At 28.9% G+C, this 57671-nt stretch carries 63 protein-coding genes, 2 rRNA genes and 2 pseudogenes (1 of these 67 only partly in view); 49 read left to right on the top strand and 18 right to left on the bottom strand.

The window, feature by feature from the left end:
- The 4 genes from dnaB to rplL all read left to right on the top strand — a co-directional run.
- Positions 1 to 1183, top strand: the 3' portion of a protein-coding gene (gene dnaB / locus NPA07_RS01630; RefSeq protein ID WP_126117953.1) for a replicative DNA helicase. The gene continues 242 nt to the left of window position 1, outside the view; only the last 1183 of its 1425 coding nucleotides appear in the window; its start codon lies off the left edge, out of view; the stop codon is at positions 1181 to 1183.
- Between the two features lie 2 nt (positions 1184 to 1185).
- Positions 1186 to 2481: a CNNM domain-containing protein gene (locus NPA07_RS01635; protein WP_126117952.1), complete on the top strand. Its 1296-nt coding sequence runs from the start codon at positions 1186 to 1188 to the stop codon at positions 2479 to 2481.
- Positions 2482 to 2723: 242 nt separating this feature from the next.
- Complete coding sequence (gene rplJ, locus NPA07_RS01640; RefSeq protein ID WP_126117951.1) at positions 2724 to 3233, top strand: 50S ribosomal protein L10; 510 nt, start codon at positions 2724 to 2726, stop codon at positions 3231 to 3233.
- Between the two features lie 18 nt (positions 3234 to 3251).
- The gene (gene rplL / locus NPA07_RS01645; protein WP_126117950.1) at positions 3252 to 3623 is read left to right on the top strand and encodes a 50S ribosomal protein L7/L12; all 372 of its coding nucleotides are present in this window, start codon (positions 3252 to 3254) and stop codon (positions 3621 to 3623) included.
- Between the two features lie 311 nt (positions 3624 to 3934).
- Here the strand turns inward: rplL and metK are convergent, their stop codons facing one another.
- Positions 3935 to 5080, bottom strand: coding sequence for a methionine adenosyltransferase (gene metK, locus NPA07_RS01650; RefSeq protein WP_126117949.1), 1146 nt, complete (start codon positions 5078 to 5080; stop codon positions 3935 to 3937).
- 323 nt (positions 5081 to 5403) lie between these two features.
- Between metK and NPA07_RS01655 the strand changes: the two genes are divergently transcribed.
- Positions 5404 to 6126, top strand: coding sequence for a B3/B4 domain-containing protein (locus NPA07_RS01655; RefSeq protein ID WP_126117948.1), 723 nt, complete (start codon positions 5404 to 5406; stop codon positions 6124 to 6126).
- 139 nt (positions 6127 to 6265) lie between these two features.
- Here the strand turns inward: NPA07_RS01655 and fusA are convergent, their stop codons facing one another.
- The 5 genes from fusA to NPA07_RS01680 form a co-directional block, all read right to left on the bottom strand.
- A complete protein-coding gene (gene fusA / locus NPA07_RS01660) occupies positions 6266 to 8356 on the bottom strand; it encodes an elongation factor G (protein WP_126117947.1) in 2091 nt (696 codons plus the stop codon).
- 11 nt (positions 8357 to 8367) lie between these two features.
- Entirely contained in the window at positions 8368 to 8838 is a 471-nt protein-coding gene (rpsG, locus tag NPA07_RS01665) for a 30S ribosomal protein S7 (RefSeq protein WP_126117946.1), read from the bottom strand.
- A 26-nt stretch (positions 8839 to 8864) separates the two neighbouring features.
- Positions 8865 to 9284, bottom strand: a complete 420-nt coding sequence (gene rpsL / locus NPA07_RS01670) for a 30S ribosomal protein S12 (protein ID WP_126117945.1) — start codon at positions 9282 to 9284, stop codon at positions 8865 to 8867.
- 214 nt (positions 9285 to 9498) lie between these two features.
- Positions 9499 to 11481: a class I SAM-dependent methyltransferase gene (locus NPA07_RS01675; RefSeq protein WP_164535711.1), complete on the bottom strand. Its 1983-nt coding sequence runs from the start codon at positions 11479 to 11481 to the stop codon at positions 9499 to 9501.
- Entirely contained in the window at positions 11474 to 12643 is a 1170-nt protein-coding gene (locus NPA07_RS01680; RefSeq protein ID WP_126117943.1) for a hypothetical protein, read from the bottom strand. The genes NPA07_RS01675 and NPA07_RS01680 overlap by 8 nt, the downstream gene beginning before the upstream one ends.
- A 194-nt stretch (positions 12644 to 12837) precedes the next feature.
- On the opposite strand from NPA07_RS01680, the gene NPA07_RS01685 reads away from it, so the two are divergent.
- The 16 genes and pseudogenes from NPA07_RS01685 to NPA07_RS01755 all read left to right on the top strand — a co-directional run.
- A complete protein-coding gene (locus NPA07_RS01685) occupies positions 12838 to 13161 on the top strand; it encodes a hypothetical protein (RefSeq protein ID WP_256553260.1) in 324 nt (107 codons plus the stop codon).
- Positions 13162 to 13392: 231 nt separating this feature from the next.
- Positions 13393 to 13698, top strand: coding sequence for a hypothetical protein (locus tag NPA07_RS01690; protein WP_256553241.1), 306 nt, complete (start codon positions 13393 to 13395; stop codon positions 13696 to 13698).
- A complete protein-coding gene (locus tag NPA07_RS05710; protein WP_408634432.1) occupies positions 13674 to 13841 on the top strand; it encodes a hypothetical protein in 168 nt (55 codons plus the stop codon). The genes NPA07_RS01690 and NPA07_RS05710 overlap by 25 nt, the downstream gene beginning before the upstream one ends.
- A 331-nt stretch (positions 13842 to 14172) precedes the next feature.
- The gene (locus NPA07_RS01695) at positions 14173 to 14586 is read left to right on the top strand and encodes a transposase (RefSeq protein WP_256553217.1); all 414 of its coding nucleotides are present in this window, start codon (positions 14173 to 14175) and stop codon (positions 14584 to 14586) included.
- Positions 14587 to 14842: 256 nt separating this feature from the next.
- Positions 14843 to 15109, top strand: coding sequence for a 30S ribosomal protein S15 (gene rpsO / locus NPA07_RS01700; RefSeq protein WP_126117941.1), 267 nt, complete (start codon positions 14843 to 14845; stop codon positions 15107 to 15109).
- 203 nt (positions 15110 to 15312) lie between these two features.
- Entirely contained in the window at positions 15313 to 16275 is a 963-nt protein-coding gene (locus NPA07_RS01705; RefSeq protein ID WP_256553261.1) for a hypothetical protein, read from the top strand.
- A 147-nt stretch (positions 16276 to 16422) separates the two neighbouring features.
- A complete protein-coding gene (locus NPA07_RS01710; protein ID WP_256553262.1) occupies positions 16423 to 17115 on the top strand; it encodes a hypothetical protein in 693 nt (230 codons plus the stop codon).
- 8 nt (positions 17116 to 17123) lie between these two features.
- Entirely contained in the window at positions 17124 to 18044 is a 921-nt protein-coding gene (locus NPA07_RS01715) for an ABC transporter ATP-binding protein (protein ID WP_126117939.1), read from the top strand.
- Positions 18045 to 18241: 197 nt separating this feature from the next.
- On the top strand, positions 18242 to 18511 hold the full coding sequence (locus tag NPA07_RS01720; protein ID WP_126117938.1) for an HPr family phosphocarrier protein: 270 nt from the start codon (positions 18242 to 18244) through the stop codon (positions 18509 to 18511).
- A gap of 51 nt (positions 18512 to 18562) precedes the next feature.
- Positions 18563 to 19522 carry an ABC transporter permease subunit gene (locus NPA07_RS01725; protein ID WP_126117937.1) on the top strand — a complete coding sequence of 320 codons (960 nt, stop codon included), beginning with the start codon at positions 18563 to 18565 and terminating at the stop codon, positions 19520 to 19522.
- Positions 19512 to 20660 (top strand): ABC transporter permease subunit, encoded by a 1149-nt coding sequence (locus NPA07_RS01730; RefSeq protein ID WP_126117936.1) that lies wholly within the window; start codon positions 19512 to 19514, stop codon positions 20658 to 20660. Before NPA07_RS01725 ends, NPA07_RS01730 begins: the two co-directional genes overlap by 11 nt.
- A gap of 7 nt (positions 20661 to 20667) precedes the next feature.
- A complete protein-coding gene (locus NPA07_RS01735; RefSeq protein ID WP_256553263.1) occupies positions 20668 to 22680 on the top strand; it encodes an OppA family ABC transporter substrate-binding lipoprotein in 2013 nt (670 codons plus the stop codon).
- Between the two features lie 65 nt (positions 22681 to 22745).
- Positions 22746 to 23006 (top strand): hypothetical protein, encoded by a 261-nt coding sequence (locus NPA07_RS01740; RefSeq protein WP_256553264.1) that lies wholly within the window; start codon positions 22746 to 22748, stop codon positions 23004 to 23006.
- A gap of 312 nt (positions 23007 to 23318) precedes the next feature.
- Positions 23319 to 23531 (top strand): hypothetical protein, encoded by a 213-nt coding sequence (locus tag NPA07_RS01745; RefSeq protein ID WP_256553208.1) that lies wholly within the window; start codon positions 23319 to 23321, stop codon positions 23529 to 23531.
- Between the two features lie 5 nt (positions 23532 to 23536).
- Entirely contained in the window at positions 23537 to 24358 is an 822-nt protein-coding gene (locus tag NPA07_RS01750; protein WP_256553265.1) for an IS1634 family transposase, read from the top strand.
- 94 nt (positions 24359 to 24452) lie between these two features.
- Positions 24453 to 25061: pseudogene (locus tag NPA07_RS01755) on the top strand (IS1634 family transposase); the annotation flags it as partial.
- Between the two features lie 137 nt (positions 25062 to 25198).
- On the opposite strand, the gene NPA07_RS01760 reads toward NPA07_RS01755, so the two are convergent.
- The 4 genes from NPA07_RS01760 to NPA07_RS01775 are packed head-to-tail and all read right to left on the bottom strand — an operon-like array spanning position 25199 to position 26879.
- The gene (locus tag NPA07_RS01760) at positions 25199 to 25627 is read right to left on the bottom strand and encodes an IS1634 family transposase (protein WP_256553266.1); all 429 of its coding nucleotides are present in this window, start codon (positions 25625 to 25627) and stop codon (positions 25199 to 25201) included.
- Positions 25579 to 25863, bottom strand: a complete 285-nt coding sequence (locus NPA07_RS01765) for a hypothetical protein (protein WP_256553267.1) — start codon at positions 25861 to 25863, stop codon at positions 25579 to 25581. Before NPA07_RS01765 ends, NPA07_RS01760 begins: the two co-directional genes overlap by 49 nt.
- 9 nt (positions 25864 to 25872) lie before the next feature.
- Positions 25873 to 26619: an IS1634 family transposase gene (locus tag NPA07_RS01770; RefSeq protein ID WP_318032795.1), complete on the bottom strand. Its 747-nt coding sequence runs from the start codon at positions 26617 to 26619 to the stop codon at positions 25873 to 25875.
- On the bottom strand, positions 26598 to 26879 hold the full coding sequence (locus NPA07_RS01775; protein WP_256553268.1) for a hypothetical protein: 282 nt from the start codon (positions 26877 to 26879) through the stop codon (positions 26598 to 26600). Before NPA07_RS01775 ends, NPA07_RS01770 begins: the two co-directional genes overlap by 22 nt.
- A 317-nt stretch (positions 26880 to 27196) precedes the next feature.
- Between NPA07_RS01775 and NPA07_RS01780 the strand changes: the two genes are divergently transcribed.
- Positions 27197 to 27457 (top strand): hypothetical protein, encoded by a 261-nt coding sequence (locus NPA07_RS01780; RefSeq protein WP_256553264.1) that lies wholly within the window; start codon positions 27197 to 27199, stop codon positions 27455 to 27457.
- A gap of 79 nt (positions 27458 to 27536) precedes the next feature.
- On the opposite strand, the gene NPA07_RS01785 is transcribed toward NPA07_RS01780, so the two are convergent.
- Entirely contained in the window at positions 27537 to 28007 is a 471-nt protein-coding gene (locus tag NPA07_RS01785) for a hypothetical protein (protein WP_126117931.1), read from the bottom strand.
- A complete protein-coding gene (locus NPA07_RS01790; RefSeq protein WP_126117930.1) occupies positions 27997 to 29349 on the bottom strand; it encodes an MAG4530 family protein in 1353 nt (450 codons plus the stop codon). Before NPA07_RS01790 ends, NPA07_RS01785 begins: the two co-directional genes overlap by 11 nt.
- A 365-nt stretch (positions 29350 to 29714) precedes the next feature.
- Here NPA07_RS01790 and NPA07_RS01795 point away from each other — a divergent pair, with 365 nt between their 5' ends.
- The 22 genes and pseudogenes from NPA07_RS01795 to rplQ form a co-directional block, all read left to right on the top strand.
- Entirely contained in the window at positions 29715 to 30005 is a 291-nt protein-coding gene (locus NPA07_RS01795; RefSeq protein WP_256553269.1) for a hypothetical protein, read from the top strand.
- Between the two features lie 4 nt (positions 30006 to 30009).
- Entirely contained in the window at positions 30010 to 30309 is a 300-nt protein-coding gene (locus NPA07_RS01800) for a hypothetical protein (protein WP_256553270.1), read from the top strand.
- On the top strand, positions 30303 to 30647 hold the full coding sequence (locus tag NPA07_RS01805) for a hypothetical protein (RefSeq protein WP_256553271.1): 345 nt from the start codon (positions 30303 to 30305) through the stop codon (positions 30645 to 30647). The genes NPA07_RS01800 and NPA07_RS01805 overlap by 7 nt, the downstream gene beginning before the upstream one ends.
- 69 nt (positions 30648 to 30716) lie before the next feature.
- Entirely contained in the window at positions 30717 to 30857 is a 141-nt protein-coding gene (locus tag NPA07_RS01810) for a hypothetical protein (protein WP_256553272.1), read from the top strand.
- Positions 30838 to 30975 carry a hypothetical protein gene (locus NPA07_RS01815; protein ID WP_256553071.1) on the top strand — a complete coding sequence of 46 codons (138 nt, stop codon included), beginning with the start codon at positions 30838 to 30840 and terminating at the stop codon, positions 30973 to 30975. Before NPA07_RS01810 ends, NPA07_RS01815 begins: the two co-directional genes overlap by 20 nt.
- Positions 30915 to 31184, top strand: coding sequence for a hypothetical protein (locus NPA07_RS01820; protein WP_256553166.1), 270 nt, complete (start codon positions 30915 to 30917; stop codon positions 31182 to 31184). Before NPA07_RS01815 ends, NPA07_RS01820 begins: the two co-directional genes overlap by 61 nt.
- 618 nt (positions 31185 to 31802) lie before the next feature.
- On the top strand, positions 31803 to 32009 hold the full coding sequence (rpmF, locus tag NPA07_RS01825) for a 50S ribosomal protein L32 (protein ID WP_126117929.1): 207 nt from the start codon (positions 31803 to 31805) through the stop codon (positions 32007 to 32009).
- 81 nt (positions 32010 to 32090) lie between these two features.
- The gene (locus NPA07_RS01830) at positions 32091 to 33710 is read left to right on the top strand and encodes a hypothetical protein (RefSeq protein ID WP_235659524.1); all 1620 of its coding nucleotides are present in this window, start codon (positions 32091 to 32093) and stop codon (positions 33708 to 33710) included.
- The gene (gene thiI / locus NPA07_RS01835) at positions 33700 to 34836 is read left to right on the top strand and encodes a tRNA uracil 4-sulfurtransferase ThiI (RefSeq protein WP_126117928.1); all 1137 of its coding nucleotides are present in this window, start codon (positions 33700 to 33702) and stop codon (positions 34834 to 34836) included. The genes NPA07_RS01830 and thiI overlap by 11 nt, the downstream gene beginning before the upstream one ends.
- Positions 34837 to 35023: 187 nt before the next feature.
- Positions 35024 to 36541 (top strand): 16S ribosomal RNA (locus NPA07_RS01840).
- A gap of 301 nt (positions 36542 to 36842) precedes the next feature.
- A 23S ribosomal RNA gene (locus NPA07_RS01845) occupies positions 36843 to 39718 on the top strand.
- Together the 16S and 23S rRNA genes form the textbook arrangement of a ribosomal RNA operon.
- Before the next feature lie 213 nt (positions 39719 to 39931).
- Positions 39932 to 41599 carry an IS1634 family transposase gene (locus NPA07_RS01850; RefSeq protein WP_126117927.1) on the top strand — a complete coding sequence of 556 codons (1668 nt, stop codon included), beginning with the start codon at positions 39932 to 39934 and terminating at the stop codon, positions 41597 to 41599.
- Positions 41600 to 41966: 367 nt separating this feature from the next.
- Complete coding sequence (locus tag NPA07_RS01855) at positions 41967 to 43253, top strand: IS30 family transposase (RefSeq protein WP_126117926.1); 1287 nt, start codon at positions 41967 to 41969, stop codon at positions 43251 to 43253.
- Between the two features lie 310 nt (positions 43254 to 43563).
- The gene (gene secY / locus NPA07_RS01860) at positions 43564 to 45063 is read left to right on the top strand and encodes a preprotein translocase subunit SecY (RefSeq protein ID WP_126117925.1); all 1500 of its coding nucleotides are present in this window, start codon (positions 43564 to 43566) and stop codon (positions 45061 to 45063) included.
- Entirely contained in the window at positions 45057 to 45722 is a 666-nt protein-coding gene (locus NPA07_RS01865) for an adenylate kinase family protein (RefSeq protein WP_126117924.1), read from the top strand. The genes secY and NPA07_RS01865 overlap by 7 nt, the downstream gene beginning before the upstream one ends.
- Positions 45723 to 45743: 21 nt before the next feature.
- On the top strand, positions 45744 to 46493 hold the full coding sequence (gene map / locus NPA07_RS01870; RefSeq protein ID WP_126117923.1) for a type I methionyl aminopeptidase: 750 nt from the start codon (positions 45744 to 45746) through the stop codon (positions 46491 to 46493).
- Positions 46494 to 46709, top strand: a complete 216-nt coding sequence (infA, locus tag NPA07_RS01875) for a translation initiation factor IF-1 (RefSeq protein WP_126117922.1) — start codon at positions 46494 to 46496, stop codon at positions 46707 to 46709.
- 17 nt (positions 46710 to 46726) lie between these two features.
- On the top strand, positions 46727 to 46840 hold the full coding sequence (rpmJ, locus tag NPA07_RS01880) for a 50S ribosomal protein L36 (RefSeq protein ID WP_126117921.1): 114 nt from the start codon (positions 46727 to 46729) through the stop codon (positions 46838 to 46840).
- A 12-nt stretch (positions 46841 to 46852) separates the two neighbouring features.
- Positions 46853 to 47221: a 30S ribosomal protein S13 gene (rpsM, locus tag NPA07_RS01885; protein WP_126117920.1), complete on the top strand. Its 369-nt coding sequence runs from the start codon at positions 46853 to 46855 to the stop codon at positions 47219 to 47221.
- A gap of 22 nt (positions 47222 to 47243) precedes the next feature.
- The gene (gene rpsK / locus NPA07_RS01890; protein ID WP_126117919.1) at positions 47244 to 47630 is read left to right on the top strand and encodes a 30S ribosomal protein S11; all 387 of its coding nucleotides are present in this window, start codon (positions 47244 to 47246) and stop codon (positions 47628 to 47630) included.
- A gap of 19 nt (positions 47631 to 47649) precedes the next feature.
- A complete protein-coding gene (locus NPA07_RS01895) occupies positions 47650 to 48663 on the top strand; it encodes a DNA-directed RNA polymerase subunit alpha (RefSeq protein WP_126117918.1) in 1014 nt (337 codons plus the stop codon).
- Positions 48663 to 49025 (top strand): annotated as a pseudogene (rplQ, locus tag NPA07_RS01900) (50S ribosomal protein L17); the annotation flags it as partial. The gene NPA07_RS01895 and the pseudogene rplQ, both read left to right, overlap by 1 nt.
- Before the next feature lie 808 nt (positions 49026 to 49833).
- Here the strand turns inward: rplQ and NPA07_RS01905 are convergent.
- The 5 genes from NPA07_RS01905 to NPA07_RS01925 form a co-directional block, all read right to left on the bottom strand.
- Complete coding sequence (locus NPA07_RS01905; RefSeq protein WP_256553166.1) at positions 49834 to 50103, bottom strand: hypothetical protein; 270 nt, start codon at positions 50101 to 50103, stop codon at positions 49834 to 49836.
- Complete coding sequence (locus tag NPA07_RS01910) at positions 50043 to 50303, bottom strand: hypothetical protein (protein ID WP_256553171.1); 261 nt, start codon at positions 50301 to 50303, stop codon at positions 50043 to 50045. The genes NPA07_RS01905 and NPA07_RS01910 overlap by 61 nt, the downstream gene beginning before the upstream one ends.
- Complete coding sequence (locus NPA07_RS01915) at positions 50291 to 50716, bottom strand: hypothetical protein (protein ID WP_256553273.1); 426 nt, start codon at positions 50714 to 50716, stop codon at positions 50291 to 50293. The genes NPA07_RS01910 and NPA07_RS01915 overlap by 13 nt, the downstream gene beginning before the upstream one ends.
- A gap of 149 nt (positions 50717 to 50865) precedes the next feature.
- On the bottom strand, positions 50866 to 51006 hold the full coding sequence (locus NPA07_RS01920) for a hypothetical protein (RefSeq protein ID WP_256553244.1): 141 nt from the start codon (positions 51004 to 51006) through the stop codon (positions 50866 to 50868).
- Between the two features lie 42 nt (positions 51007 to 51048).
- On the bottom strand, positions 51049 to 51300 hold the full coding sequence (locus NPA07_RS01925; protein ID WP_256553103.1) for a hypothetical protein: 252 nt from the start codon (positions 51298 to 51300) through the stop codon (positions 51049 to 51051).
- Between the two features lie 292 nt (positions 51301 to 51592).
- On the opposite strand from NPA07_RS01925, the gene NPA07_RS01930 reads away from it, so the two are divergent.
- The 4 genes from NPA07_RS01930 to NPA07_RS01945 all read left to right on the top strand — a co-directional run bounded on the left by NPA07_RS01930 (position 51593) and on the right by NPA07_RS01945 (position 55227).
- A complete protein-coding gene (locus tag NPA07_RS01930) occupies positions 51593 to 52390 on the top strand; it encodes an energy-coupling factor transporter ATPase (protein WP_126117916.1) in 798 nt (265 codons plus the stop codon).
- Complete coding sequence (locus NPA07_RS01935; RefSeq protein WP_126117915.1) at positions 52381 to 53292, top strand: energy-coupling factor transporter ATPase; 912 nt, start codon at positions 52381 to 52383, stop codon at positions 53290 to 53292. The genes NPA07_RS01930 and NPA07_RS01935 overlap by 10 nt, the downstream gene beginning before the upstream one ends.
- Positions 53292 to 54170, top strand: coding sequence for an energy-coupling factor transporter transmembrane component T family protein (locus NPA07_RS01940; protein ID WP_126117914.1), 879 nt, complete (start codon positions 53292 to 53294; stop codon positions 54168 to 54170). The genes NPA07_RS01935 and NPA07_RS01940 overlap by 1 nt, the downstream gene beginning before the upstream one ends.
- Before the next feature lie 211 nt (positions 54171 to 54381).
- A complete protein-coding gene (locus NPA07_RS01945) occupies positions 54382 to 55227 on the top strand; it encodes an HAD family hydrolase (protein ID WP_126117913.1) in 846 nt (281 codons plus the stop codon).
- Here the strand turns inward: NPA07_RS01945 and NPA07_RS01950 are convergent.
- Entirely contained in the window at positions 55224 to 55955 is a 732-nt protein-coding gene (locus NPA07_RS01950; RefSeq protein WP_126117912.1) for a DNA-processing protein DprA, read from the bottom strand. The genes NPA07_RS01945 and NPA07_RS01950 overlap by 4 nt on opposite strands.
- Before the next feature lie 219 nt (positions 55956 to 56174).
- On the opposite strand from NPA07_RS01950, the gene NPA07_RS01955 reads away from it, so the two are divergent.
- Positions 56175 to 57227, top strand: coding sequence for a zinc-dependent alcohol dehydrogenase (locus NPA07_RS01955; protein WP_126118635.1), 1053 nt, complete (start codon positions 56175 to 56177; stop codon positions 57225 to 57227).
- The last annotated feature ends 444 nt before the right edge of the window (positions 57228 to 57671 follow it).

The raw sequence follows: 57671 nt of genomic DNA on the forward strand, positions 1-57671 counted from the left end.
GAGAAATTATGTTCAAATAACACCACATTATTTGGCTAGACTTTATCATGCAACAGGTTTTTCGTCTAACATACAAACATACCTTGAAGAGTTAGTTAAATTAACAAAGTTAAGACTAATTGAATCAAGAGTTGCTCTTGTTCAGCGAAAATTGGATACTGAAAAGAACATTAATGAAAAAGATGTGATTTTTGATTTGCAAAACCTTTTACTTGATATTGACAGAAGTCAGGTTAGTGCTGAATTTTTGACAGCAAAAGAAGTTAGCGATGAATACTACAAGGATCTTGAAACAAGACATTCAAAGGATTTAAATGAATTAAATGGTTTATCAACAGGATATAGCAACATTGACCAAGTAACACAAGGTCTTCATGGTGGTGAACTAATTATTATTGCTGCTAGACCTGCTATGGGTAAAACTGCATTTGCACTTAATATAGCTTCTAACGTTGTTAAAAGAGAAAATAAGCGAGCTGTATTTTTTACTCTTGAAATGTCATCAACACAGTTAATGGGTAGAATTTACAGTCTTAATACTCAGGTACCACTTCAAAAATTAAAACAACCGCAAGCAATTACACAAAATGAATTTATGATAATTAATAGTATCAAACAAAGTGTAATTGACAAAATGAACTTGTTTATAGATGAATCTGTGAATAATGAACTAAACACGTTGCTTTGAAAGTGCCGTCGCCTACATAAGGTTAGTCCAATTGATATTATTGTCATTGACTATCTACAATTAATTTCATCTGATACAAACAAGAGAGGTGACAGTCGTCAAAATGAAATTGCTAAAATTAGCCGTTCATTAAAAACATTAGCTCTTGAGTTAAACATACCAGTTATTGCATTGAGTCAACTTTCTCGTGAAGTTGAAAAACGTGAAGACAAGAGACCTATTATGTCAGATTTGCGTGAGTCAGGTAACATTGAACAAGATGCAGATATTGTTATGTTCCTATATCGTGAGAATTATTACAAAAAGAATGTTTCACAAGAAACAAAAGATCTTTATGGTGATATAGGCGAAAAAATTGATATTATTATTGCAAAGCACAGAAATGGACCAACAGGAACATTTCCATTATGATTTAAGATGTCTTGTGGTTACTTTATGGACTTTCAAAATGAAGATATTGCAATCTCAATCGAGGACGAAAGCGACGAGGAATAATTATGGAATCCAGACTGAAATTAATTTTTTCTATACTTGGACTAGTTTTCTTATTAATATCTAGTTCAATATTTAGTGCAAGTGAAACAGCTTATACATCACTTAATGCTGGTAAAGTTGAAACAATGGTTGAAAATAAGGAATTTGGTCATAAGATTATTAAAAAACAGCACACATTTTTCAACCAGACATTAGGCACAATTTTAATTTGCAATAACATTGTAAATATAGCAGCATCAGCGCTGACGTCATGATTATTATCAAGTTCTCTTGGCGAAAAATTTGAATCTTATAATGTATTAATTTCAACAGCTGTTATGACACCAATAATTGTTATATTTGGTGAAATTATACCTAAATTAATTGCCAAAAGTAAACCAGAAATGACAGTTAAAACTTTTTGTTATGTATTGATTGTTTTATATTATCTTTTTTGACCAATTACCTTTCCAATAAGCAAAATTGGTAAAAAAATTTATATTACTAATACTGAAAATGATGTAAAAAATATTATTGATATTGCTCAAAATGAGGGTGTTTTGGAAGCTAATGAGAGTCTTATGGCTCAAAATGCACTTGACCTTGATAGTACCAAGGTTCGAAAGCATTATATAAGAATTAAAGATGTTTCAACAATTGACTCAAATGCAAGCATCCAAGATGCTTTAGAAATATTTAAGGATACAAATTATAGTCGTATTCCGGTTAAAAAAGATGAGCATTTAATTGGAATATTACATCTCAAAGATATTTTCTTTTTACAAAAAGGAAAGGTTATAAATTATTTTAAACCAATTCCAACAATAAGTGCAAACTCATCACTTTCATCAGCAATTGAAAAAATGAGATATGAACGAGCTCAAATGTCATTTGTTACACCAAATAATAATTCAGGTGAAATTATTGGAATAATTACAATTGAAGATATTCTAGAGGAAATAGTTGGTGAGATATATGATGAATTTGACGATGAAGAATTAAAAGATATCTTTGAAATTAGCCTTGAACATTTTCACGTTTCAGCATCATTAACAATGAAAGAGTTAACTAAGAAACTTGAAATTGATCTTAATCTTGATGAAGCAGAACTTGAATTAAGTCTTCACAAATGACTTGAAAAAAGAATCGGCCACAAGTTATTTAAGAATTCAAAATATGAATTCAACAATGTTTATTTTAAAGTTATAAGCCTAGGAGACAATAAGTTTAAAAATGTGCGTGTTGATATTGAATTAGGTAACAAAGTCGAAGTATTAGACACAGATGAAACACAAGTTGAAAGTAGAAAAAGCGAATAAATTGGTATTTTGTAAAAACCACTTTTTTTACACCTATATTGTACATAATCTTTAATTTGTACCAAATAAGCAATTTGCTAAAAAAGTGCTTTGCTTTTTAAAATTTACTAATATAATAGTAAAGCAATACATAAAGACAGTAACAGCGAGAGCTTAATTCGTTACCGAGTGTATAGATTTCTTATTTCTATCACATTATTATTGTCCCGTGTTGCATATTTAATTATGAAAGGGGGATACTCATGCAAAAAACACATGAATCTGCTTTTAGATTAGCTAAAATGGATACTGTTAAAGAAATCCAAAGCAAACTAGAATCTTCGCAAGCACTTGTTATAGCTGAATACCGTGGTTTAAGTGTTGCTGAATTGACAGCATTACGTCAATTAGCTAAAAAAGAAGGTATTGACATTAAAGTTTATAAAAATCGTCTTTTCAAAATAGCTGCCAAAAATCAAGGTATCAATGATTTAGAACAACATCTAGTTGGACCAAACATTTTTGCTTTTGGTACAGCTGATGCTCTTGTTGCTACTAAAGTTTTAGTAAAATTTGCTAAGGAAAATAAACTTTTAGTTCCTAAAGCTGGTATTTTTGAAGGAAAAGTTATCGATGCTAAAGGTGTTGCAGAAGTTGCTTCATTGCCAAACTATGAAGAAGCTCTTACAATTCTTGCTCGTTCACTTATGGCACCATTACAACAACTCTCTCTTTCTCTAAAATTATTTAGTGAAAAAGAAGAAAATAAATAGTACGAAAGGAAATTAATCATGGCAAAATTAACAAAAGAATCATTCATTTCATCATTAAAAGAAATGTCAATTAAAGAAGTTATGGAATTAGTTGAAGCAATGAAAGAAGAATTTGGTATTGACCCATCAGCTGTTGCTGTTGCCGCTGCTCCTGCAGCTGCTGCTGAAGCAGAAGGTCCATCAGTAGTTACAGTTACCATTACATCAGATAATGGCAAAAAACTACCTATCGTTAAAGCAGTTAAAGAATTATTAAACCTTGCTCTAATGGATGCAAACAAACTAGTTTCAACACTTCCAGCAGTTGTTAAAGAAAACATCAAGCCAGATGAAGCAGAAGCTATTAAAGCTAAACTTGTTGAAGCTGGTGCTTCAGTTGAAGTTAAATAATTTCATAAAATTTATAATTAACAGAACCTCTTGTGAGGTTCTTTTATTTTCTAAAAAGTCTATCAAATAGACATATTGGGTGAAAAATTAGTTGAACAAAAAAAGAACCAAACGGCTCTTTGTTTTGATTATTACTATTATTTTGCTTCAGTAGCTCTTGCAGCTCTTCTTTTATCTCTTGCTTCTTCAAGTTGTAATTTGTGAACTCTTTTAGCTGCACGTTCTTTATTCTTTTCTCTAACAATTTTACGCATAAGATTCTCCTAATGTTTTAAATCAAAATTTAAGTGTTTAAATTTTACAATATTTTTTTATTTTTCATTCATTATTTTTTTAATTGCTTCAACCTTATCTAATTTTTCCCAAGGTAGTTCTAAGTCAAGGCGACCAAAGTGACCAAAATAAGCAGTTTGTTGATATATAGGTCTTCTTAAATCTAGACTTTCAATAATATTTTTTGGCCTTAAATCAAATAATTTATTAATTATTGAAATAATTTTAGATTTAGAAATTTTTTCTGTTCCAAAAGTTTCAATTAAAATTGAAACTGGTTCAGCAACACCAATAGCATATGATACTTGCAACTCAATACGATCTGCACAACCTGCTGCAACTAAGTTCTTAGCAACATAGCGACAAGCATATGCAGCTGATCTATCAACTTTGGTTGCGTCTTTACCGCTAAAAGCTCCGCCACCATGTCTAGAAGCTCCACCATATGTATCAACAATAATTTTTCTACCTGTTAATCCAGTGTCCCCAATAGGTCCACCAATTACAAAGCGACCTGTTGGATTAATTAAAATTTTTTCAGGTAAATTTAATGAATATGCCTGTAAAACAGGTTTAAAGATATTTTCTTTAATATAATCCTTAAATTCAATTTCATCAAAATTTTCTTCATGTTGACATGAAAAAAGCAGTGTGTCAACCTTTGTTTTTTTGTTATCTGTATAATCAAGTGTTACCTGACTTTTCATATCACTTTTAGCATATTTAAAAAGACCTTGTTCTCTTAGTTTATCTGCTCTTTTAACAATCTCATGTGCAAGAGTTATTGCTAGTGGCATATAATTTTTTGTTTCGTTTGTAGCATAACCAAACATAATCCCTTGGTCACCGGCACCTATTTCATTATCGACACGAATCACACCTTGATTAATATCACCACTTTGTTGTTTAACATCAATAATAAAGTCAAGTTGCTCTGAATATTGTCCTGCCTTTTTTAATACATTAATTGCTATTTGTTTGTAGTCTATAATTGTTTTAGAACTAGCTTCCCCTGCAATAATCAATTTATTTCCTGTTGCCATTGTTTCAATAGCACAATGAGAATATGGATCAATAGTTAAATAGGCATCTAAAATAGCATCACTAATTTGGTCACATATTTTGTCTGGGTGTCCTTGACCCACAGATTCACTTGTAAATAAAATTTGTTTATTTAAATTCATAATAAAAACCTCCACTTTTGTTGCATAAAAAGGAGGTTTTATAAATTTTAATTAAACATGTTAGTTTAAATTAATAAACCCTCACTGTCCACCTTACAAATGCAGGTTGGCATGCTTCAAAGCCAGTTAGCTCAGCAACTCTTTATGCTTTTTTGTTATATATAGAGCTCATTTTTGCTCTTTGTATTATAAGAATACACCATTTTTTTAAGTTTCAAACAAAAAACAATATTTTTTGTTAAAAACTGATAATTAACAACTGTTATATAATTAATTTATATTCTATTGTTTTAATTAAGTGAATAAAATATTAAGGAGCAAAAATGAAAAAATTTATAGTTGAAGAATCATTTTTTGAATTATTTCCAAATGCAAGATTAGGTGTTGTATTAATTAGAAAATTTAACAACAAGATAGCAAATGAAGGAATTAAACGCTTACTTAAGGACGCGAACAAGAAAGCAGTTAAATATGTAAGTGAATCAATGGTATTTAGTGATAACCCAAGAATTAAAATCTGGAGAGATGCTTTTACTAAATTTAAAACTAAAAAAGGCGCAAGATCAAGCATTGAAGCACTTTTAAAAAGAATTGAAAAAGGCAACCCAGTGAATTCAATTAATCCACTTGTTGATATTTATAATATTGCATCACTTGAATTTGGTTTGCCTTGTGGTGCAGAAGATATGAAAAAAATTGATGGTGACTTATTGCTTGGTATTACAAAAGGTGGTGATGAATTTTGTGCACTTGGTGAAGATTATAATTCACCAACATTAGAAGGCGAAATTTGTTATAGGGATAATTTAGGTGCAGTTTGTAGGTGTTTAAATTGAAGAGATGGTAAAAGAACAATGATTGATGATAACACTGAAAGTGCATTTTTAGTTATGGAAATAATTGATAAAAATGATACGGAGTTAAATAATAGTTTAATAAATGCAATTAATAGAGTTGTTGAATTATCACAAAATTATTTAGGTGCACAATGCTCAATTCACTTCATAGATTCAAATAATCCTATGCTTGACACTGAACAAAATTAATTATTTTTGAGTTTTACTAATTTAACTGTTTTATAGCCAAATTAGTCAAAGAGCGACAGAATGTATTTTCAAATTGTACTAATTTTACGGATATAAAAAATGAACTCATAATGTATAAAACTGAGTTCATTTTTTATTATTAATCTTCGTCCTTGATTTGAATGTTACGACGTTTGATAATTTCATCCGAAATATTTTTTGGACATTTTTCATAGTGGTGGAATTGCATTTGGTAAGTACCACGACCAGATGTCATACTACGTAAATCTGTTGAATATCCAAACATTTCACTCAATGGTACTAATGCTCTAATTATGCTTGCGCCATCATTACGTGTTTCATTTTCTTGTAATTGTCCTCTACGACGAGTAATGTCGCCCATAACATCACCGAAGTAGTCCTCAGGGATAACAACAGCGACATCCATAATAGGTTCAAGTAGGACAGTTCCTAATAAATCTTTTGCTTTTGTTAAAGCTTTTGATGCTGCTATTTTGTAGGCTAATTCTGATGAGTCAACATCATGGTATGAACCATCAAATAAAGTGGCTTTAATATCTATCATAGGATAGCCAGCTAAAATACCGCCAGCCATTTTGTCTTCAAGACCTTTTTGAATTGGTTTAATGTATTCCTTAGGAATTTTACCACCAACAATTTTGTCTACGAATTCAAAACCTTTGTCATGGTTAGGTTCAAATTTAATTCAAACATGACCATATTGACCCTTACCACCAGATTGTTTAATGTGTTTACCTTCAACTTCAGCAGCCTTAGTAATTGTTTCACGGTATGAAACTTGTGGAGCACCAACTTTTGCTTTAACACCATGTTCACGTTTAAGACGATCAACAATAATGTCAAGGTGTAATTCACCCATACCTGCAATGATTGTTTGACCTGTTTCTTCATCTGTGTATGTTCTAAATGTTGGATCTTCAGCAGCTAATTTTTGAAGTCCAAGAGCCAATTTTTCCATAGCATCCTTGCTTTCTGGTTCAAGTGCTTGAGAAATAACTGGTTCAGGGAAAACCATTTTTTCCAAAATGTATTTTGGCGACTTTTCTGCAACTAGTGTATCACCAGTTGTTGTTGATTTAAGACCAACAGCAGCAACAATATCACCTGCATAACATTCATCAATTTCATTACGGCTATTAGCATGCATTTGAATTAAACGACCAATTCTTTCTTTTACATCTTTTGTTGAGTTGTAAACATATGAACCTTTGTTTAAAACACCAGCATATCCACGAATGAATGTTAGTGAACCAACATAAGGGTCGGTCATAACTTTGAATGCTAAACCAATAAAATCATGGCTGTCTGTTGCTTCAATTGAAACCTCTTTACCATTAAGTTCTGCTTTTGTAGCTGGAATATCAAGTGGAGAAGGTAAGTATTCAACCACGGCATCAATCATCTTCTTGACACCTTTGTTTTTAAAACTTGTTCCACAAACAGCAGGATAAAATTCAGATGATAAAGTTGCTTTACGAATAACTCTTTTAAGTGTTGCAACATCAGGTTCTACACCTTCTAATACTTGCATCATAAATTCATCATCATATGAAGCAACTGCTTCAATTAATTCCTGTCTTTTTGTTTTAGCTAATTCAACTAAGTCAGCTGGAATTTCAATTTCTTTTGCATTTTCTTCTGGTTTTCCATCGTATTCAAAAGCTTTCATTTCAACAAGGTCAACTAAACCTTTAAATTGAGCTTCAGCCCCAATAGGAATTTGAATTGCAACTGCATTTCCATTCAATCTGTCCTTAACAGATTTAACAGCAGCAAAGAAGTCAGCTCCTGCTTTATCCATTTTATTAACATATACTAAACGAGGAACTTTGTAGTTTGTAGCTTGTCTTCAGACAGTTTCAGTTTGAGGTTCAACACCACTTTGAGCATCTAAAACAGTAACTGCACCATCTAGAACACGAAGTGAACGTTCAACTTCAACTGTAAAGTCAACGTGTCCTGGAGTGTCAATAATGTTTATTCTTTTACCATTTCAAAATGCTGTTGTAGCAGCTGATGTAATAGTGATACCACGTTCTTGTTCTTGAGCCATTCAGTCCATTTGACTAGCACCATCATGTGTTTCACCTAATTTGTGAATTTTACCAGTGTGTAGCAAAATTCTTTCTGTTGTTGTAGTTTTTCCTGCATCAATGTGAGCCATAATACCGATATTGCGGTAGTCTTCTAATTTATATTGTCTTGCCATAATATCTTATACTATCATCTAAAGTGAGCAAAAGCACGGTTAGCTTCAGCCATTTTGTGAGTATCTTCACGTTTTTTGATAGCTCCACCCGTTTTATTTGATGCATCAATAATTTCGTTAGCTAATCTAACATCCATTGTTTTTTCATTTCTTAGTCTTGCATATTGCACTAATCATCTTAGGCTTAATGTTTGTTTACGACGTGCAGAAACTTCTGTTGGAACTTGGTAGTTTGTTCCACCAATTCTACGTGTTCTAACTTCAAGCTGTGGTGTAACATTTTCCACAGCTGCTAAAAACACTTCCATTGGTTCTTTGTTTGTTTTTTCTTTAATAATATTGAAAGCTGAATAAAGGATATCTTGAGCGATTGATTTTTTACCATCTAGCATAATTGTGTTAATTAATTTTGTTACTAATACAGAGTTGAAAACTGGATCAGCTAATACTTCTCTAATAGGTGCAGAATGTTTTCTTGACATAATTTTCTCCTTCTATATTAGTCGGCCTATTTAGCAGCCTTTTCTCTTTTTGTTCCGTAAAGACTACGTCCTTGTTTACGATTATTAACACCAGCTAAATCTTGTGTACCACGAACAATGTGATATCTAACACCAGGTAAATCCTTTACTCTACCACCACGGATAAGAACAACTGAGTGTTCTTGCAAGTTGTGTCCTTCACCGCCAATGTAGGCAGTAACTTCCATACCATTTGATAACTTAACACGAGCATACTTACGCATAGCTGAGTTAGGTTTTTTAGGAGTCATAGTTGCAACACGGGTACATACACCACGTTTAAATGGTGCTGGCAACTTACGACCTTTTTTTGTTAAGGTATTGAAACTAAGGTTCAAAGCAGGTGCTTTTTGCTTACGAACTTTTGAAACTCTACCACTTGTAACAAGTTGATTTGTTGTAGGCATTTCATTTTCCTTTCTTTTAATAAATGTCCTAAATACTATAAATGAAATATAGTTTTTCTATTATATAACAACTTTGCCGTGTGTTTCAAAAAATTTCTATTTTTTGTTCAAAAAAATTTATTTACATTAATACGAGCACAAATTTAGTTGCCAAAATTGAAAAAAATTAGATTTTTACCTAATTTTAGATATTAAATCTAATTTTTTAATTTGTTTATTCCTTATGTTTAACAACATAAATAACAACTTGTTTAGAGTAGTCTTTTACTCATTTTGGTTCATTATTTTCGTTTCTTATTATCTTTTGGACAATTTTTAGACCAAATTCATTAAGTAATTCTTCAATATCTTTTTGTGTGTAAAACCTAATTTTAATCTTTTCGTTGTGTAGTGTTGTTTCAAGCACTTTCTTTTCATCAAATTGAGAAAGTTCATTTATCTTTACTTTTTCATCTCAAAATTTTTGATATTCGCCTGATGAATAAAGATTGTGAATTGTAAAAATATATCTACCGCTTTTATTTAAGCAATTTTTTATATTTTTAATTGTATTGTAAACTTCTTTTTTTGAAATAATATTTGTAAAGCCATTAAATGAAAATAAAATTAAGTCATATTTTTTGTCTATGTCTATATTTTCCTGCGATATGTCCTGCCTTTTAAAATTAAGATTCTTATTGTCATTGACTTCATTACAATAGTTAATAAATTTATGATTAATGTCGACTGCATCAATTGAAGCGTTCTTGAATATTTTTGCAATAGCAAAAGTAGTTCTTCCTGCACCACAACCAATATCAAGAATGTCGATTTTATCTTGCTTATTAGTTAAAATGTTCTCTAGTATTTCTTTTTCTGAATTTCATAAACCCTTTTTTGCATATTCTATATATTCAGCAAAAATTTTTTCATTATTATAGTAATTATCAATTTCATATTTTTGCTTATTGGTTATAAACAATTTTTTGTAACATATAACAATTATAATTGCTGCTAATAATGAAATACATGTGTAAGTTAAATATGTAAAGTAGTATGATGAAATATTATTTATAAATGTCAAGAGAATTGAAATTAGTGAACTGACAACTATTCTAAAAACTAATGAAATTCCATTTTGCTTGTGAAAGGTTTCTTTTTTAAATAATTTAAATGATGCTGAATATATCATAGGCAATAAAAGATTAAATAAAATCTGGTTAATTGCATTAATGACAATGTAGAAAACAAGAGTGGCTAAATTATTTCTTGCTAATGGCATAAATAACCAAGAAATATTTAATATAGCAATTCCAAAAATTGATGAAATAAAAATAATATTTTTTAATTTTTGTTTTTTATTAATAAAGTGAGCTAATATTGAGCCAACAACTCCAGAAATAGACATTATAAGCGTAAAAATGAATGCTCAATCATTATAACTATATTCATTTGTATATTTAAAAAACTGAATTAATCCACTTTGTTTTGGATATAAAAAGAATAACAAAACAAAAGAGGTTGATAAAACAAAGGTTCATATGATAAGTGAGGATGATTTTGAGTTTTTGTTTAAATTATTTTTACCAATTGATTTATTAAATTCAAAGTAATTATTGTTAATTTTTATTTTTCAATAGAGAATCCCAGAAATAATGTAAGTAATTATGTTTATAATACACAAAAAATAAAATGGAAGATATTTATAAAGTACAAAGGATAAAATTGGAGATAACAAGAAACCGATTGAAGATGAAATAACATTTCCAATATTTATCTTTTCCATATCGGTTTCTGAACTTGCTATATAGTAAGTAATGTCTTTTAAATGTATAAAGCGAAAGGCATGAATGAATCCAGGCAGTGAACTTACTATTATTAGTGTTATGGAAAAAATTTTTTTAAAATTACTGTTATCCTGATTGTTTATGTAACCTAGAAAAATAAATAATGGCACAAGTAAAAGTGATGAACTAAGTAGATCACTAATTAGTAGTGCTTGTTTATTTTTAAATCATTTTATTATTTTTACTGAAAAAATATAAACAACAAGTGATGGAAATTGTATAAGTAAGTATAAAAGAGTTACAAGTCAAAAGTCGCCGGTGATTCTAAAAATATAAATAGACGAACCAAGTTTAAAAGCTTCTGAGCCAATCATTGAGATTGCCAATGAAGACATATACTTAGTTAAATTATTTTTAAAAGTATTAGTCATTGAAATCCTCATTTAATAGAAATATAAAAAACATCAAGTAATAAAAATTTTTTATTAAAACGTTTGAGCTAGTTGAGTGAATTTTACTTGATGGTAGTGATATTGAAATATTATTTTTGTGTTGAGTTTTTATAACTTTTTTTGATACCAAACTTAATGACAATTCATATGGAAGGCTAAACATTTTTAATTTATTTTTGATTATATCTATAATATTATTGATTGTGTCTTTATTTTGTTCATCAACTTGTATTAATAATTTATCTTCTTCTCAATTGTTATTTTCTGAGACATCAATTGAAATATTTAAATTATATTTTTCAAAATAAATCGCATTGTTTATTGACAAGTGATGTTCAAAAAGTTTTCTTATTGCTTCGAATTCGAAAAAAGGAAGAGTTGGTAAACTTTGTTTCTCTCTAATTGAATTAGTAATTAGTTCATTATTCATTAATATGCAATCCAAAAATTTAATAAATTTTTCTTTTTCGGAAAATAGAAAGTTATGAATATTAACTATCTTATTTAATGTTTTCATATGTACTTTGTACTCTTGAATTGAAATAAGTGAATCAATATTTGATAATTTAATGTGAAATTCCGTGTATTTGTAATATTTAAATATGAAGAATGAATTATATAGACATAAAAATATAAATGAATTTGTTAAATTATCTTTCAATTCTTCATTTAAATTAATACATTTTAAGTAATGTTCTATATCTTTAATACTATCTAAAAGTTTTTTTCTTTTGTTATGTTTATAATCGCTTGACAATATATATGGAAATGACGATATTTTTTGAATTAAAAGATAAATAGGCTTTAGGATAAATATATTATCTCAATTTGAATGCTTACAGTAAATTTTGTCTATATCTTCTAGTAATATAAATTCATATCTTACATTTGAATAAATGAATTGTTTTAGATTTTGGTCATTGGTAAGGAAACAAATTTTTAATTCTTTTTCTAAAAAATCCATAAAGTTAATTTTATCTTTTAGACTTGAACTAGTTGTAAAACAAAAATCAATATCGTTGCTTTTTCTATCTAATAAACCTTGAATCTTGGATGCATAACTGCCTTTTAATACTATCGATAAATTTGTTTTATATGTTTTATTAAATAATAAAAGTTTTTTGCCTATTATTTCAATCATATATTCTTTCCCTTGTCAAAAATTTGAATATATCATTATAAGTGTAAATTTTGAAAAAGCAAGAACAAAGCCAAATTAGTGATTTTTCCCAAGTTTGACGAATCAAAAATGAAAATGAACACTTCATATACTAAAGTATATGAAATTTTTTTCATTTTTTCTTATTTTGTGTTATAATATGTTATAATATAATTATGTATGTAAAAGTTTCAAAAGTAGCAGGCAAAGAATATGTTCAAATTTGCCATTCAGTTAGAATAAAAGGAACAAATAAAACAAAGCAAGTGGTTATTGAAAAACTTGGTCTTTTATCAAAACTGCAAGAAGAAAATCCTAACATTTTAGAGGATTTAAAAAATAAATATCAAGGTTTGAGAAATGAAGCGAGAGATAATGAATTATTGAAGTATAGAGTTCACAAATCTATTGATGCTTTATTTGACACAGAATTCAATGAAAGGAATGAATTCAAAGACAAATTAACATATGAAGAAAAGGCTGAAAAAAGTAAAAAATAGTTAGAAAAAATATGGTAATTTACTTTACAAAACGATTTACAAAAAACTAAAACTTGATGAATATTTTGATTTAAAAAGTAAAGAATTTCTTTTCAGATATGATTTAAATAATATTGTTGAGAACCTAACTTTTTAAGAATTTTAAAACCTTCATCAAAACTAAGAACAGTTCAATCTTATGATTCATATTTAATAGAGAATGACGACACGTTGAAATCTCATTACAGAGCATTGGAAATTTTATGCGATGAAAGATTAGATATTATTAAACATTTAAACAATAGATTATCAGAATTAATGGACAGAAATCTAGAAGAGGCTTTCTACGATGTTACAACAGTTTATTTTGAAAGTTTCACAGCAGATGATTTTAGAATCTTTGGTTTTTCAAAGGATTTAAAAGTTAATCAAACACAAGTGGTATTAGGTTTGATGATTGATGCAAATGGAATACCAATAAGTTACAAACTTTTTCCGGAAATACAAGCGATTTTAAGACTTTTATCCCTTTTATACAGGAAGTTAAGGAAAATTTAGGAATCGAAAATGTAACGATAGTTGCTGATAGAGGACTTAATTCTGGGCCTAATTTACAGTCGATAATTGACAATGGTTTTAAATTTATAATGGCAGAAAAATTAGAGCAAAAGGCAAAATTGCCTCTGAAATACTTGACTTAGATTCATATGATAAAATAACTGAAAACTACTTTATTAGAGATCGTAAAGATACAAAATTTGTAAAAAATGAAGATGATGAGAAATATATAATTGATGGTAGACTTGTTCTTTCTTTCAGTGAAAATAGAAGAAAAAGGATGAGAGCGACCGCAAAAGACTTATTGAAAAAGCTTTAAAAGGTGTTCAAAACAATGCTTCAAAAGCTCGCTCAGAATTAAGTAGAGGCGGTAGAAAGTATCTCGATTATAATGTTAAAGAAGTAACGATAAAGACAACAAAAATTGAAGATGATGCAAAATGAGATGGCTTTTATGGAATATTCACAAACGATATGGAAATGAAGACTGATAGAATTATTTCAACATATCGAAAACTTTGAAAGATTGAAGATTCGTTTAGAATGCTAAAAACATCATTTGAGGTTAGACCTGTTTATCTATCAAAAAGGAAGACAATTGAAGGACATTTTCTTATTTGTTATTTAGCCCTTGTACTCCAAAGATTTCTAGAATTCACTATTGACTCAATAGTTGAAGATGATCACAAATTTACTACTGAAAAAATACTCAACAGTATTAGAGAAGTTGAACTAATAACCTTTAAAGATTATGAGAATGATACAGAGTATTTTATGAGAACTGATGAACCAATTGAATACCTTGAATTAATTGAAAAATTAAATATTGAAAGACTTCCACTGATGGGAAAAGTCGATGAAATTGAGGGTATTATAACACATGGCTAAAATTGTAAAAATGACCAATACACCTATAAATAAGGCGTATTAGTCATTTTTAATACTCCTTTTTTAATTGATTCGTCAAACTTGGGAAAAAGCAAGAACAAAGCCAAATTAGTGATTTTTTTCATATTTTTGAAATTTTGAGTTCTCTTTTAATAAAATTATGCTAATATAAATAAGCATTAAAAATGCATTTAATTTTATACTTGGTTAAGATGAAAATTTTAGCTAGGTTAAAACATATATGTAGGAGAAATATATGATTACTAAGGAACAAAAAGCTAAATTAGTTGCTAAATATGGTGCAAATAAAAAAGATACAGGAAACACATTTGTTCAAATAGCTATCTTGACAGCTGAAATTGAAGATTTGAAAAAACACTTTTCAGCAAATCCAAAAGACAACCACTCACGTCGTGGTTTTATGGCTAAGATTTCAAGACGCCGTGTTTTACTACAACATCTAAAAGCAAATGATTTAGAAACATACAACAAGGTTTTAGTTGAATTAAACTTAAGAAAATAATAGTAATTTTCATCAAAATAATTAGTGTAGCATTTGCTACATTTTTTTGTTATTTTTATAAAAGTCAATTGTGTTTTATACAATTTCGAATAAGCACAAAACAAGTGAGCTTAAATCGAATTAAAATAGGTTATATTTTCCAAATAAGTTGCCACAAGTTTAATTTTAGTAAAATTTATGTATATAAATTTTTGGGAGATTTAATGAAAAACCTAATAAAATTGAATTTTAAAACAGCATATAGAAACAAAGGTGTGTTGATAATGAATTTTGGTTTCTTACCAATAATGCTTTTATTTGGAACGATTTTAATATTGTTTTCAAACAGAGGCGCAATTGGCGATTTATTATCATTAAGAACACTTGCAACTTTTTATTTATATAGTTCTCCAATGTTTATTCTTATGGCTTCAGCGGTTACAAGTGTTTATGTATTTAAAATGCCTCAAACAGAAGGTTTAACATATGTACTTTATTCAAAACCGATATCAAGAAGTCAAATATTTTGATCAGCTTTTATTAGTTCTATTTTAATAAACTTAATCAATAATATTATTGTTGCTTTATTTTTAACTATTAGCGAGTCAATTTTTGTATCTGTTATATATTGAAAAAGTGCAACCATTAGTTTTATTTTTAAAATTTTACTTTTACACATAGTGTATATACTATCAGCTTTTTTGCTATGTACCTTGTCAACATCATTTATTTCGCTGATCTTTTCTAAAATTTCAGCAAAAGGTCTTTATGGAATTACAATGTCTATTTTTGGACTTGCTCCATTAGTATTTGGTGTTTCAAGACTATTTTCTTCATATGTTGAATACTCAAAAATTAGTCCAGTCAGCAAATTAAATAATATTAAGAGAGAAAATTTAGAACCTGATATACAAACTTCATTTATTAAAGAGGATTATGCTTTATCAAACAAAAAATTATCAAACAATAATTTAAAAATTCAAGGAATATCAAATATTTTGAATATTAACTCATGAATTGTTAATCTTTATGATGACATCGTCCTAATGAATGAAAAACAAACTGGCATAGATGCTATGCTAGGTAAAAGTAAAATATATAATTATTACTTTTACAAAAAGATTTGAAAACTGTTCTTGATGGTTTTAATTATCTTACAAAAGATAATAAAAAAATTTATATTATAAATACCAACATAGACTTCTACTGCTGAAAATGGTAGACAAATTATAAGTAAATGATCACTAAACAAAGCAGTAACTGAAATGTCTTATAAAAGAAATTTTATTAAATGAGGCGATAAATATTATGATCGTATAAAATACCCATATTCTTTGATAAACATTTGAAATGAGCACCCAAATGTTTTTGACCAACAATTATTTGATCAAATAAACTTAAAGATTCAAGAATTTAGATCAGAGTTTAATCAAAAAATATCTGATAGGAAAGCTGAACTTGAGAATGTCAGAAACACATTTGATGCATATGACAATATTATCAAAGAAATGAACAAAAAAATATATAACTCTATCTTTCCACTAATTGCTAATCAATTTAAATTTTATCTTAGTGCTGGTGATAAAAGTGATGAAGAACAAAAATTTAATAATTTTATAGAACAAAATAAAACATATGAACGAAGAGATATATTAGGACAAAAACTTGATATCATAGATTTTGATTTTCAAGATATTACAAAAGGTATTTTTCTTGCTACATTAATAGACAATAATATGTTTGAAATCACCAAAGCCTTTTCATTATTTACATATGATTTATATAATAAAACTAAAGTAGCACTAAAGGATTTTTCTTATGCAGACCCAGAAAATTCTAAACTATTTGGAGCACTGTTTGTCAATTCTGAACACATAGATGAAAATAAGATAGATGTTCATGCTTATAAAGTCCATATGGTAAGCATATTTCCAGCATATTTACAATTTTTAATCATTATAACACTAGCCGGAATTTTATCAACTTGAGGTTGAGCAATTTATAGAAAAGCAAATCTTATAAAATAGGAGAAATCATGAGTGAAAACGCAATTGAATTTAAAAATACTTCAATGAATTTTAAAAGTTTTAAAGCTCTTAAGAATGTCTCATTTAGTGTCAAAAAAGGTCAATTCCATGGTTTTATAGGGGCAAATGGTGCTGGAAAGACAACAAGTTTTAGATCACTGCTTAATTTTTATCCAGAAGTCAAAGGAGAAATTCTAATTGATGGAATTAGTTACAAAGATAAAAAGAGTAGAGAAAAATTAGGTTATGTACCTGAATTAGCAACATTTCCTAAGAATTTAAATATATTTGAATATTTAGTTGCATTAGCTGAATTTAATAATTTTAAAAAAGAGGAAGCAAAAAAAAGAGTTAAAGAATTACTTGAGGAATTAGGTGTTGAGAAATCACTATGAAAAAAACTTGGTAAAAACTTATCTTCTGGTCAACAAAAAAAGGTAATTCTTGTTCAAACTCTTATTCATAATCCAGACATCTTAATCCTTGATGAGCCAGCAGCAAATCTTGATCCAAAAGTTAGAATTGAACTTTATACAAGTTTAGGTAAATTACACAAGCAAGGCAAGACAATATTTGTTTCATCTCATATTTTAAGCGAATTAGAACAATATATAGATAGTTTAACAGTATTAGATAAAGGCAAAGTTTTATACTCAGGTGGGCTTGATATTTTGGAAAGTTCTGATTTTAAGATATTTATTAAAACAGATAAAATTAAAGAAGCAACCGACATTTTAGAAAAAGAAAAAATAATTAATAGTTTAGATGATGTTAAAACAAAAAGAAATGGTGTTGCTATCAATTTACCTTTTGAAAAAATTTCATTAGTTATAAATACTTTAATTAATAATAAAATAGAATTTGAAAGTGTGGGAAAAAACACTGAAACATTAAATGAAAAATTTTTCAATGTGAAGAAAAGCGAATAATTTACCAAAATAACTATAAAACTGTTGTTTTGGTAAAGGTAAAATATTTTCAATCATAATTTTATTTATTTTTAAAAAGTGCAAATTGTGGTAATATAATAAAGCAAATTTGATTTATTATATAATTTAACTAATAATATATGTAAATTTAGATATTTAAGTCAACAATTTTTTGAAATTTTAATAAGGAGATTAACATGAAACAATTTACAGCAACAATTATCGATCCTATTGGTCTTCATGCACGTCCAGCAAGTGTTGTTTCAACAATTGCTTCAAAATTTAAGAGTGATGTACAAATCACATTAGATAAAAATGGTAAAGTTGGAAATCTAAAATCAATAATGAATGTTATGTCATTAGGTGTTAAAAAAGGCGACACAATTACTATTAAAATTAATGGTGCAGATGAAGAAGAAGCATACAACTCAATTTTTGATGCTTTCAAATCAAACGAAATTATTTAATTTTATATTAAACCGCGCCACGCGGTTTTTTATGTAGAAGGAAGAATTTTTATGAATTTTGCTAAATACTTTTTCAAAAAAATTCTACTTACACTATTAGGAGTATTAGTTACAATAACTATTAGTTATTTTGTAATAGTTATATTTATTAACAATCAAAACGGTCAACCTATAATTAAAAATTACTTTAAATTCTTAATTTCAATATTTAATGGATTCGGTAAACCACTATTAGCAAATAACAGTGGTTTTAAATCATCATTATCACTGTTTTTTCACTATTATAAATTTAGCTTACTTTTTGTAGGCATTTCTTTTGTATTCAGCTTTTTTATAGGTGTTTTAGTTGGAATATGACTTGGTTATAAGAATAATAAATTTAGCGATTTAGCTATATCATTCATTGTATTTATTTTAGCAGCAGTACCCACTTTTATTTTCGCTCCAATAATGCTGATTATTTCAGAGATTAATGATTTACCGGTTAATTTTGTTGAACCTTCAGCATTTGGCTTTGGCTTTACACTGCTTTCTTTAATGATTCCCATTTCCCTTCTCTCATTAGGGATAATTGCTTTCTTTACCACTATAACAAAAAGCAATCTTGTTCAAATATTAAAAAAGGATTATGTCATTACACTAAAAGCAAATGGACTTAATAGTTGAAAAATTTTCCAAAAAGCAGTTATTAAAAACCTATTTATTTCAATAATCAACCAAATAGTACCTATTCTTGTTTTAGCAATTAGTTTTAGTTTAATAATTGAATTAATTTTTCAAATTCCAGGGCAAAGCATTATTCTAATAAGTATGTTTGAACAAGGTGAAATAAATGTTATTATGGCACTTGTCTTCTTTAAAACTTTGCTTTTATTTATCTTAGCTTTCATCTGTGAATTAATTTACGATATTTTACAAGTTGAAAATGGATACAACTTCTACTTTAATCTAAATATTAAGGATAGAATTGCTAAGATTAAATTTAGAAAGGGGGTGCATTGTGTCAAATAAACATGAACACCACCATTCGCATAAAAAAGAAGGACAAAGCCATTTAGAATTTGAAAGTAGTCTTTTTGTTAAAGCACACCACAAGCATTTTTTAGTTAATGTAACTAACAACAAGAGTGAATTCAAACAATACTTAGGACGCTTCTTTCGAAAAAAAATAAACATTTTTTTAGTTTCATTAATTGCAATATTACTAGTGTTTTTAACTCTAAGTGCTATCATTAGTCCATATTCACCGAAAAAAAGTATCATTGATTCTCATTTAGCTTACAATTTGCCAAACTATATTGGTGCAAGTATTACTAAAAAGTTTTCAAGTGATGATAATTTCTATCAACTTATTTTAAATATGCAGAAAAACAATCCTCATTTGCGAATTGTTGTTAATGAAACACCAAGTTTTGATTTGGTAAATTTAACATACAATCCATATCAACTTATCTATGCAATTGAAGGAAAAAAATACATTTTACTTTTTGGTACAAATTCAAGTGGTATTGATCGTTTTAGTTTCTTTATTCACTCATTTGGAACAAGTATATTAATTACATTTATTGCAACATTATTTCAACTTATTATAGGAACATTTTTAGGCTCAATAATTGCATATTATTCAAATAGAAGCAGTGCTAAATTTAGTTACTATTTAATTGGAACAATTAACATAATTCCTTTTTTAATAATTGTTTTCTTATTTTTTAAAATAACTTCATATAACTTTTTTAATGCTCTTTTAATATTAAGTACAATTGGTTCATTAAGTTTCTTTTATTCAAGTTATTCAATTGGACTCGAAATTAAAAATAAAGAATTTATTTTGGCATATAAGTCAAGCGGCGTAAGCAATTGAAGAATTATTTATCGTATTATATTTTGTCACTGTTTATGAAGAAATATAGCTCTTGTTTCAGATTCGCTTTCGCTTAATATGTTAGCTTTAGCTTCATTAGCATTCTTTAATATTTATAAGATAGATCAAAGTTTAAATATTGGAAATGTTTTTAAAGATCTTATTGATAATTTAAGAAACATTCAATATACAATATTTGTATCAACAATTACAAGTTTATATGTAATTTTAGTTAAATTTTTAGGCATTAATTTATTTATTGCAAGTGTACCAAAATTAGATAAGTAAGGATATTATGAGAAAAAAAATTAAAAATATAGCAAGTGCATTTTTAATTTCTACAACACTATTTAGTAGTGTTGTATCTATTTCATGCAATAATATTCGTCAGGTTAATTCAAAAGACAATTACATTAAAAAATTCAACAAACCTAACACTTATAAAGATAATTTTATACTTAGTAAAGTTAAAAGAATTGATAACGATTATGAAAGTTTGCTCACAGCACCGCTTATACGTTGAAAAAATGTTGGTAAGAGCAAGTATGATTATTTAAACAAGCATTTTTATAAAACAAGTGCAAGATTTTTAGAATTTTATTTAGCCAAATCAATCACGCTAACTTTAAATGATGAGAGCAAAAAAACTTTTGATGATGATAATGTTAGTGATAAGGTTAATAGTAATCTTTCTTCAACTACAAAAAATGATCAACTAGGTGCACAAAATGGTGTAGTACAAATTTATTCACAAGAGAATAACAATATAAATTCAACTGTATTCTTTGAAGCACTAAAAAAAGCAACAAAAGTTGAATTTGAACTCAAAGATAATATTTATTATTCAGACTATCAAGGCAAAAAAACAAAATATAAATTAGAAGCTCAGGATTTTGAAACAAGTTTTAATTTAGAACAAAACAATGCTCATTTCAAAGATCTTTTAGATAATTATTCACTCAAAGATTTTAGTTTTTCTGATAATAAATTAACTTTTGAATTAAATGATGAAACCAAATTAAAAGATAAGACTAAAAATATTGAGTTGTTCTTAACACAAGAAATAACTAATAATTTAATCTTTAATCCCACACCAACAGAACACTATAATTTAAATAAAAATAATTATGGCAAAAATTACCAAAACATCTGTTTTATAGGTTATTACATCTTAAATAAAAACAGTGTTGATGAGCAAATTTTTATTAAAAATAACAATTCTGCACTTGATGTTTTTAATGAAAACACAAAGAAGAATATTCTTAACAAAATAACACTAAAATACAATCCAATTCCAAGTGATGAAGCAACTTTTAGATTACAAAGTTATAATGCATTTAAACAGAATCTTCTTTCTGAATCTAATTACGATTTATTTAACAAAGTTCAAAAAGATGAAATTGACAATTATTCTAATCTCTTTGGTATAACTTTTACATTATTTAAACCAAGCAGTGACAATACAATAAAATATTTTTATAATTTAAATCCAAATGCTTCAAATATCAAAGAACTTAAATTCAATGAAGCATTTAGTAAACTATTTTACAACCAGAAGTTAGGTGAATTATTGGACAAAAACAATGCAAATAGAACATTTTATGCACCACATCAAATTGTTTTTAGAAATATATTGAATAATTCAATTAATCAACATTCATTTATTTTAAATTTTAGTCATAATACATATTGGAATTCATTTTCATCTCAAAGTATGATATATGATAGCAAAGATAAAAATTCATTATCCGGAGATCAAAATGTAAACTATTTAGATGATATAAATCGAATTTATGACTATGATTATGATGAAAGTAATAAAGAATTTAGAAATGGAATTATAGATTTTAAAGGCAAAAATGGTTTAATAAATAAATCAATAAGCAAAAATAAAATTTTAAATATTAATGAACAACTTAAGAGTTCAAATTATGATAAATACAAAGAAAAAATGAGCCAAATATTAGATGAATTTTATAATAAAAATCCAGAATATAAAAATCAAAATATTAAATTTACTCTACCAATTTTTAGCGATAAAAGTACAAAAATTGAATCAATTTATGAAAGAATTGTTAAGTTATACAATGGACTAGACAGCAGGTTACAAATTGATTATGAATATGCTTCAAGAGATAGTTATGCTTATTTTTCATCATTTCAAGACTTTTTTTCAATAGATAATTCTTTTAGTAATTATTTATTTAACTTAATTAGTTTAAAAAATAATTCACTTTTAACAAATTTTGCAATGTTTTCAAATGAAAAAATAGACTCAATTAATTATTCAACATATATTAAAAAATAATTTCATACATTGAAGATATTATAAATAAAACTGATTATTTTAAAAATTATCAAACATCAAGTTATTTGGATCTTGATACATTATTGAAGCAAACAAATTTGAAACCAAATGAGTTTAAAGCAGAATTAAAAGCAAAAATTCAAAAATTAAATTTTGATATGCAATTTAAACTACTAAAATCATTAGATGCATTTTTAGGTATTCGTGTTAGTGAAAACAACTTTTTATTTACAAATGAATACAAAAAATCAATTGTTCAATACTTTTATTCTAAACCACTAAATTTAGATGGTATTACATATTTTCAAGATATAAGTTTTAACTAATAGAACTATAAAACAGCCTTTTTAGTTAAAAACGAAGTGTTACTTAAAAGACACTTCCGACTTTCGGAGTTATAAATTAAAAAAATTACCAATATGCCTATAAAATAGACATATCGGTAAAATTTTGCAATAAATTTTAATAACACTTTTTAGACTTTTAAATTATTAATTATGTTTAATATTCTTGTATATAGTTCATCTTGACTTTGACACTTTGGCCATTAAAACACATTGAAAATAAGGCTCATATACATAGTATATGAATTTTTTATTTTTTCTTGTAATTCTAGTAAAACATAGTATAATATAATTATGTTTGTTAAAGTTATTAGAGTTAGAAATAAAGAATATGTTAATATTGTGAAAAGTTATTGAGATAAAGAAAGCAAATCTTGTAAACATAAGGTTGTCCAAAATTTGGGATTATTATCCAAATTAGAAGAAAACGATCCTAATTTTTTAGAAAACCTGAGAAATGAATTTAAAAAGTATTCAAAAGATAAGGAAGAAAAGAAGTACTTTTAGGCAGAATGCTTGGGACATTTAAAGATGTTTTATCTGACGATAGCATTGACGGTGAATATGATATTAGAGATGAAAACAAGATACACAATAAATATCAGAATGAATTAGAAGTTTTAAATTATGGCAATTTAATACTAAACAATGTTTACCGAAAGTTAGACCTAGATAAATATTTTGAGAAATCAAAGAATATGAAGAGAATCAAATACGATTTGAACAATATTGTCCAAAATTTAGTCGCAATGAGATTTTTAAAACCTTGTTCAAAAAGTAAAACATTTAATATTTTTGATGAGTATACAATAAAGAATGATGACACCCTTAAATCAATCTACAGAAGCCTTGAAATTTTGTGTGATGAAAGGCTAGATATCATTGAACATATCAACAAAAAATTAGCCAAACTATTTGATAGAAACCTAAAAGAAACATTTTACGATGTTACAACTGTTTACTTTGAAAGTATAGAAAAAAACGATTTGTTAGATTACGGGTTTTCTAAGGATGCAAAAATTAATAATGTACAGGTTGTTCTTGGGATGATGATTGATGCTTATGGAATTCCAATTGCCTACAAATTGTTTGCCGGAAATACAAGTGATTTTAAAACTTTTGTCCCTTTTATAAAGGAAGTTAAGGAAAAATTAGGTATTGAAAATATTACTGTTATTGCAGACAGAGGATTAAACTCTGGTCCTAATCTTTTAGAACTTAAAAAAGATGGTTTTGAGTTCATAATGTCTCACAAAATTAAAGGAAATAAGAACCTTGTTCCTGGCATTATAGACCTTGCTACATATGAGCAAGCGGTGATGGTTTTTATGTAAAAAAGCACCATTAACTAAAAAATTAAGGATGAATTAGGACTTGATAATTCATTAGATGGAAATTTAATTTTAAGTTTTTCAGAAAAAGAAGAAAAAAGATCAAAGTGATAGAGAAAGACTGATTAAAAAAGCCAAAAGTTGTGTTGAAAAAAATGGCTCAAAAGCCATGAGTGAATTAAAAAAAGGCGGCAAAAAATATGTCAACTATTCTGTTGGAGAAATTTCATTAAATGAAGAAAAAATTATAGATGATGCAAGATGAGATGGATTTTACGGAATATATACAAGCAACAAAAATTTAAGCATTGAAACAGTAATAAGAACATATTCAAATTTATGAAAAATTGAAGAATCATTTAGGATTTTAAAAACAACTTTTGAAACTAGACCAGTTTATTTGTCAAAAGAAAAAACAATTGAAGGACATTTTATGATTTGTTATTTAGCATTAGTTATTGAAAGATTCATAGAATTTTCATTAAGTTCATTGGCTAATAACAGTTTAACAACCGACAGAATTGTTGATGCATTGAGAAAGGTAAAAATAGTACTTATTGAGAGTTTAGACAAGAAAGAAAAATACTTTTTAAGAGTTAGAGAACCAGAAGATTACACAAATTTAAGAGAATCATTAGGTTATCAAATAATTCCTAAATGGGGAAAAGTCGATGAATTAGGCCCTGTTTTACTAGAATCTAAATAATAGACTTTCCATAAAAGCCTATTTTATAGGCTTTTTAAAAAATTAATTTCTAAAGTGTCAAAGTCAGAAAAAATTACCAATATGCCTATAAAATAGACATATCGGTAAAATTTTGCAATAAATTTTAATAACACTTTTTAGACTTTTAAATTATTAATTATGTTTAATATTCTTGTATATAGTTCATCTGTTGATGCCTCTATTTTCTCCCTACATAAGATTGTTTCATTTGCATACTTAATACATTCTTTTGCGTTATTTAAACATTCGATGATTTTTTGACATGACGCAGTCTCAATTAGTCCATACTGATTAATGTTTTCTTGGTAAAGAAGTTTCTTAATAAATGTAGCAATAAATAGTGCTATATAAGACAACACAAAGTGTCCTCTAATGTGATTATCAGTGTAAACATAAATAGGTCTTACTTTTAGAGTACTTTTTAGAATTCTAAAATTATCTTCAATTAAATATTGTTGTCTGTATGTTTCCACAATATTGTCTATTGGCATATCAATTAATGTTGTTTCATAAACATACAAACCATCATATTTCTCATCTTCCAAAATTTTTTCATAATCAAGTTTGTAAATGTGTTCAACTTTATTATCTCTAATTTTATCTGCAATAATTTTTGTTCATTATTTGCATTATCTTCAATAGCGACCTTTTCGAAATATCTGTATTTTTTATATTTGTTATTTAATTCATCTTCTGTTACAAAGTCTCGACCCTTTGCTTGTTTCTTGAAATTGTCAATTAATTTTTCTCTATCTTTTCTATCTTTTTTGCTCTTTTTCACTATAAGTAATTACTCTTTTTCTTCATTTTTATTTCCGTTTTTGTCTAAATTATCAGATTGAAATTTGTATTCCTTATATCAAATCCCGTCATAAGTTTTTGTCATATCTTCCTTATTTATAGCAAAATCCTTAAATTCATTTGTTGATGATTTTAGTCTATATGACATAATAAAATTGATGTTATGGCTTTCAAGAAAAGACAAATTTTCTTTTGTTGACATACCCCTGTCTGCAACTATTGTTACATTAGATAAATCTTTAACTCTAGACAGGTCATTTATATATGGTTTAAGTGTTTTTGAATTAATAGTATTGCCTGGAAAAAGGTTATAACTAAAAGGTACACCATAACTATCTGTTGCCATCGAAAACACCACTTGATCTTCATTTACCTTGTTTTCTTTTGAATATCCATTCATTCTTAATCCATCTTTTTCGAAAGTTTCAAAGTATACTGTTGTTGAATCGTAGAACATTAGTTTTTCATTTCTTGTAATGAATTTACGACAATTTTTATTTAGTGTTTTAATGATTGAATCTTTATTAGTACAAAGTACATCTAATAGACTATAAAAGGTATCAATTTTAGTGGTTACATCATTTGTATATTCATCCTTGTTTTCAAATGAGTGCTTTATACTATAATTATCTCTTAACATTTTTGAGGCAACTTGATAGTTAAAAACAGCCTCTAAATTTTTGTGTTTAGAACCTGAAATAGCATCAAAAACTTCTAACTTTTTAGCAATGTGTAAATAACTTCTGAGCCTGTGTTTTGCTCAGTATTTTTAATATTTTTTAACTTATTTAGGAGAAAGGTTTTAATGTCATTTTTATCTTTGAATGTATTCTCTAAAAGTGCTCTTTTAAATATTTCTTTGTAGTCTTTTCTAATTTTTGAGAGTTCATTTACATTGCCAAGGCTTACTATCCTATCAGCACCTTTGTTATATCCTTTAGGTCTTATAACATAGCAATATTTTTGTTTTCCATTAGAACAATCAGTTATAACCAAATCTTTTTCATAATAATATTATATCATAAATGCTATTAAATGATATTAAAAAATAAAAAATTTTTAAAAAAGTGCAAAAACACTTAAAAATTTGTATTTTTCACACTTTTTAGTAAAAATAGTACTTTTTAATGGTCCAACTCCGGAACTCAGGTAATTAGTTTAAAAAATAATTCACTTTTAACAAATTTTGCAATGTTTTCAAATGAAAAAATAGACTCAATTAATTATTCAACATATATTAAAAAATAATTTCATACATTGAAGATATTATAAATAAAACTGATTATTTTAAAAATTATCAAACATCAAGTTATTTGGATCTTGATACATTATTGAAGCAAACAAATTTGAAACCAAATGAGTTTAAAGCAGAATTAAAAGCAAAAATTCAAAAATTAAATTTTGATATGCAATTTAAACTACTAAAATCATTAGATGCATTTTTAGGTATTCGTGTTAGTGAAAACAACTTTTTATTTACAAATGAATACAAAAAATCAATTGTTCAATACTTTTATTCTAAACCACTAAATTTAGATGGTATTACATATTTTCAAGATATAAGTTTTAACTAATAGAACTATAAAACAGCCTTTTTAGTTAAAAACGAAGTGTTACTTAAAAGACACTTCGTTTTAATTTGATATGATTTTTTTAGACTTTTAGTGATGCAAAGCAATCACTTAATTTAGTAATTTTTGATATTCTTTTAATAATAATTAGAGAAACAAAAACACTAAAAAATAAAACAATAATATTTATTGTTGTCCTAGCGACTATTATATATTCAATATAACCTGACCTTAACATTATTAATATTAACTCGTTAAATATCAAAAGTATTAATGAATTTACTAAATTTAAGAGACTATTAAGTCTAAGAATTTTTTTAATTACATATAAATTTTGACTTCATGTTTTAATAAATAAGTACAAGATAAAAAATAACAAAATAAAGACAAACATCACACAATCAGATGCTAAATTTTCAATGTAAAAATTAGCTCTAATATTTAATATGTCGATAACATAATGAACAAGACCTAAAAAACACATAAGCATTATTGTTATATTAAGGCAAATTTGAACAATTAATGTTTCTTTAAGAAAAATTTTATCCTTCATAATAAATCCTATCCATTTCAGAAAGTATTAAGTATCTAATATCAAAACCATTATCACTTTTTGGGCTTGTTTTTAATAATCATCTTAAAAAGTTGTTTATTTGTTTCTGTTTACTTTCAGTAATCAAATTGTTTTTTGAGAATGAATTTGTTTCTAGTTTAGTACCAAATTTTTTAAACATTAAAATTAGTTCATCATCTTTTATGATATCTAAATTAGCATACTGAACGTACTTTTTGTTTGCTTGTTCTTTGTAAATAATAGTATCAATTGCTTTATATAATTTTTGAGCATCTTCATCAATTTTCAATTTTTTAAACATCTCTCTAACTACAAATAAAACTTGTAGAATTCTTTTATCATTAAAATATTCAAAATTATCCAAATATTTTTTAACCTTTTCGCATTGTATTTCATCTCTTATGTCGAATTTGCTCAATGCTACAAAGTTGTAGAAGAAACTATTTGAGATTATTGAATGTTTGAAAACATCAATTGCTTTCTTCATTGAAATCTTTTCATTTGCAAGTAAGAAAGCAATGTCATATTCAATATCACTTATCTTTTTTGATATCCCACTTGTCAAATTTTCTGATGTTAATAATCTAAATAATTGTTGAAGTTTTATGCCAAAAAGTCAATACTTATTAATTATCTTTTTACCATTTTTATATTTTCAATATTGTGGCAAGATTACTTTTGAATTCATAATCTCAATTTTATATTTTGACTTATAAATTAATCTTACTGCTGCAGAGTTTGTATGAAGTATCTCAATATCCGAAAGATCCTTAATTCAATCATTTGATATATTAGAAAAATCTGTGGACACAAAATCGATGTTATTATTTTTTCTTCAAAAATTTTTATATTTCATTACAAATGAAGCACTACCAAGGGGTATTAGACCTTTGTTTGAAAAAACCTTAATAATATTAACTTCATCTTCATCAAATGAATTCTTTGAATCAAGTTCATTAATTTTTTTAAATTTAAAAGTTATAAAACAATAAATTTTGTATCACTTTAATGCTTTGAAAATATTACTGTTTGAATATTGATGTATTTTAACTTTTGCAACAAGCCTAAAAATTAAATAATAAATTAGAAGTTTTAAGCAAGTTATAGGCATAAGAAAAAATATTCATTTTTTACTTAATTTAAGACCTCTGTAATTAGCAATATATATTACTTCAGCTAAAATATTAAGAAGAAATAAAAACGCAAAAAATGTTAATATGCTAACCAAAATTAATATTGAGAGCTTAATTATGGTTTTTCTATCAAAATTATTTTCTTTAACTATTTTATTTACTTTTTCTAATATGCTATTGTTCTTCATATTGCATTAACCCCGAATTTTATTAGTACTATTTACAATCAATTTAATAGTTTTTGTTTACAAAATTAATACTTGTAAATAAATTATAAAAAATTAAATTTTTCATTCTAAAATGTGGTTTATTTTAATGGTTTTATTTTATTTTGTCCACCCTGTTTTTATCTTTTATTTTGTCCATTTTTAGGTTTCAATTATTATTTTAAAAAGGAGAATTTAAATTATGGAAAATCTTGTAATTAAAACCAGATTTCAAGCAGTTGATACAGGTAAAACAACTGATTATGAAGATAAAAAAATTTTAGATTTAAAAAATTCAACAATATTGAAATAGACCAAATGCCGAAATATCAAAAATATTAGGAAAATTGGGTTGTAGAACATCAACAAAAACAATTAAAAGATATAGAAATCAAATATTGATTGCATCTACAAATAACCAAGATGCAATCAGTATATCACATGGTAATAAAAATAAACTTAGGGGTGTGAAAGTAAGTGATTCAGTTATTATTGATTTAACTAATAGATATTATGAATTAGTGGAACATATTGAGAAAATATCAAAAGGTGATCTTAGTGTAGCCTTGTTGCATTTTTACAATAATGAGAACTTACTAATGATGAAAAAAATTGTTGCCTTTCACTACCTTTTATAAAAGAATGCTTAGACTTGGTTATTGCAGTTCATATGCAACGAGAAAAGTAAAAAAATGAGTTAAGAGAAGAAGAATGTTTTTAGAAAACGGTCAAGATATTTCTAAAATCGAGGCACAGTTTATTAAAATTTATGAAAAAATTCTAAATAAAAATCCATTAAAAGGTGTTTACCAAAATAAAAGTTCTGACTATGATTTTGGGCAAATTATTGAAATTGATGCAACACCACTTCATCTTTTTGGAGAAAGTAAGAAGTACCATATTTATAATGCTTTGTTGATGCGGCAACAAAAAGTTTGTTAGCAATCTGAATTGACATTGAGGAAACAACAATTGGATATCAAAATCTTCTAACACAATTATTTAAAAGGTATGGCATTCCACAAGTAATAATAACGGATAGAAGAAGAACTTTTTGAGGTTCAGATAGTACAAGAACAAGTATGGAAGAAGCACTAAATGCAAGAGGAATTGAACTTATAACAAGCGAGCAATCCAAAGGCAAAACCAAATGTTGAAAGATCATTTTGAACATTGCAAAGATGAATAGGAACATTCTTTCATACAAACGGAATCAACTGTTTTGAAGACTTTTTGGGAAAAATTGAACTTTTAATTGATGAATACAACAAACAATTTAAAAAGGCCGAAGCAGTAAGTAAAAATCAAATGTTTTTAGAAAGCCAAATACTGAAATTTTTGAAGAAGAGATGAATCTTGTAATTAAAAGAAAAATAGTTAATCATACTGTGAGATATGACAACAAATATCTTGCTCCATTTGATAATAATGGCGCTAGGGTTTCTATGTTTGAAAGTGGAGAGGCAAAGCATGGTAACTCCTGAAAATAAATTATTCTTTGTTGAGGGAAAAGAAAATATGAAGCCAGAGTACCGAAAGGAAACGAATTGAGTGCAATCGATGTATATGCAATATCAAAAAATCTTGATCCACAACATCAAGGTGTAAGAGCTACAATTAAAACCATGCTTCATAATAGAACATGAACATCCAGTACATTTGAAAAACTTGAAAATATATTTAAGAATTCTGCAAACCCAAACAATAAAGACATTGAATTTATTAAAAAACTATTAAGTGAAAATCTTGAAAAGTTAAATGATATTACAAAAGAAATGAAGGAATTTATTGACGCTAATTACAAATCATTTAAGTAAGTTTTTCTTGTTTCTTCTTTTTTAAAAGAAGAAAGCCTGTCTAGCAAGATAAAAGAAGTTTTGCTTCTTAAGACCGACAGGTCTTAATAAGAACCAACGGCTCAATACTTATTAAATAAGTTATTTTTATTTCAATCAACAATTTATTTGTTGATTGAAGAATATTTAAAAGAAATTAACAAATGATGTCAATCCCCAAAAGTTATGAAAAAACTTTAGGATTGAAGACAAAATGAATTAATTAAAAGCAACTTCTTAATGATGTTGTATGTTTTAATATGCAAAATTTTAAAAAATGTAATTTAACATTTAAAAAATGCGGTAAACCTTAATGTTGTACACACAAAAACAAAAAAATAACACATTTTTTGCTGTTTTAGTTAAAAAAATAGCCAAACTTTTATGTGTTTTGGCTATAATTTTTACAACCTTAAAAATTGGACAAAATAGAAGAAAATTATCATTTTCATTCTAAAATGTGGTTTATTTAGTCATAAAAGATAACCAAAAAAACTTTTTTAACAAAAAAGCAATTAAACATTATGTAATTTTATTTTTTAACATATAATTAGAATACATTTATTAGCTAATAGAAATTTTATATCACAAGGAGGAATCGTGGCTATTGTTCCAAAACGTAAGACATCTAAACAACGTAAACATAAAAGACGTACCCATGATGCTTTACCTATTCAAAATCTTATTGCATGCAAAAACTGTTCTCAATTAATTCAACAACACCGTGTATGTGACTCTTGTGGATTTTATAAAGGTAAAAAAGTTGAAGGCTACAAAAGTTTAGATATGCGTAATGCTCAACAATAATTAAATGGGTTTCCCATTTTTTTATTATTAAGTTCTAATTTAATAATAATATAAAATATTATTAATAAATAGGAGATAAGGATGCCAGAGAAGATGTTAACATTGATTATTCAAATTGTTGCTCCAATAATAATCTTAGCCTGCACAGGTCTTTTAAGCATTTTTATTTTCCTTTATATAAGAAAACAAAAATTAAATAAATATATTTCATTTCTTGATCAAGCAACCAAAGATATTAAGAATGATTTAACTGGAAGAAATGCGACAATTTCTCGCTTTGCCACTTTATCTCAATCTCAAGAAAGATATAAGTCATCTTTAAGTGAACTAAAAAGTCTTGACAAAAGCTTAAATACAATAATTAAAGATTTAAACGAAAAATTTTACAATCTAAGAAAGGCAGCTAAATCATACAAGTTAAAAGTTGCTCATAAAATTTATCATCAAATTTTGCCCAAATATCAAGAATGTATTTCGCTTAATAAAGAATTTGAAGAAAAGACCAAAAACTTAAATAAGCACTGAAATGTTATTGAAATAGTAACAAATGAGTCATTTAGTATTTTACGTAAAGTCGGCGATTATTTAGATAAGAATAAATTTCGACTAAAGAAAAGTTATAAAAATCTTGAAAATGAACTTACTCAACTTCGCGAAACAACTATTGAGTGAGAAAATAATAAATTAACTCACAAAATTGATAGCATCTCAAATGCTCTTAATCAACACGAAAAAAGAATTAACATTTTTGCTCGCAAAGTTGATCACTTTGTCAATATAGAGTGAAGTCTTTTTGACCACTTACCTAAAATTCTAAACAAATTAAAATCTGAAACAAGAGAGCAAAGTGCAATTAATGATTTAATTAGTGAGCATCAAGTTTTAACAAATGAGTGGCTTGAGTTACCTTATCAAGATATACAAGAAAGAATTAAGAAAATTTATACAGAATACTATATTCTTAATAAAAAATCAACCATTAACAAAGAATTTCAAGACTTTATTAACAAAGAGTTAGCAAAAATCGGTAATATGATTACTAAACTCGATCAAAAATTAAGTTATGTTTCAATCGAACTTGATGACTATGACCAAAATTTTGTAGCAAAAATTTCATCTGAATTAATGCAATTGAAAGATCAATATGACTCAATTGTAACTAGTAAAGAGAAAAGTAGCGAAGTAAGTTTAATGGAAGTGCAAAATTTAATTGAAGGCATTATGCAACTTGTTAAAAATTGTAATAATAAAATTGAATTTTTTAACTATGATTCTTATCAAAAAAAATACAATGAATATTATTTGAAGATGCTTGAAACATGAAGCCTTAAAATTCAATTTGTTCAAAGTAGCGTTCTTGAACAAAGTTCAGAATTAGAAAGTGATATTAAACATTTAATTTCAAATTTAACTAATGTTAAAAGAGATTTTAGTCAAAGTGGTAAATTGAATTTTGAATCTAAAAATTGACTTAGTTTTTATAAAATTTTCAACAAACTCCTTAAAATGACTTTTAGGGCTTATTTATACAAGAAAATGACAGAGGAACTATTGTCAAAAAGTATGCATTTTAGAATAAATAATTCTGATTTTAACGAACTCTTAATCTCTGTTAACAAGCATATGAGAGCCAAAAGGTTCGATGAAGCTTTCTCACTTTTAGCAACCTGCATGAAAAAGGAAAAGAAATATGTTAAGTAAAATATTGATAAGATATGGCGAATTAACACTAAAAGGTAAAAATAGAATTAATTTTGTTGATACACTAGCGTCAAATATTCGTAAGAAAACCAAGGATAAATTAGAGGTTGAATTTGACCGTATGTTCTTGCCTTATAGTCATGAAAATATGAACTTCTTGCAATACATTTTTGGCATCACTTCATATTCGCCTGTAATTATTTGTGCAAATGATATAGATGAAATCAAGAATGCTTCACTAAGTTTGATTGAAGGCAAAAGTGGTAGTTTTAAGGTTTCTGCTCGCCGAAATAACAAAAGTTTTGCTTATCAATCAGGTCAAATTAACAATATTGTAGGTGCTTACTTATTGGAAAAGAACAAAAATTTAAAAGTTGATGTGAATAATCCACAAACTACAATTCATATAGAAGTAAGGGGCAAACATACTTATATTTTTGTGGATATCATTCAAGCACTTGGTGGTCTTCCGGTCGGAGTTAGTGGTCGAGTATTACACCTAATGAGTGGTGGAATTGATAGTCCAGTTGCTGCCTTTAAACTTATGAAAAGAGGTCTTAAAGTCGACTTTCTTTCATTTATTACACCTCCTCAAACTGATGAAAAAACAATTGAAAAAATAAAGGCTCTTGTTAGTGTTCTTAATCAATATCAGAATACAAGTACAATTTATTTGGCTAACTATTCAAAATTGATGAATTATATAGCCTTAGTTTCAAATCAAGCTTATAAAATCACACTAATGAGAAGAAGTTTCTATCGAATTGCTCGCATAATTGCTAAAAGCAAAAAAATTCTTGCTCTCTCAAATGGTGAAAACCTGGGTCAGGTTGCTTCTCAAACACTAGAATCAATAAGCACAATAACAGATGGTGTTAATATCCCAATTTTTCGCCCATTATTGAGTAATGATAAAATTGAAACTATCAATATAGCTAAAGTAATTAAAACATATGAACTTTCTATTATTAAAGCAAGTGAAACCTGTGAACTTTTTGCACCAAAAGAACCTGTAACAAAACCAACAATTAATGAAGTAAATAAATTAGAAGAAGAATTAAGCATGCTTAAGGATTTAGAAGCTGAGTGTATAGATAAAGAAATAGAAATAATTAAAATTAAATAATATGTGTGCACGGCACATATTTTTTTAATTAATGTTTTTAGAATAATGAGAATGTTTTTTCAATTTAGCAAAAAAATAAAAAAATATTTTGAAATTAATTGCTTATGTGTTATCATATTAAAGCATTTGTAAATTAATGCACTAAAATTGTTCTTTGAAAACTAGATATATAAACATGACAGTCAATTTTTTCGAGAGTTTGATCCCGGCTCAGGATGAACGCTGGCTGTGTGCCTAATACATGCATGTCGAGCTGAAGCGTAGCAATACCTTAGCGGCGAATGGGTGAGTAACACGTGCTCAACGTACCGCTTCAGTTTGGCATAGCGACTGGAAACAGTCGATAATTCCAAATACTCGTAATTTTCGCATGAAGATTACGTAAAAGAAGCGTTTGCTTCGCTGGAAGGATCGGGGTGCGTAACATTAGGCTAGTTGGTGAGGTAACGGCCCACCAAGGCGATGATGTTTAGCGGGGTTGAGAGACTGAACCGCCACACTGGGACTGAGATACGGCCCAGACTCCTACGGGAGGCGACAGTAGGGAATATTCCACAATGGGCGAAAGCCTGATGGAGCGACACAGCGTGAAGGATGAAGGTCCTATGGATTGTAAACTTCTGTGGTGAGGGAAGAAAAGACAGAATAGGAAATGATTTTGTTTTGACGGTACTGTATTAGAAAGCAACGGCTAACTATGTGCCAGCAGTACGCGGTAATACATAGGTTGCAAGCGTTATCCGGAATTATTGGGCGTAAAGCGTCTATAGGTTGTTTGTTAAGTCTGGCGTTAAATTTTGGGGCTCAACCCCAAAACGCGTTGGATACTGGCAGACTAGAGTTGTGTAGAGGTTAGCGGAATTCCTTGTGAAGCGGTGAAATGCGTAGATATAAGGAAGAACACCAATATGGCGAAGGCGGTAACTGGACATATACTGACACTGAGAGACGAAAGCGTGGGAGCAAACAGGATTAGATACCCTGGTAGTCCACGCCCTAAACGATGATCATTAGTCGATGGGGAACTCATCGGCGCAGCTAACGCATTAAATGATCCGCCTGAGTAGTACGTTCGCAAGAATAAAACTTAAAGGAATTGACGGGGATCCGCACAAGCGGTGGAGCATGTGGTTTAATTTGAAGATACGCGTAGAACCTTACCCACTCTTGACATCTTCTGCAAAGCTATGGAGACATAGTGGAGGTTAACAGAATGACAGATGGTGCATGGTTGTCGTCGACTCGTGTCGTGAGATGTTCGGTTAAGTCCTGCAACGAGCGCAACCCTTATCCTTAGTTACTACCATTTAGTTGAGGACTCTAAGGAGACTGCCCGAGTAATCGGGAGGAAGGTGGGGATGACGTCAAATCATCATGCCTCTTACGAGTGGGGCAACACACGTGCTACAATGGCCGGTACAAAGAGAAGCGAAGTGGTGACATGGAGCAAACCTCAAAAACCGGTCTCAGTTCGGATTGTAGTCTGCAACTCGACTACATGAAGTCGGAATCGCTAGTAATCGTAGATCAGGCTACGCTACGGTGAATACGTTCTCGGGTCTTGTACACACCGCCCGTCAAACCATGGGAGCCTGGTAATGCCCGAAGTCGGTTTATAAACAAACTGCCTAAGGCAGGACTGGTGACTGGGGTTAAGTCGTAACAAGGTATCCCTACGAGAACGTGGGGATGGATCACCTCCTTTCTACGGAGTACAAAAATACTTTTATAGTATTATTAACCTTATTTCACTAGACCTTTTTATATATTTTTGTTATGTGGCTTTTTTGGGTCTAAAGACTTTATATCTAGTTTTGAGAGAATAATATTTTTCTCTCTAATGTTCTTTGAAAACTGAATAGTAAATTTTTGATATTTACAACGACATCAAAATTAAATTAAATGGTTAATTTGTTTTGATTTCATCGAGAAAAAATCATATTATTATGATTCATTGAAATGTCTTAAAATACACATCATAACAAACTATAACAATAGGAAAATACTTTTAAATAAGGAAGAGTTTGTGGTGGATGCCTTGGGTCTGAAAGTCGATGAAGGACGTGATTACCTGCGATAAGCCTCGTGGAGTCGGAAATATGCTATGAAACGGGGATTTCCGAATGGGGAAACCTAATTAGGGTAATGCCTAGTTGCCATGTTTTGAATACATAGAAACTTGAGCGAGACACCTTGTGAACTGAAACATCTTAGTAGCAAGAGGAAGAGAAAATAAACAATGATTTCTTTAGTAGCGGCGAGCGAACGAGAAAGAGCCCAAACCCAGTAATGGGGGTTGTAGGACGATCTACATGAAGTTACAAAACTTAATGATAGCAGAAGCTTTTGGGAAGAAGCGGCATAGAGGGTGATACCCCCGTATGTGAAATTATTAAGTCTTCTGGTCGTATCCTGAGTAGGGCGGGGCACGTGGAACCCTGTCTGAATCTGCCGGGACCACCCGGTAAGGCTAAATACTAATCAGACACCGATAGTGAACTAGTACCGTGAGGGAAAGGTGAAAAGAACCCCGAGAGGGAGTGAAATAGATTCTGAAACCACTTACTTACAATTAGTCAGAGCCCGTTTATGGGTGATGGCGTACATCTTGCAGTATGGACCGGCGAGTTATGACAGCATGCGAGGTTAAGCGGAAAAAAGCGGGTAGTAGAGAAATCGAGTCTTAATAGGGCGAATTAGTATGTTGTTATATACCCGAAACCATGTGATCTATTCATGAGCAGGCTGAAACTTGGCTAACCCCAAGCGGAGGGCCGAACCGTAGTACGCTGAAAAGTGCCCGGATGACTTGTGAATAGCGGAGAAATTCCAATCGAACTTGGAGATAGTTGGTTCTCCTCGAAATAAACTTAGGGCTAGCGTGTAGTGTTAAGTAATGGTGGTAGAGCACTGAATATGGAATGGCGTGACGCTATTGTACTGACTATAATCAAACTCCGAATACCATTATGTATTACTATGCAGTCGAACCGAGGTGCTAACGTCCCGGCTCGCGAGGGCAACAACCCAGATCGCCGGCTAAGGTCCCAAAATCGTGTTAAGTGAGAAAGGTTGTGAGGTTTCATAAACAACTAGGAAGTTGGCTCAGAAGCGACCATCTTTTAAAGAGTGCGTAATAACTCACTAGTCAAGAGACCTTGCGCCAACAATTTAACGGGACTAAAACACGATACCGAAGCCGCGGGTACATCTGTACGTTAGAGGAGCGTTCCTAGGGCAATGAAGTCAGACCGTGAGGACTGGTGGAGCACTAGGAAGTGAGAATGCCGGTATGAGTAACGATTCGTAGTGAGAATCTACGACGCCTATTGGGAAGGTTTCCGGGCAAGGTTCGTCCACCCAGGGTTAGTCAGGACCTAAGACGAGGCTGAAAAGCGTAGCCGATGGACAACAGGTTAATATTCCTGTACTTTCTATAATAGTGATGGAGTGACGGAGAAGGATAATTTTACCACTTACTGGATTGTGGGGTAAGCGTTGACTGGTGACTATAGGCAAATCCGCAGTCTATAACCGGAAGGCGTTATGCACAGGGCAACTAAACTAAACAATTCCATGCTTCCAAGAAAAGCTTCTAAACTTAATATTATGGAAACCTGTACCGAGAACGGACACACGTCCCCTAGATGAGTATTCTAAGGCGAGCGAGAAAACTAGTGTTAAGGAACTCTGCAAAATGACCCCGTAAGTTCGCAAGAAGGGGCGCCTAAGGTAACACTTAGGCCACAGTAAATTATGAGGGGCAACTGTTTATCAAAAACACAGCTCTCTGCTAAACCGCAAGGTGATGTATAGGGGGTGAAGCCTGCCCAGTGCCCGAAGGTTAAGTGGATGCGTTAGCTCTACGCGAAGCGTTGAAATGAAGCCCGGGTGAACGGCGGCCGTAACTATAACGGTCCTAAGGTAGCGAAATTCCTTGTCGGCTAAATACTGACCTGCACGAAAGGCACAATGATCTCTCAACTGTCTCAACACTAGACTCGGTGAAATTATGGTCCCAGTGAAAACGCTGGGTACCCGCATCAAGACGAAAAGACCCCATGGAGCTTTACTACAGTTTCGTATTGGAACTTGGTCTAACATGTGTAGGATAGGTGGGAGACTTTGAAGCGAGGACGCTAGTCCTTGTGGAGTCATCCTTGAAATACCACCCTTGGTATATTGAGTTTCTAACATGCCGCCCTTTACTGGCGGGTGGACAGTGCGTGACGGGTAGTTTGACTGGGGCGGTCGCCTCCTAAAGAGTAACGGAGGCGTTCAAAGGTACACTCAGTACGGTCAGAAACCGTATGTAGAGCGCAAAGGTAGAAGTGTGCTTGACTGCGAGACTTACAAGTCGAGCAGGTGCGAAAGCAGGACTTAGTGATCCGGCTGTACATTGTGGAATGGCAGTCGCTCAACGGATAAAAGTTACCCTGGGGATAACAGGCTTATCTTGCCCAAGAGATCACATCGACGGCAAGGTTTGGCACCTCGATGTCGGCTCATCGCATCCTGGAGCTGGAGTCGGTTCCAAGGGTTGGGCTGTTCGCCCATTAAAGCGGTACGCGAGCTGGGTTCAAAACGTCGTGAGACAGTTTGGTCCCTATCTGATGTGGGCGTTGGAATATTGATGAGAGCCGCTCTTAGTACGAGAGGACCGGAGTGGACGTACCACTGGTGTTCCAGTTGTTCCGCCAGGAGCATAGCTGGGTAGCTAAGTACGGAAAGGATAACCGCTGAAAGCATCTAAGTGGGAAGCCTCCTCAGAGATAAGTATTCCCTTGAGATTCCTTATAGACTATGAGGTTGATAGGTTGGAGGTGTAAGCGTAGTAATACGTTGAGCTGACCAATACTAATAAATCGATTGATTTAAAAGTAGAAGTGTATATTTAAGACATTTCAATGAATTATTATTACTATTCAGTTTTCAAAGAATATGTGTCACGAAGTGGCATTTTTTTATTTTTTGAGAAATTTTTGTTTTGGTAACCTATTTCTAAATAATACTAACTGTAAGATAATCATTTTGTCTATTTTTAATCCATAAATCTAAAAATTGTTTATTATTATAATTATAAAAGGAGTATGAAATGTTATATATTAATCTACATGTTGACCTTCCAGAAGGTAAAAAAATAAAAAAACAAAATAGCAATGAGTTTGATTATGTCATTAAAGATTATGAGACAATTCCTGGTAAAAGATATCGAAGAGAAAATAGAGTTTTAGTCGGAAAAGTATCAAAAGTTGATCCAACAAAAATGCATCCAAATGACAATTATTTTTCACTTTACGGGGAAATTGATGCTGTACAAGTTAGTGAGCCAGGAGAACACGATGACACAATAAGTGTCGGGTCGGTTTTAGTTATGCAACATATTATGAATGAACTTGGAATAAGTCGTATTCTTGATGAAATTTTCGAAGATAAATCAGACTTAATTAAGTCTTTACCTATCTATTATGTTAATGAAAGAACAAGTGTACACCAGCATTTTTCAAATTGACTATTTGACAATTTTTCATATCTTGAAAATGTGCCATCTAACTCAACAATTTCAAGATTAATAAATCAAGAAGTAACATCTAAAAAGATAAATGAATTCTTAAAATTATGAACTGAATCATTGCATAATAGCTCACTAGATTTAAATAAAATTTTGGTTTCAATTGACTCAACAAACTTCAATGTAAATTCAAATAAAATTGACTTGAGCGAATATGGAAAAGCAAAGATTGATGAAAAATTAAGACAAATAAACTTGGCATATGCACTTGAACAAAAATCGGGTTTACCATTATTTTATGATATTTTTCCAGGTTCAATAACAGATCAAACCCAATGCGAATTAATGCTCCAAAAAGCCCTTGACTATAAATTTAAAGATGTAAGATTTGTAATGGATAGAGGCTATTTTACAGGCGAAAACGTCAAATATTTAAATGATAATAAACTTGAATTTATAATAATGGCAAGAGATTACTATAGTACACTAAAAAAACTCATTAATGATAATAAGCATCAAATTACAAATAAATCAAAAACATATTTAGAAGATCATAACTGCTTTGGAGTTAAAACAAGAGCCAAAGTTTTTATAGATGATAATAATGAATATTTTGTTTATCTAATGTATTCAGATGTTAAGGCTTCACTCGAGAGAGAAATATACAATAATAAGATTCAAATATTCAAAAACCAATTAAGAAATGTTAAGAAAATTAATGATGGAATTATAAACACATACTCAAAATATTTTGATTTTGTTGTTGATGAAAATGACAATATTAAGACTATTTATACAAATGATAATGAAAGACAAAGAGCATATGATAATGCAGGATATTATGCATTAATTTCAAATGTTGATTTAAGTGTTGAAGAAGTTTTAGAATCATATAGAAACAGGGATGTTATTGAAAAAACTTTTATGGCTTTAAAATCTAATATAGGTTTTGAAAAAAGACATGTAGGTAATGTCATAGCAATAGAATCTAGAACATTCTTAGTTTTTATTTCAACAATAATTTGATCATATTTTACAAACAAGTGCCACACAATACTAAACAGTAGTTCAAATGAAACAGTTATAACTTTGTTAAATGAATTATCAAAAATTAAAGTTGTTAAACATTCAAACACATATAGAAAAAAATATGCATTAACTACAAAACAAAAAGAAATTCTAAGATGTTTTAATTTAGATGAAAATTTCATAAATGAATCTATTATTTTGATCAATGAAATATATAGTTAAATCCTATTAGTTGTATAAACTATGTAGAGTTTATGTTGTAATTATTAACATTTATGAATTAGAAAACAAAAAAATAATAAAATTTACAAATAAAATAAAATTAAATTGCTTTGAACTAATCTATTAAATCGAAATACTAATAGTTAATTAAATTTTACTAAAAAGCCTATAAAACAGGCTAATTAGTAAAATTTTTAAAAATTATAAGTTATTTGTAAAATATACAATTTTAATACTTTGTACTATTGAAATTTAGATAAAATTATTTGAAAATTATAAAAGTGAAGTGTCGCTAGTAACGAAACTTCACTTTTTTATAGTTCCTGTAAAATATTAATGATACAAATGAAAGGAACATACTAATTATATGCTAATTTTAAAATATCAAGATTTTACATGTATACATCAACAAATATTTAGAGGTATTAAGAATCATTTCGGTTATTCATTAACTAAACATTATGAAGTAAATTATGACAAATTATTACTTGAATATGCGATCAAGAGATATGCAGAAAAAAGAAATATACAAAACCCAAATAGAATTACAGTTTCTATGGTTTTAAGATTCATCGAAATCATAAAACGACACAATAATATTTCAAGTATTGCCAATGAATTAAACTGTTCTAAAAAGACAGTTAGAAAACTGTTTAATAAGTTAAATTCTGGTCCTAAATTTCCAGTAGGAAAAACAAGATATATATGCAGTATATGTGAGAAGAAAAACCCCACTGTACAAATTTTAGATCCTGTACCATTTATTAATGAGATATCTAATTATGCTTTTTCTCGTACATATTTTGAAAGTAAAAAAATACAGAGAAAATGAGTACCAATCTTAACTTTTTATAGTAAATTAGTTAAAAATTATAATAAGAATAAGAACTGTAAGGACGGTAAAAATAAAGCAATAAAAATGTCTGTTAGAACTATTATTGACGAGTTTAAAAAAGTTATGAAAGAAGGCGACTTTTGTCCGAAACCAGTAACATTCTATAAATTCTTGCAAAAGAACCCAGGTATTGTCAGTTTAGACATATTGCCCTATAAATCAGTTGGAAAAGGTCAAAACAAAAAGAAAAAAACTTGCACACCAAAAGTAAAAACCCCAGGTTTATCAATACATTTAAGACCTGAAAGTATTAATCAAAGAATGAATGCAAATGACTATGAAATGGATACAGTTGTTGGCTTAATTGGAATTGATTATTGAAGATTATTGACATTGATAAATCGTAAAACAAGAATGGCATATGCTGTTCTTGTAAAAGGTAATGCTAAATCAGTAAAAGAAGGTTTATTGTGATTAATTAAGCGTTACAACTTGCATATTGATTCATTAACAATTGATAATGGAATTGAAAATCGCAGGTTAGATGAAATTGAATGTATAGGACAAATATATCATACCGATTCTTATGCATCAAATCAAAAAGGTTCAATCGAAAATATGCATAAGTTCATAAGATATTTTGTTGCAAAAGGAAAGAGTTTTAACTCATTAACTAATAGCGATGTTCAACATATTATGTTTAGAATTAATTCAATTAAAAGATACTCAGCAGTTAATTATCCATCAGGTTTGAGTCCTATTGAATTTCATAAACTAGAAACAAATATTGACCTAACAAACTTATTCCTACAAGATTAAAACAAAAGCAAAAAAGACGCCGCGCGGGGGTATACCCCCGTTACCTCCCTTCCCCCTTCTTCATTCTTTACTTAGAATTAAAATATTGTTTTATGCGAATAAAACATTTTTTGTCGTGCATTTATTCATTATTTGCATTGTTTCTTCTGGAAAATCGTATAATTTTTTTACATTAATATTTATAGGCACTTCACTTTTATAATTTGCAAGATAAAATTATTTGCTCATTTACTATAAAAATGAGTGTTTTATTATATAATAATAAAGAATTTTATAATAAGGGAAAAATGAGGAAAGGAGGGCACGTTAAATGAAGAACTTTTTTGCAAATACAGGTTTCAAAATTTCTAAGTTTTTTTATACTTTCAAAAATAAGTGAATACTATTTTGAAGTACAAAAGAAATAACAAAAAAATTATTATATACGTTATTGTTATTGTCAATTTATATCTTAATGACAACAATTAAGGCACCATTTGTAAATTTAGCTAATACAAACATTAATGATGACCCTTTTTTAAATACTCTTAACCTTGTTGGTGGTGGGGGTCTTAAAAATTTTTCATTGGTTGCATTGGGTATTAGTCCATTTATTAATGCAAGTTTAATAATGTCTCTTTTGCAAACCAAGCTTTTTCCACCAATTCAAAAACTTAGTCAAAGTGGTCCACAAGGTCGTAGAAAACTAAACATTATTACTAGAATATTAACATTAATAATCGCTTTTCCTCAAGCTATCCTATTAACAAAATCGCTTGGTGCAGGTGATAATCCTTTTATCATTTTTAATCCAATAAAAGCGTTTCACCCAGGTGTTACAACTTTTTTTGTTTTACCGTTAATTTTAATTGCTGGTTCATTGTTTTCATTGTTTATAGCTGAACAAATAACAGACAAAGGCTTAGGAAATGGAACAAGTTTAATTATTTTTGTTGGTATTGCATTCCAATTACCTACTCAATTTAAAGGTGCATTCAGTTTGTTTGTCGGTAGCGAGAGCACAACAGCAATTTTTGTTGGAGCATTAAAATTCTTAACTTATTTATTTGTTTACTTTGGATTATTATTTATTATTACATTAGTTTATAATGCTGAAAGACATATTCCAATTCAACAAATAGGAGCTGGCAGAAGTAGAAATATCAATGAAATGGGTAAGTTACCAATTAAGTTAAACCCAGGTGGAATTATGCCAATAATTTTTGCTTCTATGCTAGTAAGTTTTCCAATTATGATTGCAAGAATTTTACCAAGTGGAAATTCAGGAAAATTATGAATTGAAGCTAATATGCAATTTAGACAACCGCTAGGATTGTCATTGTTAATTCTAATTACATTCTTTTTCAGTTATGTAATTGGACTTCAACAATCAAAGATTGATAAAATTTCAGAAGACTTTGCTAAAAATTCTACTTTTATTCCAGGACTTAGACCTGGCGAAGAAACTGAAGATTACTTAATAGGGATTGTTTTAAGACTTTGTACATTTAGTGGTTTCTATTTAGTTTTTTTAGCTTCATTTCAATATATTATGATTTTAGGTTTAAATATACCTGCTATTGTAAGTTTTGGTGGAACAGGTATGATGATTTTAGTTTCTGTTGCTCTTGAAACTATTCAACAATTTCTTGCAAGACGCAAAAGTCAGCATCTTGCTAAACAAAAACGTCTTTCAAAAGAAGCGGCAGAAGTGATTAATTTCCAAAACAAATATGAAGAAAATGATCCTTTTGCTTCAGACGATCAAAAAGTTGATAATCAATCAAAAGATTATGACAAATACAAAAATGGAGATGGTTTATTATGATAAATAAAGTTACCCAACATGTCGTTTTTATGGGACCACCAGGAGTTGGTAAAGGTACTGTTGCTGCTCTTATATCTCAAAAATATGGTTTAGTTCATGTTTCAACTGGCAATATATTTCGAGAAGAAATTGCATCTCAAAGTGATCTTGGTTTACAGGTTAAGAAAATTGTTGAAAGTGGTCAATATGTTCCAGATAGTATCACAAATGAAATTGTTAAGAATAAGATTCAAGCATTAATGAACGAAAAAAAGATAATAATGCTTGATGGTTATCCTAGAACTATTGAACAAGTTAATTTTTTGAATAGTATTCCTAATTTTAAATATGTTGCATTAGAATTAAGTGCGCCAGAAGAAGTTATTTTAAAAAGATTAAATGGCCGTAGACAATGCCAAAATTGTAAGGCAAGTTTTCACATTGACTTTATGCCATCAAAGAAAGGCAAAGATTGTGACAAGTGTGGTAGCGAATTAATCTTGAGAAAAGATGACTCAATTGAAGCTATTAAAGTTCGTCAAAAAGTTTATCACGATCAGACAGCTCCATTGCTTAATTATTATAAAGAGAATAATTTGCTATTGACATTTGATGCTATTAGCGAACCTGAATCAATTGCTAAAAATGTAGTTGAATCATTATCAAAATTTAAAAGTAAATAATATGTAGAAAGTAGCAGACTTATGATAACTATTAAAAATGAACAAGAAATTATTAATATTACTCAAAGCTGCAAAATCCTGGCAGAAGTTAAAAAAATTGTTTATGACTTTGTAAGACCAGGGGTTTCATTAAAAGAAGTGGATTCAATCGCTTTTAATGAAATAGTCAAAAGAGATGCTCGACCAGCTTTTAAAGGTTTATACGGTTTTCCCGCAACCTGTTGCATCTCGGTGAATGAAGAATTGATCCATGGAATTCCAAGTGATTACATTATTAAAGATGGCGATATAGTAAAAGTTGACATAGGATGTGATTACAAAGGAATGAAGAGTGATAGTGCCTTCACAAAAGGTGTTGGTAATATCAGTGATAGTGATAAAAAAATAATTAAAGTAGCACAAGAGTCATTTTATGCTGGTCTCGAGGCAATTAAACCTGGAGCAAGAGTTGGTGATGTAAGTGCTGCTATTGGTAAGGTTATAAGGCAAAATAATTTATATACACCTAGACAATATAGTGGACATGGAATTGGTCGCGAGGTCCACGAAGATCCATATATTTTTAATGATGGTCATGCTGGAACTGGACCTTTATTAAAAGATGGAATGGTAATTTGTATTGAGCCAATGATTTTGCAAAAAAATGCAAAAGTAAAGGTAAAGAGTGACAAATGAACCGTTGTAAGTGCTAGTGGTTTAAATGCTGCACACTATGAGCACACTGTTTTAATCAAAAATGGTAAAGGTGTTATATTAACGAAAGGAATCTAAATGGCAAAAGACGCAATTAAAATGAAAGCAATTGTTAAGGAAGCTTATTCAACAGATGAATATGATGTTGAACTTGAAAACGGAATGGTCATCAAGGCTCACATTTCAGGAAAAATGCGAGTTAATCACATTCGTATTTTGCCTGGTGATACTGTCGATGTTGAAATTAGTCCTTACAATTTATCTTTAGGGCGAATAACTTATCGTCACAAATAGATTAATAAGGAGATATTATGAAAGTTAGAGCAAGTGTTAAAAAAATGTGTAAAGATTGTCGCATTATTAAACGTAAGGGAATTATTAGGGTAATTTGCTTATTGCCAAAACACAAACAAAGACAAGGATAAAAGAGGAATTAAATGGCTAGAATTTTAAATATTGAAATTCCTAATAATAAACGTGTTGTTATATCATTAACATACATTTATGGAATAGGAAGAACTCGTGCACAAGAAATTTGTGCCAAGGCTAAGATTAATGAAAATCTTAGAGTTAAAGATTTATCAGAAGAACAATTAAGTGCAATTCGTGAAGTAGCAAAAGAATACACAACTGAAGGTGATCTTCGTCGTGAAACAAGCTTAAACATTAAGCGTTTAATGGAAATTAAGTGCTACCGTGGTATTCGTCACAGAAAAGGCTTACCTGTTAGAGGTCAATGTACACAAAAGAATGCTCGTACACGTAAAGGTCCTCGTAAAACAGTTGCAGGTAAAAAATCTAAATAATAGATAGGAAGAGGAATTAATTATGGCTAGAAAAACCAAAAAGAAAAATATAACAAATGGTGTAGCACACATTCACTCAACAAATCAAAATACTATTGTTACCTTTGCTGACGAAAAAGGAAATGTTATTGCATGAAGTTCTTCTGGTGCTATTGGGTACAAAGGAACCAAGAAAAAAACTCCTTATGCAGCAGGTTTAGCTGCACAAGCTGTTGCTGAAGCTGCAAAAGAGCATGGTATTAAAAGTGTAAAAGTTCAACTAAAAGGTTTAGGTGCAGGTAAAGATGCAGCTAGAAAACAAATTGAAGTTGCAGGTATCACAGTAACTGAAATTAAAGATGTTACACCAGTTCCACATAATGGAACAAGACCTCCAAAACGTATTCTTAAACGTGAAGCTAAAAAATAATTAAAGGAGTTGAATAACTATGGAAAAGATGACAAAATTAGAGTACCAAAAGGTTACTAAATTAAATAATTCAACTTCAAATGTAACTACATTTACTCTTCAACCACTTGAACGTGGTATGGGCCAAACATTAGGTGTTGCCCTACGTCGTATTTTACTTTCAAATATAACATCATTAGCACTTTTTGCTGTTAAAATTGAAGATGTTAATCATGAATTCCAAGTAGTTGATGGTTGTGTTGAAGATGTTGCCACAATTATTATGAATTTAAGAAAAGTAAGATTTCAATATAATCCAGAATTTGTTAGGGATGATGAAATTATTAAAGTAACACTAAAAGCTGATCAACCAGGGGAAGTTACTTCAAGGTTGTTAGAAGTTAATAATTCAAGTATTGAAATTTTAAATAAATCATTAGAGATTGCACACTTATCTGCAAGCGGAAAACACAAATTAAATATTGAATTATATTTAAAGCCAGGGCGTGGATTTATTTCTAATGAAGAAAATAAAAAACTTCTAAATAATTCATCAATTACAACAAGAATGGAATCGAAAATTAAAAACGGAATTTTTATTGCTACTGATAGTAATTTTAGTCCAATTGAAAAGGTTAATTATACAGTTGAGGAATTAAACTCATCATCAAACAAAATTGAAGAAAAATTGACATTTTCGTTCCAAACTGATGGAACTGTTGATCCAAAGAGTGCTTTACAACAAGCATGTGAAATCCTAGTTGGACACTTTAAATTAATTGGTAATGTTGATGAAATGAAAGTAAATGTATTTGCTGAGGAAAGTGAACAAACATTAGAAGTTAATGACAATGATGTAGACATTAATTCATTAAATCTTTCTGTCCGTTCACTTAATGCACTTAAGAGAATAGGCAAGACAAAAATTTCTCAAGTTGCAGAGATGTCTCTTGAAGAATTAGAACAAGTTAAAAATCTTGGTCGTAAATCACTTGACGAAATTCAACAACGTATAAAAGAATATGGATATGAACTAAGTAAAGGAGAAGAATAATGGCTAATCCAACACAAATTTATAGTCGTGATACTAAATGAAGAAAAGGTGTTATTCGTACCTTAGTTAGTGAACTATTTTTACATGGACGTTTGACTACAACACTTACACGTGCTAAGGAATTACGTCGTCATGCAGAAAAATTAATTACAAAGGCAAAAAACCCAACATTAGCAAATCGTCGTATTGCCGCTAGTTTCTTACGCACAATTGTTAATAATGAAAGCAAAAAAGATGTTTTAAAAATTTTATTTGAAGAAATTGCTCCAAGCTACATGAATCGTAATGGTGGATATACGCGTATTTATAAATTAGTTTCACGTGCTGGAGATAATGCACCTATGGCTATTATCGAATTAGTTAAAGGTGAAAAAGTTAAAACAAGTAAAATGGAAAAAACATCAAAAGACAACGACACAAAGATATCAACACCTAAGACATCAAAAAGTAAAAAAGATGCTAAGGTAACTAAATAATATTTTACTAAAAGAGTTATTTTATAGTTATTTAGATAAATTTCAACAAATCTTAATTTTAATTTTATATCACTAATTATAAGGCAATTAAAGGCCTTATTTTTTTATTTTTCTTACTTAATTAACAATTATTAGTATTACTAATAAGGTTCTCTTTCATTGCAAAACAACAACTAAAATCTAATAGTACTAAAACTGGTGTAATACTTGCATAATTTAAGACTAAAAAAATTGATAATTTTCTTCTATTTTGTCCAATTTTTAAGGTTGTAAAAATTATAGCCAAAACACATAAAAGTTTGGCTATTTTTTAACCAAAACAGCAAAAAATGTGTTATTTTTTGTTTTTGTGTGTACAACATTAAGGTTTACCGCATTTTTAAATGTTAAATTACATTTTTTAAAATTTTGCATATTAAAACATACAACATCATTAAGAAGTTGCTTTTAATTAATTCATTTTGTCTTCAATCCTAAAGTTTTTTCATAACTTTTGGGGATTGACATCATTTGTTAATTTCTTTTTAAATATTCTTCAATCAACAAATAAATTGTTGATTGAAATAAAAATAACTTATTTAATAAGTATTGAGCCGTTGGCTCTTATTAAGACCTGTCGGTCTTAAGAAGCAAAACTTCTTTTTGTCTTGCCAGACAGGCTTTCTTCTTTTTAAAAAGAAGAAACAAGAAAAACTTACTTAAATGATTTGTAATTAGCGTCAATAAATTCCTTCATTTCTTTTGTAATATCATTTAACTTTTCAAGATTTTCACTTAATAGTTTTTTAATAAATTCAATGTCTTTATTGTTTGGGTTTGCAGAATTCTTAAATATATTTTCAAGTTTTTCAAATGTACTGGATGTTCATGTTCTATTATGAAGCATGGTTTTAATTGTAGCTCTTACACCTTGATGTTGTGGATCAAGATTTTTTGATATTGCATATACATCGATTGCACTCAATTCGTTTCCTTTCGGTACTCTGGCTTCATATTTTCTTTTCCCTCAACAAAGAATAATTTATTTTCAGGAGTTACCATAAGCTTTGCCTCTCCACTTTCAAACATAGAAACCCTAGCGCCATTATTATCAAATGGAGCAAGATATTTGTTGTCATATCTCACAGTATGATTAACTATTTTTCTTTTAATTACAAGATTCATCTCTTCTTCAAAAATTTCAGTATTTGGCTTTCTAAAAACATTTGATTTTTACTTACTGCTTCGGCCTTTTTAAATTGTTTGTTGTATTCATCAATTAAAAGTTCAATTTTTCCCAAAAAGTCTTCAAAACAGTTGATTCCGTTTGTATGAAAGAATGTTCCTATTCATCTTTGCAATGTTCAAAATGATCTTTCAACATTTGGTTTTGCCTTTGGATTGTCGCTTGTTATAAGTTCAATTCCTCTTGCATTTAGTGCTTCTTCCATAGTTGTTCTTGTACTATCTGAACCTCAAAAAGTTCTTCTTCTATCCGTTATTATTACTTGTGGAATGCCATACCTTTTAAATAATTGTGTTAGAAGATTTTGATATCCAATTGTTGTTTCCTCAATGTCAATTCAGATTGCTAACAAACTTTTTGTTGCTGCATCAACAGCATTATAAATATGGTACTTCTTACTTTCTCCAAAAAGATGAAGTGGTGTTGCATCAATTTCAATAATTTGCCCAAAATCATAGTCAGAACTTTTATTTTGGTAAACACCTTTTAATGGATTTTTATTTAGAATTTTTCATAAATTTTAATAAACTGTGCCTCGATTTTAGAAATATCTTGACCGTTTTCTAAAAACATTCTTCTTCTCTTAATCTCATTTTTTACTTTTCTCGTTGCATATGAACTGCAATAACCAAGTCTAAGCATTCTTTTATAAAAGGTAGTGAAAGGCAACAATTTTTTTCATCATTAGTAAGTCTCATTATTGTAAAAATGCAACAAGGCTACACTAAGATCACCTTTTGATATTTTCTCAATATGTTCCACTAATTCATAATATCTATTAGTTAAATCAATAATAACTGAATCACTTACTTTCACACCCCTAAGTTTATTTTTATTACCATGTGATATACTGATTGCATCTTGGTTATTTGTAGATGCAATCAATATTTGATTTCTATATCTTTTAATTGTTTTTGTTGATGTTCTACAACCCAATTTTCCTAATATTTTTGATATTTCGGCATTTGGTCTATTTCAATATTGTTGAATTTTTTAAATCTAAAATTTTTTTATCTTCATAATCAGTTGTTTTACCTGTATCAACTGCTTGAAATCTGGTTTTAATTACAAGATTTTCCATAATTTAAATTCTCCTTTTTAAAATAATAATTGAAACCTAAAAATGGACAAAATAAAAGATAAAAACAGGGTGGACAAAATAAAATAAAACCATTACTTGCATAATTTAAGACTAAAAAAATTAATTTCATAATATAATATTTCTATTATGATTAAAGTACAAGATATAGTATTTTCTTATCCAGAAGCTAAAACAAAAGCTCTTAACGGGCTTAATTTTACTATACCTGATGGAAAATATGTTGCTATATTAGGCCATAATGGTTCAGGCAAGAGTACTTTTAGTAAATTACTTGTTGCTTTGTACAAACCATCTTCTGGTTCAATTGAAATAAATGGAACTGTAATTTCAAAAAAAACAATTAGAGAAATTAGAAAAAAAATTGGAATAATTTTTCAAAATCCCGATAACCAATTTGTGGGTGCAAGTGTTGAAGACGATATTGCTTTTGGACTTGAAAATCAACAAGTTCCTCAAAAAGATATGAAATCAATAATTGAAAATCTAGCTGAAAAAGTTGATATGAAAGATTACTTGACAAGAGAGCCTCAATTTCTTTCTGGTGGTCAAAAACAAAGAGTTGCTATTGCTTCTGTTTTAGCATTAAACCCTGAAATAATAATTTTTGATGAAGTTACATCAATGCTTGATCCAAAAGGTAAAAACAAAGTGCTTAAAATTATTAAGGAAATTCAAAAAACAAGAGAAAAAACCTTAATTTCAATTACACATGATATGGATGAAGCTATTCAGGCCGATTATTGTTTAGTGTTTTCTAAGGGTCAAGTTGTGGCAAACGGTTCCCCAAAGGAGATTTTGAGAAATAAAAAAATTATTGAGCTAGCAAAAATAGATTCGCCTTTTATTTATAAACTTAGTGAAAAAATAGATAATATTGAACCTACATATGATGAAGAGGAGTTGTTAAATCAATTATGCAAATAAAAGTAAAAGATTTAGAGCATATTTTTAGTCGTAGAACGCCAATGGAATTCAAAGCATTAAATGGTGTAAATGCAACAATTAATCAGGGCGAATATATAGGAATTATTGGTCAAACCGGTTCAGGCAAAACAACATTTATAGAACATTTAAATGCTCTTATTTTGCCTTGAGGTGGTTCAATTGAATGAATTTTTGAAAATGAGAAAAAAGACAAAAAAACAGGTAAGAGTGAAAAATTTATTGATTCTTATATAGTTCAAAAAAAACAAAAAAAAGTTAAAAAAGCTAAGGATATTAGAAAAAGGGTTGGAATTGTTTTTCAATTTGCTGAGTATCAATTATTTGAATCGACTATTAGAGATGATATTGCTTTTGGTCCTAGAAGTTTCGGCGTTCCAAAAACAGAAGCATACGAGAGAGCTAGTGAATATCTTAAATTGGTTGGTCTTGATGAATCATATTTAAATAAGTCCCCTTTTGGCCTTAGTGGTGGTCAAAAAAGAAGAGTTGCACTAGCTGGTATTTTAGCAATGGAACCGGACATATTAATTGCTGATGAACCTACTGCTGGATTAGATCCAGTTGGTGTTAGGGAAATATTAGATATATTTGATAAGTTACATAAAAAAGGAAAAACCATTATTATTGTTACACATGATTTAGATAATGTTTTAGAAGCAACAAAAAGAGTAATGATTTTTAAAAATGGCAAAATTGTTAAGGACGGCGACACATACGAGATTTTAAGAAATACAGAATTTCTAAGGGAAAATAATATGGAACCACCTAAATTATTAGATTTTGTTTCAAAATTAGAAACAAGAGGAATTAAGGTTCCAAAGGTAACTTCAATAGATGACCTTGCCCAATTTCTTAATCAGAGAATGAAAGGAGGTGTTTAATGAAGTCTCCTATTGGTCGTTATTATCCACATGAGACATTAATTCATAAGCTTGATCCAAGATTAAAGTTAATTATTAATATAATTTATATAGTTCTAACATTTTTTGTAAACTATTTTATTTCACTTGTGATACTTCTAGTACCATTATTAATAGCTTTTGTTATTGGTTCAAGAAGAATATATCCACTGTTTAAATTAATGATTATGCCATTAATAATTGGATTTTTTATTCTTTTTGTAAATATTTATACAATGAAGATGCCACCTGGTTCACTTGAAGATTTAAACTATACTCGAATAATTCCTTGAGGAGGTCATAGCAAGTATGCCCTTACATTAGAAGCATTAGCAAGAACAGGTGCATTAATCATAAGAATTTACATAATGATTATGATTACAACATTACCATTAATCACAACTAAACCGATATTACTTACAAAAGCACTTGAAGATTTAATGTTTCCATTTAAATTATTGTTTATTCCAACTCATATCATTGCAATGATTGTTTCAATAGCTTTAAGGTTTATACCTACTCTTTTTGAAGAAGCTCAAAGAATAATGAAAGCTCAAGCTAGCCGCGGCGTGGATTTCAAAAATGGTAAGATAAAAGAAAAAGTAAAATCATTTACTACATTAATAATTCCTTTATTTGTTACTTCGTTTGCAAAAGCAGAAGATTTATCCAATGCCATGGAAACGAGAGGATATGATCCATATGCAAAAAGAACAAAATATCGTAAATTAAGAATTAAATGAATAGACATCTTATTCTTAATTTTAACAATTGGACTTATTTTGTTTATTGCTTTTGGTCAAAGCGAAAGGTTCGACTTTCTTCCTTATTGATATAAGTTTACATATTTTAAATATTAATTTACTAAATTTTATAATGACCTTAAACCATATTTTGGTAAAATGGTCATTTTTATTTTTTTAAAAACAGATATGTGTTAAATTGATATTAGCTTGTTTCAACAAGTACTATAAAACAGTACTTTTAGTAAATTAGCAATTTTTTAAATTTAAAAACAATGTTAAAAAATGATAAAATTAATTAGTAAATTAAATGAGTAAGGAATATAGAATGAGTAAAAAAAGAATAGTATTTGCTTTCGATTTAGACGGGACATTATTAACTGATGGTGTAAATGCTCACCCAGAAACACAAGATGCCATCATAAAGTCATATAATCAAGGACACGCCAACATAATTTGTACTGGGCGTGGTTTGCAAAAAACTCTGCCATTATTAAAAACAATTAAAGGTATTAATTATTTTGTTTGTTCTAATGGGGCGCTTTTTTACGATGTTGAAAAGGATTATTATAGAGTATTAGGTGAGGTTGACAAATCGATTTTTAATGAATTATTTGATTATGCTAATACAAATAATTTAATTTTAACAATTGATACTCCTGACTTTAATGGTTCTTGATCTAAAAATAGTGATAAAAATATACTACCAGAATGAGTTAGCAAACAAAACAAATTAAGTGATAAAAATCCACATTTTTTAAAACCCTTATCAGCATTAACTAGTGTATTAAATAATCCTGAAAGTAAAATTACTCAAATGGCAATTAGAAATCCACTCGATAGTGCTCAAGAAACTACTAAACACTTTCAAGGAAGATTAAAAGGTAAACAAAAAGTCTTTCTAACCAATTCAATTTATACTGATGTTAATCCATTACATACAACAAAGTGATATGGTCTAAAGACTCTACTTGATTACTTAAAAATTGACACACATGAACTATACTGTTTTGGAGACAGTGGCAATGACATTGAAATGCTTCAAAATGCTCACATTGGCTATGCTATGGGAAATGGAACCAATGATGCAAAATTAGCAGCAGATAAAATTATAGGTTCAAATTTGACAGGAGCAATAGGTCAAGTAATTAATGAAATTCTTGAAAAAAATTAATAATATTGAACTTCTGCGATTTGAGTTATTAAGTTGGCTCCATTTTTAATTAAAATGTTATTACCATCATCATAACTCAATCCTGGATAACAATATACTTCCTTGTTATTATTTGCAAAAGCAGTCGCGAGATTCAAAATGCCTGAATCATTTTTGCTACTATATATGATAAGAAATTCACTTAACATAGACATCAATATATTTCTTTCTTTAAATCTAAATAATTTTGCATGCGTATGTGGTGGATATTGACTAATATACAATTCATTTTCTAAATTATGTGTTTCCTTTAAATAATTGAATCCATATGGCAAAATATGGACTATTCCTTTTTTATTCTCTCTGTATATGTCAACAAATTTTTGGTCCAAATTCTTAAAGTCGTTAGTAATTAGTACAAAGTTTTCTAGCATTGCATTTTGTGATTTCTTGATATTAAGATCAACAAGTGGGGATTGAATATCACCTGTTAAGCACACTGATTTCTTATTTAACAATTCAATATTGCCCTTGTAAAATAAAACATGTGGCAAGTATCTATATTGTTTTAAAGATTCAGGATAATTATAATCTAGTGCACAAATATATTTTATGTCCTTTTCTTCTAGTTCTTTTAGTACTGAATCAATTTCATCCTGTGAAATTTTTTTATTACTTTTTAAAAACTTATATATCTCAAAGACATTTCCTTCAAATTTATAACTTAAATAAACTAATAATGGATTCATATTTCCTCCTTATATTTACCTAGCCATTTTTTTAATAAAAAAAGCAAAAAAATTTTTTTATTTTCAATAATGTGGAAATGTTTCACTATTTTTCCCAAAAGGTACATTAAAGCAAGAAAAAAGATAAAATTTTAACATGGGAATTTTTCCCATTAATGTTTAATAAACATTATTTAATTACTATTTATTTTTAAGGAGATAGATTTTATGGCAAAAACAATGAAGGCTTTTGTTGTTGATAAACCAAAACAATGAAGTATTAAGGAAGTCGCAATCCCTACACCTGGACCTAAACAAGTTCTTATTCGTATGGAAACTTCTGGAGTATGTCACACTGACTTACACGCTGCAAATTATGATTGATTAGTTGAACCTAAATACCCATTAATTCCAGGGCATGAAGGTATTGGTATTGTTGAAAAATTAGGACCTGGATGTACACGTCTTAAAAAAGGTGACAGAGTTTGTTTAGCTTGATTACATGACGCATGTGGTTCTTGTGAGTGATGTTTGCAAGGTGAAGAAACACTTTGTCCTAAGCAAAATATGTCAGCATATACATTTGATGGTTCATTTGCTGAATATGCAATTGGGCACGAAGATTATGTAGGAATTGTTCCTGATGGATTAGATATCATATCTGGTGCACCTATCGTGTGTGCTGGTGTTACAACCTATAAAGCTATTAAAAGAGCTAAAGCTCGTCCAGGATACTGAATGGCTGTTATCGGTGTTGGTGGACTTGGACAATTAGCAATCCAATATGCTAAAGCAATGGGATATAGACCAATTGGTATTGACCTAAGTGATGAAAAATGTGAATTAGCAATTAAATCAGGTGCTGAATTTGCATTCAACTCAAAGAAGGATCCAGACTTTATTAAAAAGTTGATTGAAAAGACTGGCGGTGGAGCACATGCTGTAATTAACACCTCTGTTGCCACAATTGCTGGTGAACAAGGTATGGAAATGCTTCGCCGTGGAGGACGTCAAATTTTAGTTGGTCTTCCATCAAAAGACAAACTTGGTAAAGACAATGTTGGTGTTTCTGTATTTTGAACAGTATTATTCCAAAGAGAATTAGCTGGATCAATTGTTGGTACAAGACTTGATTTACAAGAATCACTTCAATATGCAGCAGAAGGTAAAGTTAAATCAGAAGTTACAAGAGTTATTAAACTTGAAGAAGTTCCTGAGGTTTTTGACAAACTACAAAAAGGTGAATTCCTTGGTCGTGCCGTTATTGACTTTGGTTACAGAGGTAAAAAATAAAATCTGCCTAAATTCTAACAAGATCATTTTCAAATGATCTTGTTTTCTTTTACTAATCATAATTAAATAAATATGAAGCTTAAAATATTTTCAAATCCAAACTCAAAAACAGTTTTATTTTTCTTAAAAAGAAAAAAGTCTGATAATTTTCTTCTATTTTGTCCAATTTTTAAGGTTGTAAAAATTATAGCCAAAACACATAAAAGTTTGGCTATTTTTTAACTAAAACAGCAAAAAATGTGTTATTTTTTTGTTTTTGTGTGTACAACATTAAGGTTTACCGCATTTTTTAAATGTTAAATTACATTTTTTAAAATTTTGCATATTAAAACATACAACATCATTAAGAAGTTGCTTTTAATTAATTCATTTTGTCTTCAATCCTAAAGTTTTTTCATAACTTTTGGGGATTGACATCATTTGTTAATTTCTTTTAAATATTCT

Source organism: Mycoplasmopsis caviae (genome assembly GCF_024498215.1).
GTDB classification, from domain to species: domain Bacteria; phylum Bacillota_I; class Bacilli_A; order Mycoplasmatales; family Metamycoplasmataceae; genus Mycoplasmopsis; species Mycoplasmopsis caviae.